53 protein-coding genes and 1 riboswitch (2 of these 54 only partly in view) are annotated in these 54,798 nt (G+C 67.6%); of the genes, 32 read left to right on the top strand and 21 right to left on the bottom strand.

The window, feature by feature from the left end:
- The 5 genes from ABC419_RS15545 to thiC form a co-directional block, all read right to left on the bottom strand.
- Window positions 1–596: the 5' portion of a hypothetical protein gene (locus ABC419_RS15545; protein ID WP_412876867.1), read on the bottom strand. Its footprint begins 253 nt before the window's first position; only the first 596 of its 849 coding nucleotides appear in the window; its start codon is at window positions 594–596; its stop codon lies off the left edge, out of view.
- Between the two features lie 101 nt (window positions 597–697).
- Entirely contained in the window at window positions 698–880 is a 183-nt protein-coding gene (locus tag ABC419_RS15550) for a hypothetical protein (protein WP_412876866.1), read from the bottom strand.
- The gene (locus tag ABC419_RS15555; RefSeq protein WP_412876865.1) at window positions 877–1,383 is read right to left on the bottom strand and encodes an ATPase; all 507 of its coding nucleotides are present in this window, start codon (window positions 1,381–1,383) and stop codon (window positions 877–879) included. The genes ABC419_RS15550 and ABC419_RS15555 overlap by 4 nt, the downstream gene beginning before the upstream one ends.
- A 66-nt stretch (window positions 1,384–1,449) precedes the next feature.
- Window positions 1,450–2,160 (bottom strand): hypothetical protein, encoded by a 711-nt coding sequence (locus ABC419_RS15560; protein WP_412878791.1) that lies wholly within the window; start codon window positions 2,158–2,160, stop codon window positions 1,450–1,452.
- A 106-nt stretch (window positions 2,161–2,266) separates the two neighbouring features.
- On the bottom strand, window positions 2,267–4,174 hold the full coding sequence (gene thiC / locus ABC419_RS15565; protein ID WP_412876863.1) for a phosphomethylpyrimidine synthase ThiC: 1,908 nt from the start codon (window positions 4,172–4,174) through the stop codon (window positions 2,267–2,269).
- Window positions 4,175–4,239: 65 nt separating this feature from the next.
- A riboswitch (TPP riboswitch) is annotated at window positions 4,240–4,349 on the bottom strand.
- A gap of 273 nt (window positions 4,350–4,622) precedes the next feature.
- On the opposite strand from thiC, the gene cuyB reads away from it, so the two are divergent.
- Together cuyB and ABC419_RS15575 are read left to right on the top strand one after the other, a co-directional pair.
- Window positions 4,623–5,285, top strand: a complete 663-nt coding sequence (gene cuyB / locus ABC419_RS15570; RefSeq protein ID WP_412876862.1) for a cysteate racemase — start codon at window positions 4,623–4,625, stop codon at window positions 5,283–5,285.
- Window positions 5,286–5,523: 238 nt separating this feature from the next.
- Window positions 5,524–6,870, top strand: coding sequence for a Gfo/Idh/MocA family protein (locus ABC419_RS15575; RefSeq protein ID WP_412876861.1), 1,347 nt, complete (start codon window positions 5,524–5,526; stop codon window positions 6,868–6,870).
- Window positions 6,871–6,924: 54 nt separating this feature from the next.
- Here ABC419_RS15575 and ABC419_RS15580 read toward each other — a convergent pair whose 3' ends face one another.
- Window positions 6,925–7,209: a hypothetical protein gene (locus tag ABC419_RS15580; protein ID WP_234287993.1), complete on the bottom strand. Its 285-nt coding sequence runs from the start codon at window positions 7,207–7,209 to the stop codon at window positions 6,925–6,927.
- Window positions 7,210–7,303: 94 nt separating this feature from the next.
- On the opposite strand from ABC419_RS15580, the gene ABC419_RS15585 reads away from it, so the two are divergent.
- Genes ABC419_RS15585 through ABC419_RS15595 form a run of 3 tightly spaced genes read left to right on the top strand, consistent with a single transcriptional unit; the run spans window position 7,304 to window position 9,059 of the window.
- On the top strand, window positions 7,304–8,062 hold the full coding sequence (locus tag ABC419_RS15585; RefSeq protein ID WP_412876860.1) for a ribonuclease T2 family protein: 759 nt from the start codon (window positions 7,304–7,306) through the stop codon (window positions 8,060–8,062).
- A 46-nt stretch (window positions 8,063–8,108) separates the two neighbouring features.
- Window positions 8,109–8,492 (top strand): hypothetical protein, encoded by a 384-nt coding sequence (locus tag ABC419_RS15590; RefSeq protein WP_003163882.1) that lies wholly within the window; start codon window positions 8,109–8,111, stop codon window positions 8,490–8,492.
- A 21-nt stretch (window positions 8,493–8,513) separates the two neighbouring features.
- Window positions 8,514–9,059, top strand: coding sequence for a DUF6624 domain-containing protein (locus ABC419_RS15595; protein ID WP_412876859.1), 546 nt, complete (start codon window positions 8,514–8,516; stop codon window positions 9,057–9,059).
- Window positions 9,060–9,077: 18 nt separating this feature from the next.
- On the opposite strand, the gene ABC419_RS15600 is transcribed toward ABC419_RS15595, so the two are convergent.
- From ABC419_RS15600 to ABC419_RS15615, 4 genes are all read right to left on the bottom strand, one after another.
- Window positions 9,078–10,139, bottom strand: a complete 1,062-nt coding sequence (locus ABC419_RS15600) for a hypothetical protein (protein ID WP_412876858.1) — start codon at window positions 10,137–10,139, stop codon at window positions 9,078–9,080.
- A gap of 92 nt (window positions 10,140–10,231) precedes the next feature.
- Window positions 10,232–10,999, bottom strand: coding sequence for an ABC transporter permease (locus tag ABC419_RS15605; RefSeq protein ID WP_412876857.1), 768 nt, complete (start codon window positions 10,997–10,999; stop codon window positions 10,232–10,234).
- A complete protein-coding gene (locus tag ABC419_RS15610) occupies window positions 10,999–11,934 on the bottom strand; it encodes an ABC transporter ATP-binding protein (protein WP_412876856.1) in 936 nt (311 codons plus the stop codon). Before ABC419_RS15610 ends, ABC419_RS15605 begins: the two co-directional genes overlap by 1 nt.
- An 85-nt stretch (window positions 11,935–12,019) precedes the next feature.
- Complete coding sequence (locus tag ABC419_RS15615; RefSeq protein ID WP_412876855.1) at window positions 12,020–12,358, bottom strand: DUF2218 domain-containing protein; 339 nt, start codon at window positions 12,356–12,358, stop codon at window positions 12,020–12,022.
- Window positions 12,359–12,476: 118 nt separating this feature from the next.
- On the opposite strand from ABC419_RS15615, the gene ABC419_RS15620 reads away from it, so the two are divergent.
- From ABC419_RS15620 to ABC419_RS15640, 5 genes are all read left to right on the top strand, one after another.
- A complete protein-coding gene (locus ABC419_RS15620) occupies window positions 12,477–13,805 on the top strand; it encodes a PQQ-dependent sugar dehydrogenase (RefSeq protein WP_412876854.1) in 1,329 nt (442 codons plus the stop codon).
- Between the two features lie 257 nt (window positions 13,806–14,062).
- Window positions 14,063–15,862 (top strand): long-chain-acyl-CoA synthetase, encoded by a 1,800-nt coding sequence (locus tag ABC419_RS15625; RefSeq protein WP_412876853.1) that lies wholly within the window; start codon window positions 14,063–14,065, stop codon window positions 15,860–15,862.
- 135 nt (window positions 15,863–15,997) lie between these two features.
- Window positions 15,998–16,867 carry a flagellar motor stator protein MotA gene (gene motA / locus ABC419_RS15630; RefSeq protein WP_003163893.1) on the top strand — a complete coding sequence of 290 codons (870 nt, stop codon included), beginning with the start codon at window positions 15,998–16,000 and terminating at the stop codon, window positions 16,865–16,867.
- Window positions 16,868–16,959: 92 nt separating this feature from the next.
- A complete protein-coding gene (locus tag ABC419_RS15635; RefSeq protein WP_412876852.1) occupies window positions 16,960–17,268 on the top strand; it encodes a hypothetical protein in 309 nt (102 codons plus the stop codon).
- 151 nt (window positions 17,269–17,419) lie between these two features.
- Window positions 17,420–17,704, top strand: a complete 285-nt coding sequence (locus ABC419_RS15640) for a hypothetical protein (protein WP_125901078.1) — start codon at window positions 17,420–17,422, stop codon at window positions 17,702–17,704.
- Window positions 17,705–17,707: 3 nt separating this feature from the next.
- On the opposite strand, the gene ABC419_RS15645 is transcribed toward ABC419_RS15640, so the two are convergent.
- Complete coding sequence (locus tag ABC419_RS15645; RefSeq protein WP_412876851.1) at window positions 17,708–17,854, bottom strand: hypothetical protein; 147 nt, start codon at window positions 17,852–17,854, stop codon at window positions 17,708–17,710.
- Here ABC419_RS15645 and mnmC1 point away from each other — a divergent pair.
- From mnmC1 to ABC419_RS15665, 4 genes are all read left to right on the top strand, one after another.
- Window positions 17,853–19,661: an FAD-dependent 5-carboxymethylaminomethyl-2-thiouridine(34) oxidoreductase MnmC1 gene (mnmC1, locus tag ABC419_RS15650; RefSeq protein ID WP_412876850.1), complete on the top strand. Its 1,809-nt coding sequence runs from the start codon at window positions 17,853–17,855 to the stop codon at window positions 19,659–19,661. The genes ABC419_RS15645 and mnmC1 overlap by 2 nt on opposite strands.
- A 33-nt stretch (window positions 19,662–19,694) precedes the next feature.
- A complete protein-coding gene (locus ABC419_RS15655; protein WP_368925043.1) occupies window positions 19,695–20,117 on the top strand; it encodes a DUF6491 family protein in 423 nt (140 codons plus the stop codon).
- Window positions 20,118–20,290: 173 nt separating this feature from the next.
- A complete protein-coding gene (locus ABC419_RS15660; RefSeq protein WP_412876849.1) occupies window positions 20,291–21,451 on the top strand; it encodes an efflux RND transporter periplasmic adaptor subunit in 1,161 nt (386 codons plus the stop codon).
- Window positions 21,452–21,460: 9 nt separating this feature from the next.
- Window positions 21,461–24,550 (top strand): efflux RND transporter permease subunit, encoded by a 3,090-nt coding sequence (locus ABC419_RS15665; RefSeq protein ID WP_412876848.1) that lies wholly within the window; start codon window positions 21,461–21,463, stop codon window positions 24,548–24,550.
- Between the two features lie 153 nt (window positions 24,551–24,703).
- Here the strand turns inward: ABC419_RS15665 and ABC419_RS15670 are convergent, their stop codons facing one another.
- Together ABC419_RS15670 and nhaA are read right to left on the bottom strand one after the other, a co-directional pair.
- A complete protein-coding gene (locus tag ABC419_RS15670; RefSeq protein WP_200167897.1) occupies window positions 24,704–27,355 on the bottom strand; it encodes a TonB-dependent receptor in 2,652 nt (883 codons plus the stop codon).
- A 230-nt stretch (window positions 27,356–27,585) separates the two neighbouring features.
- Entirely contained in the window at window positions 27,586–28,791 is a 1,206-nt protein-coding gene (gene nhaA, locus ABC419_RS15675) for a Na+/H+ antiporter NhaA (RefSeq protein ID WP_412876847.1), read from the bottom strand.
- Between the two features lie 222 nt (window positions 28,792–29,013).
- Between nhaA and ABC419_RS15680 the strand changes: the two genes are divergently transcribed.
- The 8 genes from ABC419_RS15680 (at window position 29,014) to ABC419_RS15715 (ending at window position 35,790) form a co-directional block, all read left to right on the top strand.
- Complete coding sequence (locus tag ABC419_RS15680) at window positions 29,014–30,504, top strand: protein adenylyltransferase SelO family protein (protein WP_412876846.1); 1,491 nt, start codon at window positions 29,014–29,016, stop codon at window positions 30,502–30,504.
- 216 nt (window positions 30,505–30,720) lie between these two features.
- The gene (locus ABC419_RS15685; protein ID WP_312204602.1) at window positions 30,721–31,134 is read left to right on the top strand and encodes a DoxX family protein; all 414 of its coding nucleotides are present in this window, start codon (window positions 30,721–30,723) and stop codon (window positions 31,132–31,134) included.
- A 199-nt stretch (window positions 31,135–31,333) separates the two neighbouring features.
- Entirely contained in the window at window positions 31,334–31,822 is a 489-nt protein-coding gene (locus tag ABC419_RS15690) for a MerR family transcriptional regulator (protein ID WP_125901062.1), read from the top strand.
- Window positions 31,823–31,826: 4 nt separating this feature from the next.
- Complete coding sequence (locus tag ABC419_RS15695; protein ID WP_412876845.1) at window positions 31,827–33,608, top strand: acyl-CoA dehydrogenase C-terminal domain-containing protein; 1,782 nt, start codon at window positions 31,827–31,829, stop codon at window positions 33,606–33,608.
- A gap of 225 nt (window positions 33,609–33,833) precedes the next feature.
- Window positions 33,834–34,997 carry an acyl-CoA dehydrogenase family protein gene (locus ABC419_RS15700; protein WP_412876844.1) on the top strand — a complete coding sequence of 388 codons (1,164 nt, stop codon included), beginning with the start codon at window positions 33,834–33,836 and terminating at the stop codon, window positions 34,995–34,997.
- Between the two features lie 35 nt (window positions 34,998–35,032).
- Window positions 35,033–35,221 (top strand): hypothetical protein, encoded by a 189-nt coding sequence (locus tag ABC419_RS15705; RefSeq protein WP_412876843.1) that lies wholly within the window; start codon window positions 35,033–35,035, stop codon window positions 35,219–35,221.
- A 57-nt stretch (window positions 35,222–35,278) separates the two neighbouring features.
- The gene (locus ABC419_RS15710) at window positions 35,279–35,533 is read left to right on the top strand and encodes a type II toxin-antitoxin system Phd/YefM family antitoxin (RefSeq protein ID WP_412876842.1); all 255 of its coding nucleotides are present in this window, start codon (window positions 35,279–35,281) and stop codon (window positions 35,531–35,533) included.
- Window positions 35,530–35,790, top strand: a complete 261-nt coding sequence (locus ABC419_RS15715; protein ID WP_412876841.1) for a Txe/YoeB family addiction module toxin — start codon at window positions 35,530–35,532, stop codon at window positions 35,788–35,790. The genes ABC419_RS15710 and ABC419_RS15715 overlap by 4 nt, the downstream gene beginning before the upstream one ends.
- A 6-nt stretch (window positions 35,791–35,796) precedes the next feature.
- On the opposite strand, the gene ABC419_RS15720 is transcribed toward ABC419_RS15715, so the two are convergent.
- The gene (locus ABC419_RS15720) at window positions 35,797–37,311 is read right to left on the bottom strand and encodes an ABC1 kinase family protein (RefSeq protein WP_412876840.1); all 1,515 of its coding nucleotides are present in this window, start codon (window positions 37,309–37,311) and stop codon (window positions 35,797–35,799) included.
- 84 nt (window positions 37,312–37,395) lie between these two features.
- On the opposite strand from ABC419_RS15720, the gene ABC419_RS15725 reads away from it, so the two are divergent.
- The 3 genes from ABC419_RS15725 to ABC419_RS15735 all read left to right on the top strand — a co-directional run bounded on the left by ABC419_RS15725 (window position 37,396) and on the right by ABC419_RS15735 (window position 41,487).
- Window positions 37,396–38,238: a 16S rRNA (uracil(1498)-N(3))-methyltransferase gene (locus ABC419_RS15725; protein WP_412876839.1), complete on the top strand. Its 843-nt coding sequence runs from the start codon at window positions 37,396–37,398 to the stop codon at window positions 38,236–38,238.
- Between the two features lie 182 nt (window positions 38,239–38,420).
- Window positions 38,421–39,782 carry a glutamate--cysteine ligase gene (locus ABC419_RS15730; RefSeq protein ID WP_412876838.1) on the top strand — a complete coding sequence of 454 codons (1,362 nt, stop codon included), beginning with the start codon at window positions 38,421–38,423 and terminating at the stop codon, window positions 39,780–39,782.
- Between the two features lie 94 nt (window positions 39,783–39,876).
- Window positions 39,877–41,487: an ATP-binding protein gene (locus tag ABC419_RS15735; protein WP_412876837.1), complete on the top strand. Its 1,611-nt coding sequence runs from the start codon at window positions 39,877–39,879 to the stop codon at window positions 41,485–41,487.
- Between the two features lies 1 nt (window position 41,488).
- Here the strand turns inward: ABC419_RS15735 and ABC419_RS15740 are convergent, their stop codons facing one another.
- Complete coding sequence (locus ABC419_RS15740; RefSeq protein ID WP_412876836.1) at window positions 41,489–42,280, bottom strand: TSUP family transporter; 792 nt, start codon at window positions 42,278–42,280, stop codon at window positions 41,489–41,491.
- Window positions 42,281–42,416: 136 nt separating this feature from the next.
- Here ABC419_RS15740 and ABC419_RS15745 point away from each other — a divergent pair, with 136 nt between their 5' ends.
- On the top strand, window positions 42,417–43,208 hold the full coding sequence (locus tag ABC419_RS15745) for a hypothetical protein (RefSeq protein ID WP_412876835.1): 792 nt from the start codon (window positions 42,417–42,419) through the stop codon (window positions 43,206–43,208).
- A gap of 75 nt (window positions 43,209–43,283) precedes the next feature.
- Here ABC419_RS15745 and ABC419_RS15750 read toward each other — a convergent pair whose 3' ends face one another.
- From ABC419_RS15750 to ABC419_RS15760, 3 genes are all read right to left on the bottom strand, one after another.
- A complete protein-coding gene (locus ABC419_RS15750; RefSeq protein WP_412876834.1) occupies window positions 43,284–43,499 on the bottom strand; it encodes a hypothetical protein in 216 nt (71 codons plus the stop codon).
- 205 nt (window positions 43,500–43,704) lie between these two features.
- Window positions 43,705–45,078 carry a transposase gene (locus tag ABC419_RS15755; protein WP_412876289.1) on the bottom strand — a complete coding sequence of 458 codons (1,374 nt, stop codon included), beginning with the start codon at window positions 45,076–45,078 and terminating at the stop codon, window positions 43,705–43,707.
- Window positions 45,079–45,206: 128 nt separating this feature from the next.
- Window positions 45,207–45,392 carry a hypothetical protein gene (locus ABC419_RS15760; RefSeq protein WP_368925296.1) on the bottom strand — a complete coding sequence of 62 codons (186 nt, stop codon included), beginning with the start codon at window positions 45,390–45,392 and terminating at the stop codon, window positions 45,207–45,209.
- A 139-nt stretch (window positions 45,393–45,531) separates the two neighbouring features.
- Between ABC419_RS15760 and ABC419_RS15765 the strand changes: the two genes are divergently transcribed.
- The 5 genes from ABC419_RS15765 to ABC419_RS15785 all read left to right on the top strand — a co-directional run bounded on the left by ABC419_RS15765 (window position 45,532) and on the right by ABC419_RS15785 (window position 50,156).
- Window positions 45,532–46,284 carry a DUF72 domain-containing protein gene (locus ABC419_RS15765; protein ID WP_412876833.1) on the top strand — a complete coding sequence of 251 codons (753 nt, stop codon included), beginning with the start codon at window positions 45,532–45,534 and terminating at the stop codon, window positions 46,282–46,284.
- Window positions 46,285–46,288: 4 nt separating this feature from the next.
- Window positions 46,289–47,359, top strand: coding sequence for an NAD(P)-dependent alcohol dehydrogenase (locus ABC419_RS15770; RefSeq protein ID WP_412876832.1), 1,071 nt, complete (start codon window positions 46,289–46,291; stop codon window positions 47,357–47,359).
- Between the two features lie 100 nt (window positions 47,360–47,459).
- Window positions 47,460–48,185: an acetoacetyl-CoA reductase gene (phbB, locus tag ABC419_RS15775; RefSeq protein ID WP_003163916.1), complete on the top strand. Its 726-nt coding sequence runs from the start codon at window positions 47,460–47,462 to the stop codon at window positions 48,183–48,185.
- Between the two features lie 153 nt (window positions 48,186–48,338).
- Window positions 48,339–49,079: a DUF4908 domain-containing protein gene (locus tag ABC419_RS15780; RefSeq protein WP_234288006.1), complete on the top strand. Its 741-nt coding sequence runs from the start codon at window positions 48,339–48,341 to the stop codon at window positions 49,077–49,079.
- A gap of 54 nt (window positions 49,080–49,133) precedes the next feature.
- A complete protein-coding gene (locus tag ABC419_RS15785) occupies window positions 49,134–50,156 on the top strand; it encodes an isopenicillin N synthase family dioxygenase (RefSeq protein WP_412876831.1) in 1,023 nt (340 codons plus the stop codon).
- Between the two features lie 78 nt (window positions 50,157–50,234).
- Here ABC419_RS15785 and ABC419_RS15790 read toward each other — a convergent pair whose 3' ends face one another.
- The 3 genes from ABC419_RS15790 to ABC419_RS15800 form a co-directional block, all read right to left on the bottom strand.
- Window positions 50,235–52,088 (bottom strand): ubiquitin-activating E1 FCCH domain-containing protein, encoded by a 1,854-nt coding sequence (locus tag ABC419_RS15790; RefSeq protein ID WP_412876830.1) that lies wholly within the window; start codon window positions 52,086–52,088, stop codon window positions 50,235–50,237.
- A 177-nt stretch (window positions 52,089–52,265) separates the two neighbouring features.
- Window positions 52,266–52,973: a monofunctional biosynthetic peptidoglycan transglycosylase gene (gene mtgA / locus ABC419_RS15795; protein WP_412876829.1), complete on the bottom strand. Its 708-nt coding sequence runs from the start codon at window positions 52,971–52,973 to the stop codon at window positions 52,266–52,268.
- A 112-nt stretch (window positions 52,974–53,085) separates the two neighbouring features.
- The gene (locus tag ABC419_RS15800) at window positions 53,086–54,051 is read right to left on the bottom strand and encodes a WD40 repeat domain-containing protein (RefSeq protein WP_412876828.1); all 966 of its coding nucleotides are present in this window, start codon (window positions 54,049–54,051) and stop codon (window positions 53,086–53,088) included.
- Between ABC419_RS15800 and ABC419_RS15805 the strand changes: the two genes are divergently transcribed.
- Window positions 54,050–54,798, top strand: the 5' portion of a protein-coding gene (locus ABC419_RS15805; protein ID WP_412876827.1) for an alpha/beta fold hydrolase. It continues 25 nt past the right edge of the window; 749 of the gene's 774 nt are visible here — the first part of the coding sequence; its start codon is at window positions 54,050–54,052; its stop codon lies off the right edge, out of view. The two genes, ABC419_RS15800 and ABC419_RS15805, sit on opposite strands and share 2 nt — an antisense overlap.

Below are 54,798 nucleotides of genomic sequence, written 5' to 3' on the forward strand. Positions count from 1 at the left end.
TCAGGGTCAGGCGCAGGCGGCGGGGTTTCCGGCTCGGCGGCGACCAGCAGGGCCGGGTCGGTCAGCGCGCGCCAGGTGCGCAGCCACGACGCCGCCTCGGCCGCCCGGCCGCGCCGCACCGCCCGGTTCAGCCGCATCAGGGCCTGAGCCGCCATCGCCGCTAGGTCGGGGGCCTCCGCCGCATCCTCGACCGGATCGTCGTCGTCGGGCCAGGGGTCCGGGTCGCCCGCGTCGCAGCGGCGCCAGCCCTCGCGCGCAGCGCGGGACCGCAGCGTCCCCAGCTTCAGCCCATAACGGTCGCAGACGGCCTCGGCCGTATCCCCGGCCAGATAGTCGCGCCGCGCCGCCGCCCAGACCGCCTCGGAGCGGACGCGATAGCCGTCCCGCGGCGCCGGGTCTTCGTAATAATGGCCGCGCTGGGCGTCAGCCGTCTCGGCCCGCTCGGCGGTCGAGGGCCGCACATGGTCGGGGATGTAGGTGGTGTCGCCGTACTCGTCCTGCTCCCACCGGCCGGAGGCGATGATGCGCGGCGCCTCCTCATGCCAGTCCTTCTCAGGCCAATCCTTCTCCCGCCCGCCCGAAGCATGATCGTCCATCGCGCCGCCTCCTGCCTGAAAGACGGAGGATGGAGGACGGGTGCGTCAGGATCGGACGGGATGAGCTTTCTCCTCCCCATGGAATGGGGAGGAAAGAGAGGTCAGGCCCGCTTGCGCCTGGGTTCGGGCTTCGGCGCGGGGGCGCCCGTGACCAGACGGCCCTTCCAGCCGGGAGGGGGCAGGAACTTGCCGGACTGCTCCTCGCGCGTGCCGTGCTTGGCCGTCTCGGCCGCGCGGCGCAGAGCCTTCAGGGTGGTTTCGTGATCAAACAGCGGCTTGTTCATCGCGTTCCCCAATCTAGCAGTTCGGGGGTCTCGCCGCCACTGGCGTAGACCTGCCAGTTGTCGGCCAGCGGCTTGTAGACGGTTTCGAGGTAGGCGAGGCTGAGCGGATAGCGCCGCCTCAGCGTCTCTTCGGGAATGTCGTGGCCGCCGCGCGCGACCCGGTGCGCGACGCGGGCGATGGAGGCCTCGACCGAGGGCAGGCGCAGATAGACCAGTTCGAAGCGGTATCCGGCCGCCTTCCAGTCGCGGATGCGGCGGGCGTGGGTGCGGGTGGCCAGCGTCGTCTCCAGCACCACGTCGGCGCGGGCGTCGGTCAGTTCCTCCAGCCGCTCCAGCACCAGCCGCCCGGCGGCCAGATCACGGCCGGGGCCCTGCGGCAGGGACCGCGCCACTTCATCGGGATTGACGAACTGAAACGCCTCGGCCCGTTCGCGCAGGAAGCCGTTGATGAAGGTGGTCTTCCCGGCGCCGTTCGGCCCGGCGAGGAGGACGAGGGTGGGCATGGGCTACCAAACGACAGAGTTACGGTGCGTAGGGTTGAAATTCCACAGCTAGCTTAAACGAAAGTTCTATACATACCGTCCGCTGTCTTCATCGCGAAGAAGCGCTTTAAGTACAAACACGGTTTCCGCATCAGGAGTGCCGTTAAATTTGTTAACGATATCTAATGCAGCGTTAGCTGCGTTTTTTACTTCGGCCCAGAGATGAGGAACATTATTGGCTATGTTCCGAAGAGCTAAGGCAGCGTGGTAGAATACAAATGGCGATTCTTCCTTGAAGCGGCGCACAAGCCAGTCGATATCAGCCTTTTCTGGTTGGATTTGCATCATTGCTACGGCGGCTAAGCGGCTGCCTGCCGAACCTGACGTCATGTATGTCGTCATATATTTCGACATTGACGGCCCAAGCATTCTCATCCGTACCAAGATTTGGGTCATGGAACGGGTGCGCCGAGGGCTTGGGTCAACCTCTCGCCTTATCGTGTCATATTCTACGCAAAGTCTGTCAAGCTGAACTGCAATCGCCTGTTCGCCGACTTCTGCAACTTCATCTTTAATGCGCTCGGCGGCAATAAATTCTGTAGGGCTAATAGCTCCCTTGGAATCCTCACCGCTGGTCGCTTGATCAGCGATTTTTTCAAGTTGTGCTTCGATTTCGAAGATTTTGACTGATTTCATTCGATCAAAAATCTCAGGAATTTTGGCAATCGCGGATCGTACCTCCTTACGGAACAGGCACGCGATTGCCAGCGCTGCGGCAGGCCAAGCGACGGCAGTCATCAGCGCAGCAATCGCGGTGATAAGGGGAGCAGCTATATCCATATGCTCAAGCTAAAGCTTGAGCATATGGATGACAATCATAGCCGTTGAACAACGGGCATTTGCATCACACCTTCACCTCCACCACACCGCCCCCCGCTCTGAACTTCGCGCTCATCTCGGCCATGCCCGCCTCGGCGTCCGTCAGGCTGGCGCCCGCGTCGTTCTGGGCCTTGGCGGCGTCGCGGATGTCCTGGCTGATCTTCATGCTGCAGAACTTCGGGCCGCACATGGAGCAGAAGTGGGCGGTCTTGTGCGCCTCTTTCGGCAGGGTCTCGTCGTGGAATTTGCGGGCGGTCTCGGGGTCCAGGGAGAGGTTGAACTGGTCCTCCCAGCGGAACTCGAAGCGCGCGCGGCTGAGGGCGTCGTCGTGGGCGCGGGCGCCGGGGTGGCCCTTGGCCAGGTCGGCGGCGTGGGCGGCGATCTTGTAGGTGATGACGCCGTCCTTGACGTCCTGACGGTCGGGCAGGCCCAGATGCTCCTTGGGCGTGACGTAGCAGAGCATGGCCGTGCCGAACCAGCCGATCATGGCCGCGCCGATGGCGGACGTGATGTGGTCGTAGCCGGGGGCGATGTCGGTAGTCAGCGGCCCAAGCGTATAGAAGGGCGCCTCGTGGCAGTGCTTGAGCTGCTCGTCCATGTTGGCCTTGATCTTGTGCATCGGCACGTGGCCGGGGCCTTCGATCATGACCTGGCAGCCCTTGGCCCAGGCGATCTTGGTCAGTTCGCCGAGGGTGCGCAGTTCGGCGAACTGGGCCTCGTCGTTGGCGTCGGCGATGGAGCCGGGGCGCAGGCCGTCGCCCAGCGAGAAGGAGACATCATAGGCGCGCATGATGTCGCAGATGTCCTCGAAATGCTCGTAGAGGAAGCTCTCCTTGTGGTGGGACAGGCACCACTTGGCCATGATGGAGCCGCCGCGCGAGACGATGCCCGTCACCCGCTTGGCCGTCATCGGCACGAAGGGCAGGCGCACGCCCGCGTGGATGGTGAAGTAGTCGACGCCCTGTTCCGCCTGTTCGATCAGGGTGTCGCGGAAGACCTCCCACGTCAGATCTTCGGCGACGCCGTTCACCTTCTCCAGCGCCTGATAGATGGGGACGGTGCCGATGGGCACGGACGAGTTGCGGATGATCCAGTCGCGGATGTTGTGGATGTTGCGGCCGGTCGACAGGTCCATGACGTTGTCGGCGCCCCAGCGGGTGGCCCAGACCAGCTTGTCGACCTCGTCATCGACGCTGGAGAGGACGGCCGAGTTGCCGATATTGGCGTTGATCTTCACCAGGAAGTTGCGGCCGATGATCATCGGCTCGACCTCGGGGTGGTTGATGTTGTGCGGGATGATGGCGCGGCCGCGGGCGATCTCCTGACGGACGAACTCGGGCGTGACGAAGTCGGGAATCGAGGCGCCGAAGTCTTCGCCGTCGCGGATGCAGGGCGCGGTCTGTTCGCGGCGCAGGTTCTCGCGGATGGCGACGTATTCCATCTCGGGCGTGATGATGCCGGCCCTGGCGTATTCGTACTGGGTGACGGGGCGGCCCTCGACGCCCTTGAACACGCGGTGGTTGGAGACGTCGAAGCGGGGGGCCAGGTGCTTGCCGCTGGCGTGGCCGTTGTCCTCGGGCTTGACCTCGCGCGGGTTCGCGACGGGGGCGATGTCGCCGCGGTCCAGCTGCCAGCTGGATTTGACGCGCGGCAGGCCCTTCTTGATGTCGATGGTCACGGACAGGTCGGTGTAGGGGCCCGAAGAGTCGTACATCGTCACCGGCGGCTCGTTGGCGGACGGGTGGACGGCGACCTCGCGGAAGGGGACGCGGATATCGGGGAAGAGTTCGCCCGCCACATAGACCTTGCGGCTGCCCGCGCGGGGGCCGGTGGGGATGGCGCCGTGTTCGGACGCGACTTCCTTGCGGGCGTCGGCGAGGGCCAGATCGACCTGCGGCTCGTGCGGCTGTTCGTTGGAAACGTGGATATTCATTTGGCGGCCTCCTGCGAGAAGAGGTCCGCCGGCGCGGTTTGAGCGCCTCTTGTCGGTTTCCCGGCGTGGAGGCGGTGAACTCGTCCCTTCGCCGGCATGACCCGGATCAGGTTCGACGGGTCAGAGGAGAAACCTCAATCTCAGCCGCTCGATTGCGACCCCCCGGAGAACGGCGCGACCCTAGCCCGTTTGCGCGACGGGTCAAGCGAGACGGGATCAGAAGGGGGAGAGGGGGCGGCCCGGCTTCTCAGTCGGGGGGGCGTTAAGGCCGGGCCGCCGCAGACTTCGTCGGGGTTGGGGGGGCGTCCGACGTGTCCGATTGCACAATCCTCGGCCGCGATGTTGGTTCCGCTGATTTTCGCGTGTTAACGCTCTTTATCGAACAATAATCGTTTTTCCCGCTGCGCCTGGTTTACTGGGGACGCGGCGGTTCAGCAGGATCGTAAACATGGCGCGCGTTCTGGGCGTTCTGGGCGGCATGGGGCCGGCGGCGACGACAGCCTTTCTGGCTCGGGTGCAGGCCCTGACCCCGGCGACGGGCGACGAGGAGCACATCCGCATCATCGCCGACATCAACCCTCAGGTGCCCAATCGCCACAGCCAGCCGGAAGCCGCCGGCCGGACGCTGGGCGAAATGGCGCGGGCGCTGAAGGCGGCGGGCGCGCAGGTGCTGGCCATGCCGTGCAATACGGCCCACGCCCATGCGGGCGCCATCCGCGCGGCGGGCCTGCCCTTCATCGACATGATCGCCGAGACCGCGAAGGCGGCGGGCGCGACGGGGGCGCGGCGGGTCGGGGTGCTGGCCACGCCGGGCGCGGCCTTGCTGTACGCCGAGGCTCTGGCGGCCGAAGGGCTGGAGATGGTCGCCCCCTCCCCCGCCGAGCGCGAGCGGTTCATGCAGGTGGTGTTCGGGGTCAAGGCGGGCGACGTCGGCGCCGAACAGCGCGCGGCCATGCGCGACCTGGCGAAGGCGCTGATCGCGGCGGGCGCCGAGGCGGTGATCGGCGGCTGCACCGAGGTTCCGCTGCTGCTGGATCAGGGCGACGTGGACGCGCCGCTGATCGACTCGGCTGAGGTGCTGGCGCGGGTCTGCGTGGCGGCGTGCCGGTAGGGCGTTTCGCTTCCAAGGATCGTCACCCTCGGGCGTGTCCCGAGGGCCTATGACGGCGGTGCGTGAGGCGGCGACCGTTCGACGGCTGCGTCTGAACATCCGTCGTCGCGCCTGGAGCGAACCTGGGCCCTCGGGACAAGCCCGAGGGTGACGGAAGGGCAGGCGGCGCGGGCCGCTTGGCGCGCCCTGCGGCTTGGCTTAAGCGAAACAGCGACGCCTTTCAGCAGGAGCCTTCATCATGGATCGCCGCGCCTTCATCGCCGCTTCGTCCGCCGCCGTCGCCGCCTCGACCCTGGCCGGGCCGGCCCTGGCGCGGAACGACCGCTTGCAGATCGGGATCATCGGCACGGGGCTGAGGGCGCAGAGCCTGATGTCCATTCTGCTGAAGCGGGCCGATGTGGACATCGTCGCCCTGTGCGACATCGAACCGCTGATGATCGCGCGGGCCAAGGGGATGATCGCCGCCGCCGGAAAGCCCGCGCCCCGCGCCTATGAGGGGGCGCCCGATCAGGCCTATCGCGACCTGCTGGCCCATCCGGGGCTGGATGCGGTCATCATCGCCACCCCGTGGGAATGGCACGCCCCCATGGCCATCGCGGCGATGGAGGCGAAAATCCCGGTCGGCTGCGAGGTGGTGGCGGGCGTCAGCCTTCAGGACCACTGGGACGTGCTGGAGGCGCACGAGCGGACCGGCACGCCCTATATGGTGCTGGAGAACGTCTGTTATCGGCGCGACGTGCTGGCGGTGCTGAACATGGTGCGCGCCGGACTGTTCGGCGAACTGGTCCACCTGCAGGGCGGCTATCAGCACGATCTGCGCGCGGTGAAGTTCAACAGCGGCGATCCGCAGAAGCCCTATGGCGGCGGGGTCGAGTTCGGGCCGAAAGGCTGGTCCGAGGCGCGCTGGCGCACCTGGCATTCGGTCAACCGGAACGGGGAGCTGTACCCGTCGCACGGCATCGGGCCGATCGCCAACTGGATCGACCTGAATCGGGGCAACCGGATGACGACGCTGACGGCCTACGCCTCCAAGGCGCGGGGGCTGCACGCCTATGTGGTCGACAACGGCGGGGCCGATCATCCGAACGCCCAGGTCCAGTTCAAGCTGGGCGACGTGGTGACGACCTCGATCGGCTGCGCCAACGGCGAGACGATCCTGCTGCAGCACGACACCAATCTGCCGCGTCCCTATTCGCTGGGCTTCCGGGTGCAGGGGGTGAAGGGGCTGTGGATGGACCTGAACCAGTCGGTCCACATCGAGGGCCGCAGCCCCGCGCATCAGTGGGAGGCGCAGGCGGCCTGGTTCGAGCAGTACGACCACCCGCTGTGGAAGACCCACGCCGACACGGCGGCCGGATCGGGCCACGGCGGCATGGACTTCTTCGTCATCCACGCCTTCGTCGAGGCGCTGAAGGCCAAGGCGGCCATGCCTTTGGACATCTATGACGCCGTGAGCTGGAGCGCGATCACCCCTCTGTCGGAACAGTCGATCGCCGAGGGCAATCACACGGTGGACTTCCCCGACTTCACGCGCGGGGCGTGGCGCGAGCGCAAGCCGATCTTCGGCTTCGACGGCGTGTATTGAGGCCTCTCCCGCCCCGTCACCCTCGGACTTGTCCCGAGGGTGACGGAGGAGAGGTCAGTTCTCCGCCTTCTTGCCCATCAGGGGCGACAACAGGCTGTTGACCTCGTCCATCTGGCCGTGGCCCTGGGCGGCGCGGTGTTCCAGTTCGTCGGCGCGGGCCTGAAGTTCGCGGGCGCGGTCGCAGCGGGGGTCGCCTTCCGGCACGGCGGCCAGGGCGGGGCGGCGGGCCTCCAGTTCGGCGATCAGCTCGTCGAAACGGGCCTGGTTCATGTTCTCGCCCTGCTCGAACAGGGCGATGGCTTCCTCCAGGGCGGCTTCAAAGGCGTCTTGATCGGGCATGGGCCTCATCCTCTTATGCTTACGCTTATCAATGGGCGGGGCCGGGCGCCGGTTCCGCCTTGGCCGCCGATCACGCAGGGTTTACGAGACCGCCATGCGCACCCTTTTCGCCTCTGCCGCCCTGATGGTCCTGCTGACCGCCTGCACCGTATCGACGGAAGCGGCGCCAGAGCGAGCCGAGGTCGCGGGCGCCGTCTGCGACGTGCCGGACGATGTGCGCCCCGCCCGCCCCTATCGCATTCCGCAGGACGAGGTGGCGGCCGACGTGCCGGTCGCCTTCAACATGCTGGCGGTCAGCTGGTCGCCGCAGGCGTGCCGCAGCGGCAAGGACTATCCGGACGAACGTTATCAGTGCGCGGCCAATCAGTTCGGCCTGACCCTGCACGGGCTGTGGCCCAACGGCTCCGCTGACAAGCACCCGCGCTATTGCGCCGCCCCCGGCCCGGCCATCCCGGTCGAGACGGTGCGCCAACATTTCTGCATGATCCCCTCGCCCAGCCTGCAACAGCATGAATGGGCGGCGCACGGCACCTGCGGCTGGGACAGCCCCGAGGCCTATTTCGCCCAAGCCGCCAAGATGTGGGACGGGCTGAACAAGCCGGACCTAGAGGCCATTCCCGCCCAGCGGCTGACCGCCGGGGCGATCCGCGACGCCTTCGTCGCCGCCAATCCGGGCTTCCCGCGCGAGGGGGTGTTCATCGCCACCACCGACGGCTGGTTCCGCGAGGCGCGGCTCTGCTACTCCAAGGACTATCGGCCGATGCGCTGCCCGCGCGGTCTGGGCGCGCCGGACCGCGCGCGGCTGAAGCTGGCCCCGAAAGGGGCTCCGGGCGGCGTGCAAACGACCGGTTAACCAGAACAGGGTGAGGCTGCGGGTTGCTGTTTCGTCCGAGGCCGTCATGTCGACCATGCTGACCCAGTCCCGCCGTCGTTCCAGCGACCATTTCCAGCCCGAGGACATGGAGCCGCAGGAGCAGCGCCGCCTGCGCGGCCTGCTGGAGCAGATCGACTACGCCGCCTATGTCGCCAACCGCGAACTGATCGGCCACGCCCTCGCCCAGGTGGACGTCGGCGCCTTTCAGAAGCTGGCCGTGCTGACGGCCCAGGCGCGGGCGCGCTGGGGCGCCGAGGCCGTGCGCCTGGCCGAATCCGGCGCCCCGGCCACCCCCGACCAGGTGGCCCGCCTGACCGCCGCCCGCACCGCCTATGACGAACTGGCCGAGGCCTATGACGCGCTGCGCCGCATGGTGGAACGCGGGTATCTGCCCTTGCGCCAAGCGTGACCGTTCCCCTTATCCAGGGGTATGAAGCGTCTGATCCCCCTCGCAGCGGCGGCGCTGCTTCTTTCCGGCTGTGGTTCTCAGGGTCGCGCTGACGATCCGCCAGCGGCCCGAGCCGACAATCCGGCGCTGAACGCCCTGTTCAACGCCGATCAGAAGGCGCGCCGGGACCATCATCTCGACCTGCAGGAAGCCATGGCCGACGCCGAACGTCTGGCCGCGACCAAGGCGATGCTGGAGCGCGGCGAGATTCGGTCGGGCGCCGACTACTATCGCGCGGCTTTCATCTTCCACCACAGCCGTGAGGCGGACAACATCCTCAGAGCTCATGTTCTCGCGACCGCCGCCCTGGCGCAGGGTCATCAGGACGCCGCCTGGATCGCGGCGGCCAGCCTGGACCGCTACCTGCAGGGCACGGGACGGCCGCAGATTTACGGGACGCAGTACATTCAGATCGACGCAGGGATGACGCGCGGCGCCTTTGATCCCGACTTCATGCCTGACAGCGTGCGCCGCGACACCCGCGTGCCGCCGCTGGCCGAGCAGAAGGCGCCGCCGCTCGTGCGCTAGGTCAGTTCGGCCGCCAGATCAGTCCAGCTTCTGGGGCCGGGTGACGATGGGGGCGTTGGGGTCGGTCTGGGCCGGACGCGCCTGGGTCGGCGGCGGGCCGTCGGCCTGGACCGGGGCGTCGGGCTGCGACGCGGCGGGCGGCGTCACCACCACCACGGGCGCGGGAGGCGGCGTCGCGGGCGCCTGGGTTGCGGGAGCCTGGGTTGCTGACGGCGCGGGGGTCGGTTGGGGCGACGGCGCGGGCGCAGGGCGCGCGGGCTGGGCTGGAGCGGGACGCGCCGACGTCGATGGAGCGCGGGCGGTCGGCGCGGCGGCGACAGGCGCCTCGACAGCGACGGGAGCGGGCTGCGGCGTCGGCGTTTCGAGCGGGACGGCGGGGGCCTCAACGGCGGGTTCCGTCACGACGGCGGGCGGCGGCGCGGCGTCTTCCGCGCCCGAGCGGGCCAGCAGCCAGACCGCCACGGGAACCAGGACAGCGACGGCCGCCACCCCGGCGTAGAGCGGCCAGCGCGAGCGGGGCTTGGGCGAAGCGAGCGTCACGGGCGCGGCGATCGTCTCGACCACCGGCGGCGCGGCGGGCGGGATGACGGGTGCGGGCGCCGCGGTCGGCGCGGCCGGAGCCGTCGCGGCGGGCGTCGGGCTGGGCGCGGCTTGCGGCAGGGGGCGCGGCGTCAGCGGAGCGGCGGGCGTCGGAGACGGTGCAGGCTGCGGGGCGGCCGGTTGCGGCGGGGTCTGTTGCAGGGCCGGGGCGGTCGGCGCGGGGCGACGACGCGGGACCATGGAGCCGCCGAACACGTCGGCGGGTCGGGCGGCGGGCGCGGCCGGGCGTGAGGCGGCGGGCTGGGCCGTCTGCGGGCGCGGCTGCGCAGGCTGGGTCTGGGCGGGCTTGGCCTGCGCCGGTTTCGGGTGCGGCGGCATGGCGGTCAGGCGCGCCAGGCCTTCGTCGCGCGGCAGGGGGCCGACATGGAAAGCGGCCTGGGGCGGGCGGCCCCAGGTGATCTGGCCCCGGCGGAAAGGCTCGGGGGCGCGCGGGGCGGACTGCGTTTCAGGCGACTGGATCTTGTCGTCGGCGTCGGACATTCGGTCTCCGGCGCTCAGGCGAGCGCGCATCAGGTCGAAAAGGCGTTAGAGGGCCAGGACGGTGAGCGCCGAGTTCGGCGCTTTCGTGGCCGTCAGTTCTTCAGACGATAGCCGGTCTTGAAGATCCAGCCCACCACCGCCAGGCAACCGAAGAAGAAACCCAACGTGGCCAGAAGACTGATCTCAACGCTGACGTCCCCCACGCCGTAGAAGGCCCAGCGGAAGCCCGAGATCAGATAGACCACCGGGTTGAACAGGGCGACCGTGCGCCAGCCCTCGGGCAGCATCTCGATCGAATAGAAGGCGCCGCCCAGGAAGGTCAGGGGCGTGACGATCAGCATGGGCACGAACTGCAGCTGCTCGAAATTCTGCGCCCAGACCCCGATGATGAAGCCGAACAGGGCGAAGGTGGTCGAGATCAGGATCAGGAAGGCCAGCATCCAGAAGGGGTGCAATATCTCGAGCGGCACGAAGAAGGCCGCCGTGGCCAGGATGATGAGGCCGAGGATGGCCGACTTGGTCGCCGCCGCCCCGACATAGGCCAGCACGATCTCCAGCGGCGACACCGGCGCGGACAAGATCTCGTAGATCGTCCCGGTGAATTTGGGGAAGTAAATGCCGAAGGAGGCGTTGAAGATCGACTGGGTGAACAGGCTGAGCATGATCAGCCCCGGCACGATGAAGGCGCCGTAGGGGACGCCGTCCACCTCGGTCATGCGGCTGCCGATGGCGCCGCCGAAGACGACGAAATAGAGCGACGTGGTGATGACCGGCGTCACCAGCGACTGCCACAGGGTGCGAAGGGCGCGCGCCATCTCGAAGCGATAGATGGCCCAGACGCCGTAACCGTTGAAGCTCATCACGCGGCCTCCCGATCCTGATGGACCAGGCCGACGAAGATGTCCTCGAGCGAGCTCTGGCGGGTGCTGAGATCCTTGAAGCCGACGCCGAGGTCCGACAGGCGGCGCATCAGGGACGGGACGCCGGTCTTTTCGGCGTTGGAATCGAAGACGTATTCCAGCTCGGTCCCGTCGCCTTGCAGCGTCAGGTTCCAGTCGGCCAGTTCGGGCGGCAGGGCGGCCAGCGGCTCCTGAAGCTGGAGGGTCAGGGTCTTCTTGCCCAGCTTCTGCATCAGGTCGGCGGTCTTCTCGACCAGGATCAGCTCGCCCTTGAGGATGACGCCGACGCGGTCGGCCATCTCCTCGGCTTCCTCGATGTAGTGGGTAGTCAGGATGATGGTCACGCCGCGCTCGCGCAGGCGGCGCACCAGCGACCACATGTCCCGGCGCAGCTCGACGTCGACGCCCGCCGTGGGTTCGTCGAGGAACAGGATCTCCGGTTCGTGGCTCAGAGCCTTGGCGATCATGACGCGGCGCTTCATCCCGCCGGACAGGGTCATGATCTTGGCGTCCTTCTTGTCCCACAGGCTGAGGTCGCGAAGGATCTGTTCGACATAGGCCGGGTTCGGCGCCTTGCCGAACAGGCCCCGGCTGAAGGTGACGGTGGCCCAGACGGTCTCGAAGGCGTCGGTCGTCAGTTCCTGCGGCACCAGGCCGATCTTGGTGCGGGCGGCGCGATAGTCGCTCTGAATATCGTGGCCGTCGGCGGTGATGGTTCCGCTGGACGGGGTGACGATGCCGCAGACGATGGAGATCATCGTCGTCTTGCCCGCCCCGTTCGGCCCCAAGAGGGCGAAGATCTCGCCCTTTTCGATCTCCAGATCGACGCGCTTCAGGGCCTGGTGCCACGTCTTATAGGTCTTGGTCAGACCCTGGATGGTGATGACGGCTGGCATGCAGGCCCCTCCCGGCTCGGGCGAGGCAGATAAGAAGGCGCCCCCGCCCGCTCAAGGGCGCCGTTTGGACAAGATTGACAAAAAGTCAGGCCTCGGAGCGCCAGTCGAACACCAGGGTCTCGCGGTGGCCGAAGCGCGACAGGTGGTCGGCGAACACCACCTTGAAGCGGTCCATGTCGGCGCCGACGTCGCCTTCCAGCCGGACCAGCAGCCGGTCCGCCAGGGCCTGCATCCTGCACACGCCCATGGGCAGGACGATGCGGGCGTTCTCAGATGTGAAGGCGGCCTCGAACTTGTGCGCCCAATGCTTGGCCAGTTGCTGCATATAGCGGCTGGCGTGGGCGGTCAGGACTTCGACGGACGCCACCGGACCCGTCGGATCGGAAGCGGCATCGGAAACGGCAGGGGCGGAAGCGACGGTCATGGCGATCCTCACACGAACAGGCCGCCACCATAGCAAGTTGCGAGTGACTCGCAACATCATAGGCAACCTGACCGCTCTCTCGCGGGTTTCTTCTCCGACGCCATGAAAGGGCGACGCCATGTTCCGTCTTTCCGTCCTGCCCGTCCTGGCGGTGAGTTTCAGCCTGATCCTGGCCCTGGAGGCGTGCGCCACGCGCAGCGCCCTGCCTGACAGCGCGGGCTTCGGCGCCGCACCCGCCCTGCCCGCGCCCCAGCCCCAGGCCGTTCCCACGGTCAAGATCGCCCGCGCCGTCGGCTGGCCGCAGGGACAGACGCCGGCTCCAGCCGCGGGCCTGGCGGTCAACGCCTTTGCGACGGGGCTGGATCATCCGCGCTGGCTCCATGTCCTGCCCAACGGCGACGTGCTGGTCGCCGAGTCCCAGGCGCCGGCGAAGCCCAAGGACAAGAAGGGCGGACTGCGCGGCTGGGTCGAGGGGCTGGTGATGTCGCGCGCCGGATCGGGCGACACGCCCAGCGCCGACCGCATCAGCCTGCTGCGCGACGCCGACGGCGACGGGACGGCGGAGATGAAGACGGTCTTGCTGAGCGGACTGACCTCGCCCTTCGGCATGGCCCTGATCGGCGAGCGGCTGTACGTCGCCAACGCCGACGCGGTGGTCATGGTCCCCTATCAGACGGGCCAGACGCGCATCGACGCGACGCCGGTCAAGATCGCGGACCTGCCCGCCGGGCGCAATCACCACTGGACCAAGAGCCTGGTCGCCTCAGCGGACGGAAGCAGGCTCTATGTCGGGGTCGGCTCCAACTCCAACATCGGCGAGAACGGGCTGGACGAAGAGGTCGACCGCGCCGCCATCCTGGAGATCGACGTCGCCACCGGCGCGCGACGCGTCTTCGCCTCGGGGCTGCGGAACCCGGTCGGCCTGGCCTGGAATCCACAGGACGGGCGGCTATGGACCTCGGTCAATGAGCGCGACGCCCTGGGCGACGATCTGGTCCCCGACTACATGACCTCGGTGACGTCCGGCGGCTTCTACGGCTGGCCATGGAGCTATTACGGCCAGAACGTCGACGAACGGGTGCATCCCGCCCGGCCCGACATGGTCGCCAGGGCGATCAGGCCCGACTACGCTCTGGGGTCGCATACGGCGTCGCTGGGCCTGACCTTCTATGCCGGAACGCTGCTGCCGCAGTGGCGCAACGGGGCGATCATCGGCCAGCACGGTTCGTGGAACCGCAACCCGCCGTCCGGATACAAGGTCATCTTCGTGCCCTTCCGCGACGGCCGCCCGGACGGACCGCCGCAGGACGTGCTGACCGGCTTCCGCAACGCAAGAGGCGAGGCCATGGGGCGGCCGGTGGGCGTGGCGGTCGATGGCCGCGGCGCCCTGCTGGTCGCCGACGACGTGGGCGACGCGGTCTGGCGCGTGACGCCCGCCGCGCGATGAGATGCGGCGGCGGCTTCATCAGTCGTGAGGGCGCGGGCCTGGTTTCATCTGCAGACGATCCAGCGTGAAACCGTCGCTCACTGCCGGATCAGCTTGACCCTGCGTCGGCTTTCGACTTGACCCTACGTCATTGAAAAGGACGCGAAAGCTTGCCTTTTTGTCGAATGGCCCCGTCTGCGTCCCCGCCGCCGGTTGACCCGCCGCCCCGCGCCGTTCATCAACCATGACAAAGGCAATCGGGAAGAGGCGGCGCACCCATGGGACTGGCGGCAAACATCCGGCGCGACATCAAGTTCGCTGGCGGGCTGTTCAGGCTTCTGAAGCGCATCAAGCCCATCACCCTCGACAGCGACGTCCTGGCCTGTGACGACCTCGAAGAGGCGATCGACAAGTTCGGCCCCAACATCGCGGTCGAGGACGAAACCCGCAAGCTGACCTATCGCGAGTTCGAGGCCCTGGCGAACCGCTACGCCAACTGGGCCAAGAGCCGCAACCTGAAGCGCAGCGACGTCATCGCCCTGGTGATGCACAACCGCGTGGAATACGTGGCCGCCTGGTTCGGCTTCTCCAAGGTCGGGGTGGCCACCGCCTTGATCAACAACAATCTGAGCGGCGCGGCCCTGGCCCACTGCCTGACCATCTCGACCGCCTTCAACGTGGTGACGGACGAGGACTGCTGGCAGGCGGTCGAGGACGCGCGCGGCCTGGTCGATCGCAACCTGATGATCTGGGTCCACGGCCTGGGCGAAGAGAACGAGACCAACGCGCGCCGCGACCTGGACAACGCCGTGCGCAGCGCATCGTCCGTGCGGCCCGACCGTTCGCTGCGTCAGGGCATGACCAATCGCGACACGGCCCTGTACATCTTCACCTCGGGCACCACCGGCCTGCCCAAGGCGGCGCGGATGCCGCATTCGCGGGTGCGGACCTATATGCGCGCCTTCGCCGGGGCCACGGCCTCGACGCCCAAGGACGCCCTGTTCAACGTCCTGCCGCTGTATCACTCGACCGGCGGCCTGGTCGGCGTCGGCTCGGTGCTGCTGAACGGCGGGCGGATGGTGACGCGGCGGCGCTTCTCGGCCACCCATTTCTGGCCGGACGTGAAGGCGACTGGGGCGACCATGTTCGTCTACATCGGCGAGCTGTGCCGCTATCTGGTCAACAGCCCCGAGAACCCGGACGAAAAGGGCCACAAGCTGCGGCTGGCCTTCGGCAACGGCCTGCGCCCCGACGTCTGGCCCGAGTTCCAGAGCCGCTTCGGCATCAAGGACATTCTTGAGTTCTACGGCTCGACCGAGGGCAACGTCTCCCTGTTCAACTTCGACGGCAAGGCGGGCGCCATCGGCCGGGTGCCGGGCTTCCTAAAGTCGCAGATCAACATCCGCCTGATCGCCCTGGACCCGGAAACGGGCGAGCCGGTGCGCGGCGCCGACGGCCTGTGCCGCCTGGTGATGAGCGGCGAGACGGGCGAGGCCATCGGCCAGATCGGCAGCGACATCCGCCACGACTTCTCGGGCTACGCCGACAAGAAGGCGTCGGAGAAGAAGATCCTGACCGACGTGCTCAAGAAGGGCGACCGCTGGTTCCGCACCGGCGACCTGATGCGCCAGGACCGTCAGGGCTACCTCTATTTCATGGACCGTCTGGGCGACACCTTCCGCTGGAAGGGCGAGAACGTCTCGACCGCCGAGGTCGAGCAGCGCCTGTCCGAAGCGCCGGGCGTGCAGGAAGTCATCGCCTACGGCGTCGAGGTGCCGGGCCAGGAAGGCAAGGCGGGCATGGTCGGTCTGGTGCTGGACGAGAAGTTCGACGCGACGAGCTTCGCCGCCTGGGCCGACGAGCAGCTGCCGACCTACGCCCGGCCGGTGTTCGTGCGGATGCTGAAGTCGGCCGACACCACCGGGACGTTCAAATACCGCAAGGTCGACCTGGTCGCCGACGGCTTCGATCCCGACAAGGTCGACGGCCCCGTCTGGGTGCGCGGCGGCAAGGCCGGCTATCAGAAGCTGACCCCCAAGGCCCGCGAGGCGATCCTGAGCGGCGCGACGCGGTTGTAAGAATTGGGGCCCTCTCCTGTTGGGAGAGGGTCTTTGTGGTTTTCGTCCCGAACCGGGATTCGCGAAACGCGGCCTTAAGCATTAACGCGGATAACGGCGTCCTGACCCTTCGGCTCCAGGACGCCTGCTCGCCTCATGTTCCAGATCATCGGCATCGTCATGCTGTTCGCCATGGTGTTCGGCAGCTTCCTGCTGCACGGCGGCAAGATGGCGACGATCCTCTATTCGCTGCCCTATGAGCTCATGGCCATCTTCGGCGCGGGCATCGCGGCCTTCCTGATTTCCAACAGCCTGCCGGTGATCAAGGCCACCCTGGGCGGGCTGGGCAAGTGCTTCGCCGGGCCGAAGTGGAAGAAACAGGACTACAAGGATCTGCTCAGCCTGCTGTTCCAGCTGACCAAGACGATGAAGTCCAAGGGCGTGATCGCCCTGGAAAGCCACATCGAAAAGCCGGCCGAGAGCGCCATCTTCCAGAAGTATCCCAAGGTGCTGAAGGACCACTTCGCCACCGACTTCATCTGCGACACCCTGCGGATGATGACCATGAACCTCGAGGATCCGCACCAGATCGAAGACGCCATGGAGAAGCAGCTGGAGAAGCACCACCACGAGGCCCTGGCCCCGGCGCACGCGCTGCAGACCCTGGCCGACGGCCTGCCGGCCCTGGGCATCGTCGCCGCCGTGCTGGGCATCATCAAGACCATGGGTTCGATCACCGAGCCGCCGGAAGTGCTGGGCGGCATGATCGGCGGCGCCCTGGTCGGCACCTTCCTGGGCGTCTTCCTGGCCTATGGCCTGGTCGGGCCGTTCGCCTCGCGCCTGAACGCCATCGTCGAGGAGGAAGGCGCCTACTACAAGATCATCCAGTCGGTGCTGGTGGCCCACCTGCACGGCAATGCGGCCCAGATCTCGGTCGAGATCGGCCGCGGCGACATCCCCTCGACCGCCCAGCCGTCCTTCACCGAAATGGAAGAAGCCCTGGCCGCCGCGCCGATGGACGCCTGACGCCCGCAAGCGACGTTCGGAACACGGAGCGTTCACGACGGTTCTCTCAGGATCACGGCCGCGTGCGCGGCCGCTTGTGAAGGAGCCGTCCGATGCGACCGTCCTCAAAACTCTCCCTGACGATTCCGACCGTCGCCAGCACCCTGCTGATGCTGGCCGCCTGCAATGACCGATCCCCAGAAAAGGCGGAAGGCGCAGCCGCGCCCGCCGCCGCGTCACCCGCCGTCACGCCGACAAGCCCATCGTCCGACACCCTGACGCCTGCGAATCCGCCCCCAGGCGACGCGATTCCAGCGCCGACGCCGCCGACCCTGCCTCCGGATCCGGACGCGCCGGTCACGCCGGTTCCCACAGACCCGACCGACCCCACCACGCCGCCCATTCCCCCCCACGGCCGCTGACGAAACGGCGGTGGGCGTATCGATATTCGTGATGCCCTCGCGATGACTTCACGAACCCGTGAGAAATCGCTTGCGCTCCTCCTCACGAAGCCGTTATCTCTCCCTCAGCGAGGTTCATGGTCTCGCTTTTACCTTCTGAAGGAAGAAACCTATGCGCATCACCGCTCTGATCGCCGCTTCGGCCGCTGCTCTGGCCCTGGCCGCTTGCCAACCCGCCGCCACCGACAAGGCTGAAGACGCCGCTGCCGACGCCACCGCCGCCGCCGACACCGCTGCCGACGCCGCTGCTACGGCCGACGCCGCCGCCACCGACGCTGCCGCCGCTGCTGGCGAAGCCGCTGGCGAAGCCGTCAAGGCTGCCGACGCCGCTGCTGCTCCGGCTGCTGACGCCGCTGCCGCTCCGGCCGCTGCTCCGGCTGCTCCGGCTGCCCACTAAGACTTACGTCTTGGTGTCGCGGTCCTCGTGACCGCGATGCGGAAAGGGGTCGTCCTCACGGACGGCCCCTTTTTCATGCGCGCTTTCCAAACGCTCATTCCTGGCGGACATGCTTTCTTCCAGCGGCCGGGACCGATAGACCGCCGCCATGACCGTCGCCTCGCCGCCAGATAACGCCTCGCCCCAACTGCTGTGGGCCGAAGACGGCTCGCCCCGGTCGGGCCGATTCGGCGACGTCTATTTCTCGAAAGACGACGGCCTGGCCGAGACCCGCGCGGTCTTTCTGCAAGGCTGCGGCCTTCCCGAGGCCTGGTCGGGGCGATCCGCCTTCACCGTCGGCGAACTGGGCTTCGGCACCGGGCTGAACATCGTGACCCTGCTGGACCTGTGGCGGCGTACGCGCGCGCACGGGGCGCGGCTACGGGTCTTCTCCATCGAAGGCTTCCCCCTGACACGCGACGAAGCGGCCCGCGCCCTGGCCGCCTGGCCCGAGCTGGCCGAGACGGCCGCCGGGGTGCTGGACGTGTGGCCCGCCGGGACGCCGGGCTTTCACCGGCTGGACCTGCCGCAGTGGGGGGCGACGATCGACCTGGCCGTCGGCGACGCCCGATGGGCGCTGGAGCAATGGTCGGGTCCGGCCGACGCCTGGTTCCTGGACGGGTTCTCGCCCGCGCTGAACCCCGGCATGTGGTCGCCCGAGATCCTGGCCCTGGTCGCGGCGCGCTCCGCGCCCGGCGCGCGGCTGGCCACCTTCACCGTCGCCGGGGCCGTGCGGCGCGGCCTGGCCGAGCATGGCTTCATCGTCCAGAAGAAGCCCGGCCACGGCAGGAAGCGCGAGCGGCTGGAGGCGCGCATGACGGGCGAGGCCCCGACGGATCATCCCCGTCATGTCGCCGTGATCGGCGCCGGGATCGCGGGCGCCGCCGTCGCCCGCGCCCTGATCGCCGAGGGCGCGCGCGTCACGGTCGTCGAGGCAGAGCGAGCGGGCGCGGGCGCTTCAGGTTTTCCAGCCTCGCTGGTGACGCCGCGACTGGACGCGGGCGACGCCTTCATCGCCGAATTCCACGCCCAGGCGCTGGAGCGGGCGGGAAGCCTGTACCGCGCCCTGCCCGGCGCCGTCGTCGCCGAGGGGGTGCTGCAACTGGAGCAGGCGCCGCGCGACGCCGCCCGCTTCGACAAGATCGCAACGCAAGCCCTGTGGCCGGAAGGCGCCATGCACAGGCTGGACCCCGCCGCCTGTTCTGAGCGCCTGGGCGAACCCACAACGCGCGGCGGTCTGGTGATGGGCCAGGCCCTGGCCGTGCGCTCCGACGCGATTCTGGAGCCGTGGCTGGCGGGCGCTGAACGGGTCACGGGGCGCGCGGCCGCACTGGAAGCGACGACCGACGGCTGGCGCGTGAAGGGCGACGACGGCGCCGTCCTGATCGAGGCGGACGCCGTCGTGCTGACGGCGGGCTGGGGATCGGCGCGGCTGGCGCCCGACCTGCCGCTGTCTCCGGTCGCGGGACAGGCGGACTGGACCCGGGGGACGCCGCCGCCTCTGCCCGTCGCCTGGGGCGGCTACGCCGCGCCGACCGGGGACGGGATGCTTTACGGCGCCACCCATGAGCGGGGCGTGGAGGCGCCCGAAGCGTCCGGCGAGGCCGGCGCCCGCAACCAGGCGACCCTGGCCGCCGCCCTGCCCGCCCTCGCCGAGACCGTACGTCAAACGTCCGGCGAGGCGCACGGCCGTCGCGTCGCCGTGCGCGCGACGACGCCCGACCGCCTGCCCCTGTGCGGAGAATGGAAGAGCGGACTCCATGTCCTGACCGGCCTGGGTTCGCGCGGCTTTTGCGTCGCCCCCCTGCTGGGCGAGCATCTGGCGGCGACCATCATGGGGCGGCCTTCGCCCGTGCAACGTGACCATGGGAGTCGCTTAGGCCCTTCGCGTCATGACAACGTCGCTGAAGACCGCTAAGGTCGAATACCGACGATCAACAAAGGATACGCCATGACCCGCCGTACTTCCCTCGCCGCCTGTACGGTCCTGGTTTTGAGCCTGAGCGCCGCCGCCTGCGCGCCCCAGACGAACGGCGCCTCCTCGGTGCAGACGGCCTCATCGACGGCCGCCCCCTGCTTCTACGCCGATCAGGTCCGCAACTTCCGCTCGGATGATCGCACCAACATCTATTTCGACACGGGTCGCGGACGCATCTATCAGGCCCAGGCGGTCGGCATCTGCCAGGATCTGGACTTCGCCACGGCCCTGACCATTCGTCCGCAGAGCGCCGGGAAGTCGCGCCTGTGCGCCGGCGACTGGGCGAATCTGAACGTGCGCGGCATGTCAGGCGTCAACGGCCCTTGCCGCGTCCGCATCGTCAAGGCGCTGAGCGAGGCCGAAGTCGCCGCCTTGCCGGATCGGGTCCGCCCCTGACCAGAAAACGACCGTCAGCACGCGCCCTGGTTGCAGATTACATCGTCGTAATTGCGAATGAGTCGTTTGAGCGCGGATCGCCGAACGGGTAAGTAGCGTTGCTATGCCCGCGACGCCGGACAGAAGGTTGGCGCGCGTCTGACTGTACGCTCAATCTCCCAGGATATTCGCACGTGGCGACCTCTCGACGCTTTTCGGCCCGACTGACCTCCGCCATGGCTGTGGCCCTGGCTACCAGCCTGACCCTGGCCGCCTGCGGCGGACACGGGGATGAAAAGGACAAGAAGGACGGAGCCTCGCGCCAGACCGTCAGCGCGACGACGGCGACCTCGGTCGCCCTGCCCCGCACCGTGGTCGCCTCAGGCACCGTCTCGGCCTGGGAAGAGGTGCCGGTCGCCGCCGAGACCGGCGGGCTGACGGCGACGATCCTCTATGTCGACGAAGGATCCTATGTCCGCCAGGGTCAGCCCCTGGTGCAGATGAACGACGTCCTGTTGCGCGCCCAGGTGCGCCAGCAGCAGGCGGCGGTGCAGACGGCCGAGGCCAACGTCGCCCGCGACGACGCCGCCCTGGGCCGCGCACAGGAGCTGAAGACGCGCGGCTTCCTGAGCCAGGCGTCGCTGGACACGGCCCTGGCCAATCAGCGGGCGTCGGCGGCCAATCTGGCCTCGGCCCACGCCGCCCTGGCCGAGACCCAGACCCGCCTGTCGCAGGCCACCATCCGCGCGCCCGTCAGCGGCCTGATCATCAGCCGCAGCGTGACCAAGGGCCAGATCATCAGCGCCGAGGCCGAGCTGTTCCGCATGGTGCGCGACGGCCGTCTGGAGCTGGACGCCCAGGTGCCGGAAACGGAGCTGCCGCTGATCCAGGCCGGACAGAGCGCGGCCATCACCTCCAGCCAGGCCGGTTCGACGACCGGCACGGTCCGCATCGTCACGCCCGAGGTCAACGCCCAGACCCGCCTGGGCCTGGCGCGCATCAGCCTGGCTCCCGGCAGCGCGCTGAAGCCCGGCATGTTCGCCCGCGCCGCCATCGAGGCGGGCACGCGCCCGGCCACAGTGGTGCCGACCGACGCCGTCCTCTATCGCAGCAACAAGTCCGGGGTGTTCGTGCTGAACGCCGACTCCTCGGTGCGCTTCGTGCCGGTGACGGTGCTGTCGCGGCGTGACGACCAGACCTCGGTCGAGGGACTGAACGCGGGCGTCCGCGTCGTGGTGGCCGGCGCCGGCTTCCTAAACGACGGCGACAAGGTGACGGTGGCCGCGCCGCGCGCCGCTGCGCCCGCAGCGGCTCCGGCCGCCGCCCCCGCCGCCCAAGCGCCCGCCAAGAAGTAAGGCCCGGCCATGAACCAGATTTCCGCCTGGGCGATCAAAAACCCCATCCCCATCATCCTGCTGTTCCTGCTGCTGACGCTGGGCGGCGTGACCGGCTTCGCCGGGATGCGGATCAACAACAACCCCGACATCGACTTCCCCCTGGTCGCGGTCACGGCCGCGCGCCCCGGCGCCGCCCCGACCGAGATGGAGGTCCAGGTCACGCGGGTGATCGAGGATTCGATCGCCGGCCTGTCAGGCGTGCGCCACATCTATTCCAACGTCTCGGACGGGGTGTCCTCGACCACCATCGAGTTCGAACTAGGCACCGACACCGAGCGCGCCACCAACGACGTCCGCAACGCCATGAGCGGGGTGCGCGCCAGCCTGCCCCAGGACATGCAGGAGCCGACGGTCCAGCGCATCGACATCACCGGCGACGCCCTGATCACCTATGTCGTGCGCTCGGAGACGATGACGCCGGAACAGATCAGCTGGTTCATCGACAATGAGATGAGCCGTGCCCTGCTGGCGCTGGGCGGCGTCGGCGAGGTCAACCGCTCGGGCGGGGTGGACCGCGAGATCCGCGTCGAACTGGATCCGCAACGGCTCAGCGCCTACGGCGTCACGGCGGCCCAGGTCAGCCAGGCCCTGACCAACGTCAACAACAACCTGCCGGGCGGGCGCGTCACCATCGCGGGCTCGGAACGCGCCGTGCGCACCCTGGGCGCCGCCGGTTCGGTCGAGCAGTTGCGCGAGACCCTGGTGCCCGTCGGCGACGGCAAGAACGTGCGCCTGGGCGATCTGGGCGTGGTGGTCGACAAGTGGAGCGAGCCGCGCCGTCTGGCCCGCTACAACGGCCAGGAGGCCGTGACCTTCAACTTCCTGCGCTCGCGCGAGGCCAGCGAGGTCAAGGTCTCCGAAAAGGTCCGCGCCGAGGTCGAGAAGATCGACGAGGCCCACCCCGAACTGACCATCGAACAGGTCACTTCCAGCGTGAAATACATCGAGGAATCCTACCTCGCCTCGCTGGAGGCGCTGATCCTGGGCGCGGTCCTGGCGGTCATCGTGGTGTGGATCTTCCTGCGCGACTGGCGGGCGACCCTGATCGCGGCGACGGCCATGCCGATGTCGCTGATCCCGACCTTCGCCATCCTGGGACCGATGGACCAGTCGCTGAACGTGGTGACGCTGCTGGCCCTATCGCTGACGATCGGCATCCTAGTCGACGACGCCATCGTGGAGATCGAGAACATCGTCCGCCACATGCGCGACGGCAAGCCGCCCTATGACGCCGCCTTCGAGGCCGCCGACGAGATCGGCCTGGCGGTCGTGGCGACGACCGGCACCATCATCGCCGTGTTCGCGCCCGTGGGCTTCATGCCCGGCATCATCGGCCAGTTCTTCAAGGCCTTCGCCCTGGCCGCCTGCATCAGCGTCTTCTTCTCCCTGGTGGTGGCGCGTCTGCTGACGCCGCTGATGGCGGCCTACATGCTCAAGCACACCCACCATGAGGACAAGGATCCCTTCTGGATGGCGGGCTATCTGCGCTCGCTGAAGTGGTGCCTGCGTCATCGCTGGATCGTCTTCATCCTGGGCGGAGTGTTCCTATTCGGCTCCATCGGCCTGTCCTGGTTCGCCAAGATGTCGTTCGAGTTCATGTCGCCCGCCGACGAAGGCCGCGCGGCCTTCCAGATCGAACTGCCGCCGGGCTCCACCCTGCATCAGACCGATGTCGTGGTGCAGCAGGTGACGCAGACGCTGAACGCCCGGCCGGAAGTCACCTCGGTCTACGCCGCCATCGGCGGCCAGTCAGTGAACCAGGCCAACGTCTACGCCGACATGGTGCCCAAGGGTAAGCGCGACCTGAGCCAGCAGGCCTTCGCCCGCGTCATGGTCGATGAGCTGAAGCAGATCCCCGGCGCCCGCATCCGCGCCGGCATCGCCCAGCAGGGCGGCGGACCGGGCGACGGCACCAGCTACACCTTCTCCATCCTGGGCGACGATCCGGTCGTGCTGGAAGCCGCGGCCCGCAAGGTCGAGGAGGAGATGCGCGGGGTGCCGGGCCTGGCTAACATCGTCAACACCGCCGCCATCGCCCGACCGGAAATCCTGGTCACGCCGCGGCCGGATGAGGCGGCGCTGCTGGGCGTCTCGGCCGGGGCCATCTCCCAGGCCGTGCGCGTCGCCACCATCGGCGACATCGACCAGAACCTGCCGAAGTACAATCTGGGCGACCGCCAGATCCCCATTCGCCTGCAGCTGACCGAGGCCGCGCGCGAGGATCTGAACGTGCTGGAGACGCTGCGCGTGCCGACCGCCTCAGGGGCCGCCGTGCCGCTGAGCGCCGTGGCCGACATCGAGTTCGGCGCCGGTCCGGCCACGGTCAGTCGTCAGGATCGCTCGCGCATCGCCTCCATCTCGGCCGAGCTGGACGGCATCACCACCGGCGCGGCGGGCCAGGCGGTCAATCGCCTGCCCTCGGTCAAGGAGCTGCCGACCGGCGTGCGTCAGGTGCCCGCCGGGGACGCCGAGTTCATCCAGGAGATGCTGATCGGGTTCGGCATCGCCTTCCTGTCCGGCATTCTGCTGATGTACGCGGTGCTGACCCTGCTGTTCAAAAGCTTCGCCTATCCGGTCACCATCATGGCGGCCCTGCCCCTGGCCATCGGGGGCGCCTTCATCGCCCTGGTGATCGCGGGCAAGAGCTTCTCCATGTCGGCCCTGATCGGGGTGCTGATGCTGATGGGGATCGCGGCCAAGAACTCCATCCTGCTGGTCGACTACATCATCATGGCGGAGAAGAGCGGGCTCAACCGTTTCGACGCCATCATGGACGCCGCCCACAAGCGGGCGCGGCCGATCCTGATGACCACCTTCGCCATGGGGGCGGGCATGGTGCCCATCGCCATCGGCTGGGGCGCCGACGTGGAGTTCCGCTCGCCCATGGCCGTGGCCGTGGTCGGGGGGCTGATCTCCTCGACCTTCCTGTCGCTGCTCTACATCCCGGCGGTGTTCACCATCATCGACGACATCGCCGGCTTCGGGCGGCGGCTGCTGAACCGGATGTTCGCCGGGCAGCGGCGGCTGGCGGGGGAAAGCCACCCCCCGGCGGAATGAGGCGGTCGCCTCGCGGTTGAATGAGGAAAAGCCCCCGGTCCATGCGGCCGAGGGCTTTTTCCATGTGCGCGCCCTCTCCCGATGGGAGAGGGATAGAAAAAGGGCGGGCCGGATCGCTCCGGCCCGCCCCTCCTGTCAGACGCTCCGCTTGGATCAGTAGCGGACGCGCAGGGTCACGCCGTAGGTACGCGGCTGGCCCATGAAGGCGTTGTAGGTCTGGGTGTCCAGCGCCGGGTTGTAATAGGTGCCGTTGGGCTGGACCGTGGTCTGGAAGGCCGAGCCCTGCAGGGGGGCGTTGATGGCCACCTGCTTGTACTCCTCGTCGGTCAGGTTCTGGGCCCACAGGTCCAGCGCCCAGCGTTCGTCTTCCGAGCCCAGGGTGACGCGGCCGTTCAGCAGGGTCATGGCGTCCTGCATCTTGTACGGCAGCAGATCCGAACCGGTGTTGAACTCGGTCGAGTATTTGGCCGACAGGTTCAGACCCATCTTCAGCCCAGCGCCGATCGAGCGGTCGAAGGCCACCGAGGCGGTCGCCGACCATTCCGGCGCGAAGGAAGCCCGCGATCCCGGCAGCAGCGACAGCTGCGGGAAGTTGCCGGGATTGGTCAGGTCGGCGGCGGTGAAGTCGCCGTACTTGGTGTCGGTGTAGGTCACGCCGCCCGACAGCGACAGGCCCTCGACCGGGGTGAACCAGACGAAGTCGGCGTCGACGCCTTCCGAGGTCAGCTCAGGGATGGATTCGACCACGAAGGCCGTGCCCAGGAAGGTGTTGAGCTGGAAGTCCTCGAACTTCTGATTGAAGTAGGTGATGTTGAACAGCACCGAGCGGTTGAACAGGGTGTTCTTCAGCCCGATTTCATAGCTGTCGACGGTCTCCGACGGGAACAGCAGGGAGTTGTTCGGCGTGATCGGCAGCGGATTGGTCGCGGTCGGCCCCTGCACCCGGTCCATGTTGTAGCCGAACGACTTGTAGCCGCGCGCGTAGGAGGCGTAGGCCATCACGCTGTCGTTGAAGCGATAGCTGCCCTTGATGGTGCCGCTCAGCTCGCCGTTGTCGTGGCTTTCCGAGATGCGACGGTTGTCGAACAGAGGATTGGCCCAGGGCAGGCAGAGGTTGGCGGCCAGACGACCGGCCGTGGCCTGGGCGGTCGCCTGGTTGAGGCCCGCGCCCATCAGGGCGCCGGTCATGGCGCCGACGTTGCCCAGGGCGCCGCCGCAGGCCGCGCCGTTGGTTCCCAGATTGTCCTGAACGCCCAGCAGGCGCTTGTCGTCCAGGGTGTAGCGCAGACCCAGGGTCAGATCGAACTTGTCGGTGACGCGCCAGGTGTTGTTGGTGAAGAGGGCGAAGGATTCCGTCGTCTGGCTGTAGTGGTCCTGCACGCCGTGGCCGACGCCGAAGCCGGGGCCGCTGGGCGCCGTCGGGCCGGTGGTCGCGCTGCCGCCCTGCGCCAGGCAGCCCGCCAGGAACTGCGCCGTCGTACCCGGACGGGTCAGGCAGCCGATGATGCCGGGACGGATCGGAATGGCGCCGCCCGAGCCGGCGTTCAGCTGGCTGGAGATCAGCAGCGACAGGAAGGGCGTGTAGCCCGCGCCGTACCAGTAGCTGTCTGCGCGATTGATGTTCTCGCGCGTGGCGAAGGCCCCGACCAGCCAGTCGAGACGGTCGGTGGAGCCCGCCAGACGGAACTCCTGGGTCAGGTTCTCCAGCTCGAAGCCGTAACCGCCGTCATTCTCGCGATAGAGGATGTCGGCGGTGGTGTAGTCGAGATCCATGCCGTTGACCCCCGACCAGTTCCGCCAGGAGCTGAGCGAGGTGAAGGTGGCGTTCCACGACGGGATGTCGATGTTGGCCTCGGCGGAGAAACCCATGTCCTCCATTTCCTGGCCGGTGCCGCGGTTGGCGTAGGCCGTGCGCGAGAACGGCAGTTCGCCAAAGCCCGGGGCCGGGGCCGCCTGCTGGCCGCCGACGGCGGTGATGAACGGATAGGTCGGACCGGTGCGGACCTGGGTCGAGACGCAGCAGTATTCGTCGCGCTTGGAATAGTCGGCGATCAGGCGGATCGACACGTCGTCCGAGGGCAGGATCAGCAGTTGACCGCGGGCGGTCCAGAAGTCCTGGTTCTGGTCGTCCGTCTCCTGACGCGGGCCGGAGCCGGTGATCACGTCATAGAAGCCGTCGCGTTCGCGCTTGGCCATATAGAGACGGCCGGCGATCTTGTCGGTGATCGGTCCGGTGACCGAACCGGCGATCCCCCAGGCCCCGAAGTTGCCGTAGGTGGCCTCGGCGTTGAAGCCCGGCGTGAAGGACGGGGCCTCGGAAATGATGTTGATGACGCCGGCCGAGGTGTTCTTGCCGAACAGGGTGCCCTGCGGCCCCTTCAGCACCTCGATGCGGCTCAGCTCGCCCAGGTCGCCGAAGCCGACGCCGTTGCGCGAGCGATAGACGCCGTCGATCACGACGCCGACCGAGCTTTCCAGGCCGGGGTTGTCGCCGACCGTGCCGACGCCGCGGATACGAGCCGTGGTCGAAGTCTCCGACTGGGTCGAGGTGACGGTCATGCCCGGCGTCAGAATCTGCAGATCCTTGATGTCGCGCACGCCCGCGCCGTCCAGCGCTTCCTGCGACAGGGTCGTGACCACGATCGGCACGTCCTGCAGGCTCTGTTCGCGTTTCTGGGCGGTGACGATGATGTCGTCGACCGTGGTCGGTCCTTCCTGGGCGGCGGCGGCGCCGGCGAAGCCGAAGGCGACGGCCCCGACGACGGCGGCGGATGCGGTGCTGCGGAGGATGTGGTTCAAACGCATGAGGCGGCTCCCCGACTATGGCGGGCCGTGCTGACGGCCGCGCACGTTCCTGTCCCTGATGACCCGCACTCATTAAACGGCGCGAGTTCTCAATAAGAAGGGGTAGTGCAAGGCGGAGTCACCGACAAGCTGAGGCCCCGTCAGTGACGAAAATTTCACCTACCCTCGCCCGATCTGTGGCGAGAAAGAGACAAATATACTGACGTTAGGTCAATGTTATCAATGATCAGTCAGATGTTCGACTGGTGCGCGACCATTCTCTTCTTTCGGCCTTTTTCGGCCAGGGCCAGAATCGCGGCGGCCGTCAGGGCCGACAGCACCGAACCGCCGATGACGCCCAGCTTGACCTCGATCTGCTCGGGCGAGTCCACCGCGCCGGGGAAGGCCAGGACGCCGATGAACAGGCTCATCGTGAAGCCGATGCCGCACAGCAGGCTGACGCCGTAGAGCTGCATCCAGCCCGCGCCCGACGGCCTGTCGCCCAGGCCCAGCTTCACCGCCAGCCAGGCCACGCCGAAGACGCCCACCTGCTTGCCGATGAAGAGGCCGAGCGCGATGGCGATGACCAGGGGGGCGAAAGCCTGCTCCAGCGACAGGCCGGCGAAGGAGACGCCCGCCTTGGCGAAGGCGAACAGGGGCAGGACCAGATAGGCCACATAGGGGTGCAGGTCGTGCATGGCGTCCTTGAGCGGGCTCTGCGAGGTCTCGCGGCGCGGCTCGACCGGCACGATCAGGGCGAAGGCCACGGCGGTCAGGGAGGTGGACAGGCCCGACTGCACCGTCAGATACCAGACGGCGCCAAAGCCCAGCACCCAGAAGGCGGCGGCCATCCGGCGCCGCCCCAGAACGGCGAACAGGGCGGTGACGCCCAGCGCCGCCAGCAGCGGAACCCACTGCACCCCCTGGCTGAACAGGACGGCGATCAGGGCGATGGCGCCCAGGTCGTCGACGATGGCCAGGGTCAGGAGGAAGACGCGCAGGGAGGACGGCAGACTGCGTCCCACCACGGCGAAGACGGCCAGGGCGAAGGCGATGTCAGTGGCCAGGGGAATGGGCCAGCCCTGCGTCGGCCCGCCCAGCGCCCCGACCACGCCCAGATAGACCAGCCCCGGAATCGCCATGCCGCCGAGCGCCGCCAGGATGGGCAGGGCCAGCTTCTTGGGATTGCTCAGCTCGCCCTTGAGGATCTCGTATTTGATCTCCAGGCCGACGACGAGGAAGAAGACGGCCATCAGGCCTTCCTTGATCCAGTCGGACACCGTCTCCTCCAGCCGCAGCGGGCCGATCTGGACGGCGTGGACGCTCTTGAGCCAGGCGAAATAGTCCGCCGACCAGGGCGAGTTGGCGACGATCAGGGCGGCGACGGCGGCGAGGCCGAGGACGGCCCCGGAACCGGCCTCGGTCTTGAGGAAGGCGAGCGTGAATTTTCTGGCCACGAAGGTCTCCGAAACAATGAGATGGTCTGTCGTGGCGTCAGGTTATCGACGGACGCCGGACCGGATTCGCGCGCAGGGCGGCGCCGGCCTGGCCTCGGGATCGGATCGCACGAGACCTGATGTCTGCGGGTGAAAATACGGATCGGCGGCGAAGGTTCAAGCCTGATCGGCCGGATCGGGCTCGCGGTTGCGAAATGCACGGCGAAGGCGCATCTGCCGCCCATGCCCGTCTCCCCCGCCTATCGCCCCGAACCCCGCTTCTTCGACCTGGGCGCCGACTACGGCGACGCCGTGAAGGAGGCCGACTTCCCGCAGACGACCTTACGCCTGCGCAACGACCGCGCGGCGGCGCAGGTCGGGCTGGAAACGCTGAGCGACGCCGAATGGCTGGCCCACTTCGGCCGGTTCGCGCCCCTGCCCGGCCAGCCCGGCCCCATCGCCATGCGCTATCACGGCCATCAGTTCCGCGTTTACAACCCCGACATCGGCGACGGGCGCGGCTTCCTGGCGGCGCAGATGCGGGAAGTCCCTCAAGCGGACAAGGACGCCAAACTCCCTCAAGCAGCCTCCCTCCGCGAGGGAGGCGATAGGGAAAACCAAAATGGTCGACTCCTCGACCTGGGAACAAAAGGCTCGGGCCAGACGCCGTGGTCGCGCCATGCGGACGGGCGGCTGACGCTGAAGGGCGGGATGCGCGAGGCGCTGGCGGCAGCCATGCTGGACAGCCTGGGCGTACCGACCTGCCGTATCCTGTCGCTGATCGAGACGGGCGAGAACCTGGAACGGCACGACGAGCCGTCGCCGACGCGCGCGGCCGTCATGGTGCGGCTGTCGCACAGCCATATCCGCTTCGGGACGTTCCAGCGCGCCGCATACTATGGACGCAAGGACCAGATCGAAGCGCTGATGGAGCACGCGCGCAGCCTGTATCATCCGGCAGTCGCGCCGGGCGACGCGGCGGGTTTTCTGGCGGCGGTGGTCGAGGTCTCGGCGGCGCTGACGGCGAAGTGGATCGCGGCGGGCTTCGTCCACGGGGTGCTGAACACCGACAATCTGAACGTCACGGGCGAGAGCTTCGACTACGGCCCCTGGCGCTTCCTGCCCCATTATGAGCCGGGCTTCACCGCCGCCTATTTCGACCAGAACGGCCTTTACGCCTTCGCGCGTCAGCCCGAGGCGGTGTTCTGGAACCTGACGCAGCTGGCCGGGTGCCTGAAGCTGATCGCCGACGCCGAGCCGCAGGTCGCGGTCCTGACCGAGGCGCTGAACGCGTTCGGCCCCGCCTATATCCGCCACCTGCGCGCGGCCTTCCTGAACCGGCTGGGCGTGCAGAGCCTGGGCGAGGCGGCGGACCAGCGGCTGCTGGACGCGACCCTGGCCCTCGCGCGTGAGAAGAAGGAGGCCCTGCGCTGGGAGCCGATCTTCTTCGACTGGTTCGGCGGCTTCAGCTCGGCGGCGCGGGCGCTGGGCGGGGTGCGCGGCAAGACCTACCAGGGCGAGGCCTTCGACGCCTTCCGCTTCGCCCTGATGGAGCATGAGCCCGAGCGGCCCGAGCGGCTGGAGCATCCCATGTTCGCCGCGCCCGAACCGGAAGAGATGCTGATCGACGAGGTCGAGGCCCTGTGGAGCGCCATCGACACGGCCGACAACTGGGCCCCGCTGGAGGCCAAACTGGCCCGGCTGGAGGCGGCGAAGGCGGCCTGGAGCCTCTAAGTCATCAATTGATGTCATCGACCGTTGACTCGAAATCCGCCTCGGCTTAGAGGCGGATGATCCCGGCTGGTTTCAGCGATGGGTTACGAGGAATTGTGGTTTCGGCCCTGCTGTCGCCACGTCGTTTTCCGACCGTGATCACAGATTGTTTCAGCCGCTTGCAAATCGGAACCCAGCAACTGATCTTGTGACTGTTGCAAATAAACGGTTACGGCCATGACGACGACCACCTTGACCACTCACCAGGCGCGCGCCCGCGCTGACTATCTGAACATCACGCTTTGGACCTTCCAGGGCTGGATCGCGATGTTCTTCATCGCCGCCGGCTACGCCAAGCTGTCCGAGCCGATGGAGAACCTGATCGTTCTGATGCAGTGGCCCGCCGCCGCCAGCGAGGCCTTCGTGCGTGGTCTGGGCGTCGCCGAGATCGTGCTGGCGGCCATGGTTCTGGCGCCGCTGGTCTCGTGGCGGTTCGGCCGTCCCCTGCTGCTGACGGCGGCGGCGGGTCTGCTGGTCCTAGAGACGATCGCCCTGGGCGTGCACGCCTTCGGCCTGGACCTGGGGCTGAGCCTGACCAACGTCTTCCTGCTGGCCATCACGGCGCCGGTGCTGTGGCTGCGCCGCCGCTGAGCCGGCCCGCCTTCCAGAGATTTTGCGGGCCCGCTTCTCCCCCTCCCCCGAGGGCCCGCAAATATAAAGGCCGCGACCCGTCCCCGGTCGCGGCCTTTTCTTTTTGTCCGCCAACGCCCCCTCGCCCGCTCGTTCACAACTTCGTAGCCCGGCGCGCGAAAAGCTTCCCTTTACGTCCGCGTCAAGTTATGAAGCCGTCATGCCGATTGCTGACGAACATCGCACCTATTCCATACGGCAGCTGTGCCGCGAGTTCGGCGCGACCGCGCGCGCGCTGCGCTTCTATGAAGACAAGGGCCTGCTGACGCCGTCGCGCAAGGGCCAGACGCGGGTCTACGGCCCGCGCGACCGCGCCCGGCTGAAGCTGATCATGCGCGGCCGGCGCATCGGCTTCACCCTGGTCGAGATCCAGGAGATGCTGGATCTGTATGACCAGAAGGACCACAACGTCCATCAGATGGCCATCGCCCTGCCGCGCCATCGCGCCCGTATCGCGGCGCTGCGGCAGCAGCTCGAGGACATCGAAGGCGCCATCGAGACGGCCGAGGCCGCCTGCGCCTGGATGGAGTCCAAGCTGACGGAGCACCGTCCCGATCTTCTGCCGGGCGCAGAGGCATACGCCAGCCTGCTGAGCGAGCGCCTCAACGATCCCGACGACCACTTCCTGACCTTCAAAGCGAGAGCCTGATCCCATGAGCTACAAGGCGCCCGTCCGCGACCTGTCCTTCGTCCTGCATGACGTTCTGCAGGTCGAGAACTACGGCAACCAGCTTCCCGACGCCGACCTGTCGCGCGACCTGATCGACCAGATCGTCGAGGAAGGCGGCAAGTTCGCCGAAGAGGTCATCGCCCCGATCAACCGCGTCGGCGACCAGGAAGGCTGCCACATCCAGGGCGACGTGGTGACGACGCCGAATGGGTGGAAGGAAGCCTATCACCAGATGGTCGAGGCCGGCTGGCCCTCGCTGGGCTTCAGCACCGAGTTCGGCGGTCAGGGCATGCCCTCGGTCGTGTCGAGCGCGGTGGGCCAGTTCACCGCCGCCGCCAGCGCCGCCTTCTCCATGTATCCGGGCCTGACCAGCGGCGCCTTCCACGGCATCGAGGCCAGCGCCTCGGACGAGATCAAGCAGAAGTATCTGCCGAAGATGGCGTCGGGCGAATGGACCGGCACCATGAACCTGACCGAGCCGCAGTGCGGCACGGACCTGGGCATGGTCCGCACCAAGGCCGTGCCGAACGGCGACGGCTCCTATTCGATCACCGGCCAGAAGATCTGGATCTCGGCGGGCGAGCACGACTTCGCCGACAACATCATCCACACGGTGCTGGCCCGCGTCGAAGGCGCTGTTCCGGGCATCAAGGGCCTGTCCCTGTTCGTCGTGCCCAAGTTCCTGGTGAACGAGGACGGTTCGCTGGGCGAGCGCAACGGCGTGTCCTGCGCAGGGCTCGAGCACAAGATGGGCATCCACGGCAACGCCACCGCCGTCATGGCCTATGAGAACGCCAAGGGCTGGCTGATCGGCGAAGAAGGCCGCGGCATGAACAACATGTTCGTGGTCATGAACGAGGCGCGCCTGGGCACCGGCCTGCAGGGTCTGGCCATCGGCGACGCCGCCTATCAGGCCGCCGTCGAGTTCGCCAACGACCGCCTGCAGGGCCGCAGCCTGACCGGACCGAAGAACCCGGACGGCCCGGCCGACCCGATCATGGTCCACCCGGACGTGCGCCGGATGCTGCTGGAGGCCAAGGCCTTCGTCGAAGGCGGCCGCGCCTTCATCCTGTGGACCGCGCTGCAAGCGGATCTACAGAAGGCCGCCGATGAAGCCGTCGCCACCAAGGCCAAGGACTACATGGGCCTGATCACGCCGGTGCTGAAGGCCTATCTGACCGACAAGGGCTTCCACGTCGCCTCGCTGGCGATGCAGGTCCACGGCGGTTCGGGCTATACCGAGCACTTCCCGGCGTCGCAGTATCTGCGCGATGCGCGGATCACCATGATCTATGAAGGCACCAACGGCATTCAGGCGCTGGATCTGGTCGGCCGCAAGCTGCCCGCCAACGGCGGCCGCGCCATCATGAGCTGGTTCGCCGACATCGACGCCTTCGTCAGCGAGAACGGCGACGACGAGGCGATCAAGCCCTTCGTCGACGGCCTGGCCGACGCCAAGAAGAAGCTGCAGGAGGCCACCATGTGGCTGATGCAGAACGGCATGGCCAACCCGGACAACGCCGCGGCCGCCTCGACCGACTATCTGCACATCTTCGGCCTGACGGCCTACGCCTTCCTGTGGGCGCAGATGGCCAAGGCGGCGCAAGCCAAGATCGCCGCCGGGGACACCGATCCCTACTACGCCAACAAGCTGATGACTGGCCGTTACTTCGTCGAGCGCATCCTGCCCGACGCCGGGGCGCACCTGAAGAAGCTGAAGTCCGGCGCCGAGGTGCTGATGCAGATGCCCGCCGAGGCGTTCTGATCATGAACTTCTCCCTCCCCTTCATGGGGAGGGTGGTCGGCGCGTAGCGACGACCGGGTGGGGAGGGCCAGGCGATGCAAACGCCGCGCCCGCCTCGCCGAAACAGAGATTGCGTCGCCTCGCCGCCCCCACCCGGCTTGGCCGCTCCGCGCCGCCCTTCGGGTCGGCCTGACGGCCTCAGCCACCCTCCCCATGAAGGGGAGGGAGAATGCAGGATCTCCTTTCATGAACGTGCTCAACAGCCCCGATCCCGACTTCATGAAGGAAGAGGAGATCGTCCTCTTCTCCGACTCCGTCGCCAAATGGATCGACGAGCACGCCCCGCAGGAGAAGTTCCAGCAGTGGATCGCTGAGTCCTCGGTGCCGCGCGGGCTGTGGAACGCGGCGGGCGAGGCCGGCCTGCTGGGCCTGTCGCTGCCGGAAGAGGACGGCGGCTTCGGCGGCGATTACCGGCACGAAGTCGTGCTGATGCGCCAGCTGGGCTGGAAGGGCGCGGACCACTTCGGCATCTCGCTGCACAATGCGATCGTCATGCCCTACGTCTGGCACTACGGCACGGCCGAGCAGAAGGCGCGCTGGCTGCCGCGCCTGCAGTCGGGCGAACTGGTCGGCGCCATCGCCATGACCGAGCCGGGCGCGGGGTCCGACCTGCAAGGGGTCAAGACCACCGCCGTGAAGCAGGGCGACCACTATGTGCTGAACGGCTCCAAGACCTTCATCACCAACGGCCAGTTGGCCAACTTCATCATCGTGGTCGCCAAGACCGATCCGGCCGAGGGCGCCAAGGGCACCAGCCTGATCTGCCTCGAAACCGATGGAGCCGAAGGCTTCGAGCGCGGCCGCAACCTGCACAAGATCGGCATGGAGGCGAACGACACCTCCGAGCTGTTCTTCAACGATGTGAAGGTTCCGCTGGAGAACGTCATCGGCGACACCGAGGGTCAGGGCTTCGTCCAGCTGATGCAGCAGCTGCCGCAGGAGCGACTGAACATCGCCGTTCAGGGCGTGGCCGCCGCCGAGCGCGGACTGTCCGAGACGCTGGCCTACGTCAAGGAACGCAAGGCCTTCGGCAAGCGGGTCATCGACTTCCAGAACACCCAGTTCAAGCTGGCCGAGATCAAGACCAAGCTGACGGTCGCCAAGGTCTTCGTCGACCACTGCATCGGCCTGCACCTGAAGGGTCAGCTGGACGCCGCCACGGCGTCGATGGCCAAATACTGGGTGACGGACATCCAGGGCGAGACCATCGACGAGATGCTGCAGCTGTTCGGCGGCTACGGCTATATGACCGAATATCCGATCGCCCAACTGTACAAGGACGCCCGCGTCCAGCGCATCTACGGCGGGACGAACGAGATCATGAAGCTGCTGATCGCGCGGACGCTGTAAGGGCGCCGTGCGGCGCCAAGGGAGATCAGGGACGGATGGCCGCCCATAGCGAGACGGACCTGTCAGAAGCGCTGCGCGCCGTCGAATCCCTGATCGCCAAATGCGAGAAGGCGGTCCTGAAGCTGGCCCCCGGCGCGGCGCGGCACACCCTTCTCGTCCGCCGCATCGCCGCCTTGAAGATCGCGCGCGATCTGATCGAGGAGCGGCTGGACGCGACGCGCTGAGGCGCGGGTCTTGCGGCCCCCTTGCGATGATGTACAGAACTTCGTACATTATCACTTATGAACGCCATCTCCGTCACCGAACTGCGCAAGAATCTGGCCGCGGCCATCGACCGGGTGACGGCGGATCACGACTATACGATCATCACCCGCGAGGGCGGCAAGCCGGCGGCGGTGCTGATGTCGCTGGAGGACTTCGCCTCCTGGCAGGAGACGGAGTATCTGCTGCGCAGCCCAGCAAACGCGGAACGCCTGCGTAAGGCTGTCACTGAGCTGGACGCCGGCAAGGGTCAGGCGCGCGATCTGATCGAATGAAGCTGACGTTTCAGGAAGAGGGCTGGGAGGATTACCTCTACTGGCAATCTGCCGACCGCAAGCAACTCAAGAAGATCAACGGCCTGATCCGCGAATGCCTGCGGACGCCCTTTAGCGGAACCGGCAAGCCGGAACCTCTGAAAGGCGAGTTCTCCGGCTGGTGGTCGCGCCGCATCGACCAGGAACATCGGCTGATCTATCGCGCGACCGAAGACACCCTGCTGATCGCGCAGTGCCGCTATCATTACGGTCGCTGAGGCGCCCTATCGCAGCAGCAGGGCGCCCGCGATCAGGGCGCCGGCGAGCACAATCGAAGCGGCGATCCACCGCCCGGCCGAGACGATCGACCGGGCGGTTTCTTTGTCCGACGATGCAGCGGCGACAGGGTCGGCCGTCAGGCGGCGCGAGGCGGCGCGGATCAGGCGGGGCAGGTCGTCGCTGGCCGCCGACAGGTCCAAAAGGGCGCCGATCAGGCGGTTGCGCACCGCCTCGGGGCTGCGGCTGGAGAAGAGGGCGCGGCTCCATGCGCCCTTCATCGTCTTGACCAGGTCGAAGTCGGGGTCGACGCGCGACAGCACCCCTTCGATCGTCACCAGCGCCTTGAGGATCAGCACCAGATCGGGCGGGGCGGCCACCCGCTCCTGCCGCATCAGCCCCATCAGATCGGCGACGATGGCGGGCAGGTCGACCGCGCCCTGACCGTGGCGGGCGATCAGCCGTTCGGCCCCGGCGGTCAGGCTGGCGCGCGAGACGTCCGTCCCCTCGGTCCAGTCGGCCAGCACCTCGGCCATGCGGGCGCCGTCGCCGGCGGCCAGCGACTGGGCGAAGCTGATCAGTTCGGCGCGGCGGCGCGGGGTGACGGTCCCGACCATGCCGAAGTCCAGCAAGCCCACCCGGTCGCCGGGCAGGCCGCGCAGGTTGCCGGGGTGGGGGTCGGCGTGAAACCGGCCGTTGACCAGCACCATGTCCAGCACCGCCTCGGCGCCGACGCGGGCCAACCGTTGCGGATCGACGCCCGCCGCCCTCAGCCGTGCGGCGTCTACCGGCGCCACGCCGTCGAGATAGTCCTGCACCAGCACGCTGTCGGTCGTGTGCGGCCAATAGACGGCCGGGATGACCACATCGCGGTTCCCGGCGAAGTCGGCGGCGAAGCGGTCGACGTTGCGGCCCTCGGTGGTGAAGTCCAGCTCGTCCAGCATGGCCTCGGTCAGCTGGGCGATCAGGGCGCGCGGGCGATAGCGGGCGATCTCGGCGCTGGACTGTTCGGCGCGGCGCGCCAGTTCGGCGATCAGGCGCAGGTCGGCCTCGACGCGCGGACGCACGCCGGGGCGGCGGATCTTGACCACCACCTCAGTCCCGTCGTGCAGGGCGGCGCGGTGCACCTGGGCGATGGAGGCGGCGGCCAGCGGCGCCGTGTCGAACCGGGCGAAGACCTGTTCCGGCGGCCCGCCCAGCGCATCCTCGACCTCGGGCCGCAGCGTCTCGAAGTCGAGGGTGGGTCCGGCGCTCTGAAGCTGTTCGAACTCGATGATCCAGTCGGCGGGCAGCAGGTCCGAGCGGGTGGACAGGATCTGGCCCAGCTTGACGAAGGTGGGGCCCAGCGCCTCCAGCGCCTGACGGGTGCGGCGCGACAAAGGCTCGGGCCCGTCGGCATGGGCCTCGCCGCCGCCGAGACCGAGGCGCAGCAGCACGGCCTCAAGCCCGAAGCGGGCGACGACGCCGGAAATCTCGGCCAGACGTTTTCGATCGCGCGCCGCTACGGCCAAGGTTGTGAACATGAGAGGCCAACGCAGGGCAGGCGCGCCACGTTCCCATCAGGCCGATGGTTGGTCGTCTCTGCGAAAGCGCGATATGCAGGCGCCATGATCCGTCTTCATGTTCAGGGCGACCTCGCCCCCGGCGGCGCCGTGGCGCCCACGCTCGACCAGTCGCGCTATCTGACGCAGGTGATGCGGTTGAAGACGGGCGACGAACTGCTGGTCTTCAACGGCCGCGACGGCGAGTGGCGCGCCAGCGTCGCCGAGGTGCTGAAGAAGGGCGTCATCCTGCGCGCCGAGGAACAGACGCGGCCGCAGACCTATGGCCCCGATCTGGAGCTGATCGTCGCCGTGGTGAAGAAGGCTCGTGTCGAGACCATCGTGGAGAAGGCCGCAGAACTGGGCGCCAGGCGGGTGCGGCTGGTGCTGACCCAGCGCACCAACGCCGACCGCCTGCGGCTGGACCGGCTGGACGCCATCGCCGAGGAGGCCGCCGAGCAGACCGGGCGTCTGGACGTGCCGGTCGTGGATGATCCGGTGAAGCTGGACGCCCTGCTGGACGGCTGGGAGGACGGGCGGCGGCTGATGTTCTGTGACGAGACGGGCGGCGCGCCGGCGGTGTCGGCGTTGACGCCCTTTTCTCCCTCCCCCTTGTGGGGAGGGTCGTCGGCGCGCAGCGGCGACGGGGTGGGGGCGACGGCCTCCGCCCTCCCCACCCGGTCTCGCCCTGAAGGGCTCGACCACCCTCCCCATGAAGGGGAGGGAGAGGGTCGGTGGGCCATTCTGATCGGGCCCGAGGGCGGGTTCTCGCCCGAGGAGGGCGAGCGGCTGCGGTCCCTGTCCTTCACCACCGCCGTCTCGCTGGGGCCGCGCATCCTGCGGGCCGACACCGCCGCCATCGCCGCCATGACCCTGTGGCAGGCGGCGGTCGGCGACTGGGATCGCTAGACCATTTTCGGTTCAGTCGAAATCGACGGAACCCAGAACAATGGTCCAGATTCATCTGGAGCGAATATCTGAGTTGAGTTGGACATGCGTCCAACTCAACCGATTTCGCTCTAGAAGTTTCCGCCGCCCCCTTGAGCATGGCCGACGACTGGCCCATCTAGCCGCGACAGCAGAGGTTACAGATGTCCGACACGGCGCCCCTTTCCAGAGACCAGCTGATCCACGCCATGTCGAAGGGCGAGAAGCCCCGCGATCAATGGCGCATCGGCGCCGAGCACGAGAAGTTCGGCTTCGACAAGTCGACCCTGCGCCGCCCCGCCTATGAGGGCGAGAACGGCATCCTGGCCATGCTGACGGGCCTTCAGCGCTTCGGCTGGTCGCCGGTCGAGGAAGCCGGCCGCGTCATCGCCCTGGAGCGCAAGAACGCCGAGGGCTTCAGCGCCTCGATCAGTCTGGAGCCGGGAGGTCAGTTCGAACTGTCGGGCGCCCCGCTGAAGGACATCCACGACATCTGCAACGAGACCGGCCAGCACCTGATGGAGGTCAAGCAGGTCGCGGACCAATTGAACCTGGGCTTCCTGGGCCTGGGCTTCGACCCGATGTGGCGGCGCGAGGACATCCCCGTCATGCCCAAGGGCCGCTATGACATCATGCGCGCCTACATGCCCAAGAAGGGCAAGCTGGGCCTGGACATGATGCTGCGCACCTGCACCATCCAGGCGAACCTCGACTTCGACAGCGAAGCCGACATGGTCATGAAGTTCCGCACGTCGCTGGCGCTGCAGCCTATCGCCACCGCCCTGTTCGCCAACAGCCCCTTCACCGAGGGCAAGCCGAACGGCTTCCTGTCGGCGCGCGCCAACGTCTGGACCGACACCGACCCCGACCGCACGGGGATGCTGGACTTCGTGTTCGAGGACGGCTTCGGCTACGAACGCTACGCCGACTATGCGCTGGATGCGCCGATGTATTTCGCCAAGCGCGGCGAGACCTATGTCGACCTGTCGGGCCGGTCGTTCCGCGCCTTCATGGACGGCAAGCTGGACGCCCTGCCGGGCGATCGCGCCACGGCCAAGGACTGGGCCGACCACCTGACCACCCTCTTCCCCGAGGTGCGGCTGAAACAGTATCTGGAGATGCGCGGCGCCGACGGCGGGCCGTGGAGCCGCATCTGCGCCCTGCCCGCCCTGTGGGCCGGGATCCTGTATGACGCGCCGTCGCTCGCGGCGGCCTGGGATCTGTGCAAGGACTGGGACATCGCCGATCACGAGCGCCTGCGCCGCGACGTGACGCGGCTGGGCCTGAAGGCTGAGGTCAACGGCCGCAGCGTGCGCGACATCGCCGTCGACATGGTCAACATCGCCAAACAGGGCCTGAAGAACCGCGCCCGCTTCAGCGGCGGCATGGTGGACGAGCGCGGCTACATCACCGAACTGGAAGACATCGCCGACAGCGGCGTGACCTCGGCCGACCGGCTGCTGGAGCTGTACAACGGCGAATGGGGCGGCGACGTCGGGCGCGTCTATCGCGACTGCGCCTACTGAAGCTCTCCTGACGGGCGAGCCGCAAGGCGCCCTTAACCGGCAGGCGCTAGGGTGAGGTCCAGCCCGCCTTCAGGACCGCGCCTCAGGACCGCCCATGCCCCTCACTCCGGCCGCCGCCCCTTCCTCGACGGGACAGCCGCAGCCGCCGCCTGACGCCGGGGTCGATCTGGCGACCTTCTTCGACGTGTCCCTGGACCTGCTGGTGATCCGCGACCTGGAGGGGCGGATCGTGCGGGTCAGCGCCTCCTGGGCCTCGACCCTGGGCTATCGGCCCGAGGAACTGGTCGGGCTGGCCATACTGACCCTGGTCCACCCCGACGATCTGCCCGGCACCCTGGGCAGCGTGACTGAAGTCGAGACGCGCCGCCCCGGCGATCCGGTGCTGGGCCACGTCAACCGCTATCGCCACAAGGACGGCGGCTACGTCACCCTGGAGTGGCGAGCGCAGAAGTTCGGCGACCGCATCTACGCCGTGGCCCGCGACGTGACCGCCAAGGCGGCGGCGGAGCGCGCCCTGATCGAGGCCAAGGCGGCGGCCGAGGCCGCCAACCGCGCCAAGTCCGACTTCCTGGCCAATATGAGCCATGAGATCCGCACGCCGCTGAACGGGGTCATCGGCGTCATCGACGCCCTGGCGCGCACGTCGCTGTCGCCGCAACAGGCGGAAATGGTCGAACTGGTCCGCAGTTCGGGCGTAACCCTGGAGCGGCTGGTCACAGACATCCTGGACGTGTCGCGCATCGAATCCGGACGCATGACGCTGGAAGTCCGCCCGTTCGATCTGGACGACGCCCTGACCCCGGCCATCGCGCCCCTGCGCGGGCTGGCCGAGGAGAAGGGCCTGACCTTCCGTCTCGAACGCACCGAGACCGCGCGCGGCGTCTTCAACGGCGACGTGGTGCGGATCCGCCAGATCCTGAGCAATTTGCTGTCCAACGCCGTCAAGTTCACCGCGCGAGGCCAGGTCGCCGCACATATCGACCTGCTGGACATGGGCGACGGCGCCGCCCTGCTGACGCTGGAGGTGCGCGACACCGGCATCGGCTTCGGCGCCGACCATGCGGCGCAGTTGTTCCAGCGCTTCAGCCAGGCCGACGCCTCAATCACCCGGCGCTTCGGCGGGGCCGGGCTGGGCCTGTCCATCTGCCAGGCCCTGGTCGAGATGATGGGCGGGCGCATCGAAGCCGAGTCGGCCCTGGGCGAAGGCAGCCGGTTCCGGGTCGAGCTGCCGCTGACGCGCATCGCCTCCCTGGCCCAGTTCGACGCAGCCTACGCCGAGGAAGCGGCACCGGACGCGCCGCCTTGCGACTCTCGCCCCCGCGTCCTGCTGGCCGAGGATCATCCGATCAATCAGCGGGTGGTGCAGTTGATCCTGGGGGACAGCGTCGAGCTGACTCTGGTCGAGAACGGCGAACAGGCGGCGGCCGCCTTCACCGCTGAGCGGTTCGACCTGGTGCTGATGGACATGCAGATGCCGGTGATGGACGGGCTGAGCGCCACGCGCGCCCTACGCGAGATCGAGGCCGCCTACCCGGCGCGCCCGCGCGCGCCGGTGATCATGCTGAGCGCCAACGCCATGGCCGAGCATCAGGAACAGGCCACCCAGGCGGGGGCCGACCTTCACCTGGCTAAGCCCGTCACGGCCGAAGCGCTGACGGCCGCCGTCCGCAGGGCGCTGGGCGGCCGCGCGGTCCAGCCCGACTGACCTAGCCCAGCCAGCCGGCGATCATGGTCCGCAGCGGATTGGCCGGATCGGACAGCAGCCGCGCCGTCATGGCTAGGGAAATGACCACCAGCAGGGGGCGGATCAGCCGCGGGCCGAAGCGCATGGCCGCGTGCGAGCCCATGCGGCCGCCCACGAACTGACCCACCGCCATGATCCCGGCCAGCGCCCAGACCACATGGCCGCCGACCGCCAGGACGACGATGCCGACGACATTGCTCATCAGGTTCAGCGCCTTGGTGTGCGCCGTCGCCCGCGTCAGCCCCATGCCCAGCAGCATGACGAGGCTGAGCGCGAAGAACGACCCCGTCCCCGGCCCGAAGAAGCCGTCGTAAAAGCCGATCCCGCCCGCCACGACGGCGTAGGCCAGCGGCGTCAGCCGAGCGTGGGCGTCCTCGTCCGCCGCCTTGGGGCCGAGCAGGAAATAGAGGGCGATGCCGACCAGCAGCACGGGCAGCAGGATCATCAGCCACCGCGTGTCGACCAAGGTGACGGCGAAGGCGCCCAGTCCCGCCCCGACCGCGACGAGAACCAAGGGCCAACGGATCAGGCGGAAATCCACCCGCCCCTTGCGCCAGAAATTCCACAGGGCGCTGGCCGTGCCGACGCTGCCCTGAACCTTGTTGGTGGCGATGGCTGCGACCGGGTTCAGCCCGACCGACAGCAGGGCCGGCAAGGAGGTCAGCCCCCCGCCCCCGGCGATGGCGTCGATGAAGCCGGCGATCACCGACGCGACGCCCAACAGGGCGATGATTTCAGGCGTCAGTTCCGGCACGCTTCGACACTCCCGCGACGCTGGCGCTATAGCCCCCCGGTCGCCGTCGCGCCATCGTCTCGTCTTTGGCTTGGACAGCAAGGCCGCGACAGGCTCATAGTGGCGTTCTTCCAGGGGGAAGCGCGCCGGAGGATCCGTGTCGTTCATCGCCGCCGTGACGTCCGCCCTGATTTTAGCCGCCCTGCCTCAGGCGGCGACGGCGTCGCCCGCCTCGCCGTCCGCCTCATCCTCCGCGCCGATGTCTGTTGCGCCGACCAGGCCCCAGTGGCTGCTGTCGCACGAAGGACGGCAGGTCGTTTTCCGCGGCGCCTTGAACCCCGCATCCAGCGCGGCCCTGGTCGAAGCGCTGTCGGACAAGGACGCCGAGGGACTGATCATCGACAGCGGCGGCGGCGACGACAACGCCGCCCTGGACGCGGCTGAGGTGATCCTGGCGCGGCGGCTGCCCGTGACGGTGCGGGGCCAGTGCACCTCCGCCTGCGCCAACGCCGTCTTCGCCGCCGGAGCGACGCGGGCCATAGAACGGGCGGGGTTCGTCAGCTTTCACCACTCCTCACCGGTGATCGAGGCCAACTATCAAAGGCTGAACGAGGCCGTCCCCGAGGAGATCGCCCGCGGCGCCCGGCGGACGCGCGCCCTCTACGCCGCACGCGGGGTCGATCCCGCCATACTGGACTGCGCCGCCGCCCAGGTCGGCCTGTCCACCCTCCAGACCGAAGTCCGGATTCCCGGCGAGATCGCGCCGCGCGCCGCCTGGTTGTCGCGCCACTCCCTGTGGATACCGCATGAGGCGACCCTGCGCCGCTACGGCCTGGAATTCACCCGCTGGGGCCGTCCGCCCAGCCGCCGCGACGTCCTGGCCCGCCTGCGCCCGCCCAACCCGCGCGCCGTGGTCTTCGGCCGGGCGGATGACTGCGTGTCGGACTGAGGCGGGGCGCGGCCCGTTTGGCTGATGCGCTTACTGTCCGGAAGCTGGATTGAGGCGAACTTCGCTTCACGCCCCTTAGCAGTCATTCGTCCCCGAAAATTTCAACTTATGCCAAAATTTAGCAATGAGGTTAAATGCTTGGCTGTAAAACCAGTACACAAGCACCATGATAAGTGCAGAGCCTACAACAATACGAATCGTGCCTAAAAGGGATTGGGTTGGCATCAGGTAAGCTGCGGTAGCCAGCCAAAATATCCAAATAATAAAAAGAGCAATCTTCAGCCAGTTCATAATGCCCCCGTTTCACCCCCCTCCTAACCCACGGCTAAGACAAAAAACAGGGCGCTCGAATTCCTAAGACCAGGCGTCCGCTTGCTGGCGTTAAGCCGATGTCCACTCTCAGCATCGAAGCCGAGGACCGCTCACGACCGATTTCGTTGAAAAAGGCGGCTGTTAAGATCGCCACCAGTAATGGGCGCGACGGCTTGGTGCCGCTTCAGGCGACCGCCGGAGCTGCTGGCGGGATCAGTTTGGCGAGTTTGCGCAGGTTCTGGGCGGTGGCGGCGAGGAGGAACTCGTCTTTGGCGCCGTTGGGGCCTCTCAGGCGCAGTCGGTCCAGCTTCAGAATGCGCTTGAGGTGGGCGAACAGCATCTCGACCTTCTTCCGTTCGCGCCGGGAGACGACGTAGGCGTCGGTCTTGGCGATGTCGCGGGCGAAGTCCCGGGCGCCTTCGTGGATGGAGCGCGTGACCTTGCGCATCGGCGTGTTGGGGCAGCAGCGGGGCTTGAAGGCGCAGGCCCGGCAGTCGGCCGTACTGGCGCGATAGCGCAGGGTGTCGTCAGGCGGCGCCTGGGTCCGGGGCGTCGAGAAGACGCGCCGACCGTGGACCAGCGTCTTGCCCGCCGGGCAGCGGTAGAGATCCTGGGCGTGGTCATAGGCGAAGTCGCTGCGCGAGAAGGTTCCGTCGATCCGCTCCGACTTGTCGATGACGGGGATGTGGGGCTCGATGCCCTGGTCGTGGACCAGCCAGTCCAGCATCTCGGCCGAGCCGTAGGCGGTGTCCGCCGCCAGCCGGGCCGGCCACAGATCATGATGCTCGCGCGCCCGCTCGATCATGGTGCGGGCCGCCGTCACCTCGGCCTGGCGCACCGCCGTGGACGGCTCGACATCGACGATGATCGCGTGGTCCAGGTCGATCAGGTAGTTGGTCGCATAGGCGAAGAAGGCCAGGCCCTTGTTGGCGCCGGTCCAGCGCGAGGCCGGGTCGGCCGGCGAGATGAACCTGGGCGTCACCGGGGTCGCGCCGCCGAAGGCCGCATCATCCAGCACGGCCAGGTACTCGTCGATGGCGCGGCTGGCGGCCTCGGGCGGCAGACCTTCGTCGCCGGGCACGCAGCGCTGGCGATTGGCGTCGGCCTTGATCAGGCTGGCGTCGACCGCGAAACCCTCGCCGCCGACCAGGCCCTCGGCGATGCAGCGGCGCAGCACCGTCTCGAACAACTCGCGCAGCAGATCACTGTCGCGGAAACGACCGTGGCGGTTCTTCGAAAAGGTCGAGTGGTCCGGCACGTCGCCGTCCAGGCCCAGCCGACAGAACCAGCGATAAGCCAGGTTCAGGTGAACTTCCTCACACAGGCGCCGCTCCGAGCGGATGCCGAAACAATAGCCGACTAGCAGCATCCGGATCAGCAACTCCGGGTCGATCGAGGGGCGACCGATGGCGCTGTAGAACGGAGCCAGATGCGTCCGCAGGCCGTCCAGTTCCACAAAGCGATCGATCGCGCGCAGCATGTGATCCGCCGGCACATGCCGCTCCAACGAGAACGCGTAGAACAGGGCCGACTGATCGACCCGCCGCTCGCCCATCATCGCTGCACCTCCGGTCTCAACGACCAGAGTGAATCAGCGCAGCGCCCTCATGCCAATTGCCCGGGACGCCTTTTTCAACGAAATCGACCCATTGCAGACATCCGGCTCATCAATCTGAGTGTGGGCGGTCAAGTCTCAGGTGGTCCTCGACGGAGCGCGCCGACAACCATCAGCCCCACCGCTATCCAAAAGCCGAGGACTAGCGGCGCAACGAAAAAGCCAGCGGCCAGCGCCCCGCCCTGATACCAAAGCATCGCAAAAACCGCGACGACGATCCCCATCAAGATAACGCCGAGCCACATGAGCATTCGCATTGGCAATCATCCTTCGTGGCCCGATCCTAGTGGCGCGTTCGACAGCTAACCACCCCTTTCAGGCCTTCACGCCATCCGCTTTCCGTAGCCGCCGTCGGTGATTTCTGCGATCAAACGGCCTGCATCAGGAGGCTAGGTCATGGCGGAATCCATCCATATCGGCGTCGGCGGCTGGACGTTCGAGCCGTGGCGCGGGGTCTTCTATCCCGAGGGACTGGTGCAGAAGCGGGAGCTGGAGTTCGCCAGCCGGGCGCTGACCTCGATCGAGATCAACGGCACCTATTATTCGACCTTCAAGCCGGACAGCTGGGCGAAGTGGCGCGACGAGACGCCGGACGGCTTCGTCTTTTCGGTCAAGGCCAGCCGTTACTGCACCAATAGAAAGGTGCTGTCCGACGGCGCCGAGAGCTTCGAGCGCTTCCTGTCGCAGGGGCTGACGGTGCTGGGCGACAAGCTGGGGCCGATCAACTGGCAGTTCATGGGGACGAAGAAGTTCGAGCCCGAGGACTTCGAAGGCTTCCTGAAACTGTTGCCCAAGGAGAAGGACGGGGTGCGGCTGCGGCATGCGCTGGAGGTGCGCAACCCGACCTTCGCCACCGAACAGTTCTATGATCTGGCGCGCAAATACGGCGCGGCCGTCGTCTATGCGATCGACGACGAGGAGCCGACCTGGCCCCAGATTGACGAGGCGACGGCCGACTTTACCTACGCCCGGCTGATGTCCAGCCGCGAGGACGAGCCGACGGGCATGACCTCAGGAGAGCTGGACGCCGTGGCGAAGCAGGCGCGCGGCTGGGCCGAACACGGCGACGTCTTCGCCTACTTCATCTCGGGGGCCAAGGTGCGGAACCCGGCGGCGGCCCAGGCGCTGATCGCCAAGCTGAAGGACTGAGACCATGCCCATCGCCACGCGCGCCTTCGCCGCGACCGCCGCCGACCAGCCGCTGAGCCCCTACAGCTTCGAGCGCCGCGATCCGGGGCCGGACGACGTGGCGATCGAGATCAAATACTGCGGCGTCTGCCACTCGGACCTGCATGTGGTGAAGAACGACCTGGGCGGGACGCGCTATCCCATCGTGCCGGGCCACGAGATCGCCGGGGTGGTGACGGCGGTCGGCGCCAACGTCACCCGGTTCAAGGAAGGCGACCGCGTCGGCGTGGGCTGCATGGTGGACAGTTGCCGGACCTGTTCGGCCTGCCGCGAGGGGCTGGAGCAGTATTGCGAGCCGGGCATGACCCAGACCTACGGCTCGCGCGATCCCAAGGGCGCCGGCGTCGGCCAGATCATCACCCAGGGCGGCTATTCCGACCGCATCACCGTGGACCAGGCCTTCGTGCTGAAGATTCCCGACAGCCTGCCGCTGGATGCGGCGGCGCCGCTGCTGTGCGCGGGCGTGACCACCTGGTCGCCGCTGAAGACCTGGGGCGTGGGGCCGGGGTCGAAGGTGGCGGTGATCGGCCTGGGCGGGCTGGGCCATATGGCGGTCAAACTGGCCGCCGCCCTGGGCGCCGAGGTGACGGTGCTGTCGACCTCGGACCGCAAGAAGGCCGACGCCGAGCGGATGGGCGCCCCGCATTTCCTGATCAACTCGGACGCAGACGCCATGAAGGCGGCGGCCGAACAGTTCGACCTGATCATCAACACCGTCTCGGCCACGCATGAGATCGCCAGCCACGTCAATCTGCTGGCGCGCGACGGGACCATGGTCATGCTGGGCCTGACGACCGAGGGGCTGCCGATCTTCGCCATGCCCCTGCTGTGGCGGCGGCGCCGCATCGCCGGTTCGCTGATCGGCGGCATCCGCGAGACGCAGGAGATGCTCGACTTCTGCGGCGAACACGGGATCGTGTGCGAGATTGAGGTGATCGCACCCGATCAGATCAACCAAGCTTATGAACGGATGGAGCGGTCGGACGTGCGCTACCGCTTCGTCATCGACATGGGCCGTATGGCCGCGACGGCATAACCCCGTCTTCTCGTTCGCCGCCAGCCGCGCTAAAGCTGGCGGCAAGGGAGACGGACGGCGTCGCGACCACGACGGCCGCCGCACAGGACAGGGAGACGTCATGACGCGTACCGCATTCGTCACCGGGGGCACCCGGGGCATCGGCAAGGCGATCGTTCAACGACTGAAGGAAGACGGGCTGCAGGTCGCGGCCGGTTATTCCGGCAACACCGAGGCCGCAGAGGCCACCGCCCGTGAACTGGGCGTCATGGTGGTGAAGGGCAACGTCGGCTCGTTCGAGGATTGCGAGCGGGCGGTCAGGGAGGTCGAGGCGCAGCTGGGCCCCATCGACGTCCTGGTGAACAACGCCGGCATCACGCGCGACGGCTTCTTCCACAAGATGAGCGCGGACCAGTGGTCCGACGTGATCCGCGTCAACATGGACAGCGTGTTCAACATGACGCGCCAGGTCATCAACGGCATGCGCGACCGGGGCTTCGGCCGCATCGTCAACATCTCCTCGATCAACGGCCAGAAGGGCCAGATCGGCCAGACCAACTATTCCGCCGCCAAGGCCGGGATGATCGGCTTCACCAAGGCGCTGGCGCTGGAGAACGCGCGCAAGGGCGTGACCGTCAACTGCATCGCACCCGGCTATATCGACACCGAAATGGTCGGCGCCATGGACCAGAAGGTGCTGGACGCCATCGTGGCTCAGATCCCCGTCGGCCGCCTGGGCAAGGGCGAGGAGATCGCCGACATGGTGTCCTGGCTGTCAGGCGAGCGTGCCGGATATGTCACAGGGTGCACGCTCTCGCTCAACGGCGGGCAGTACCTGGTTGGATAAGCCGCGTTCGCCCAAAATCCGCCGTTCGCGCGTATCACCTCTGAAAACATGAGGACTGCGGTCGAAGTCGTGGCGGAGAAACCGCCTGCCTTCATCCTCGCGACGCATCGCGCCGCGAGGAGCAGACGCGCGCGCGCCTGGCGCCGGTCCGGCATGACGGCGGGGCTTACCCTTTTTCTTGCCTGCGGGGCTGTCGCCGCCGAAGCGACGGCCCAGACCCGATCCAACGCCCAGGCCGAGCAGAGTCGGGCCATCCGCGACCAGTCGATCATCCGCACCACGCCGCCGCCGGGGCGCTACACCTCCGAGGCGGGCCAGTCCTTCATCCTGGACCAGGCGGGGTCGCTGACCCTGCTGCGGTTCGAGCGATCGACCGAGACCTGGGCGCTGCGGCCGTCCTCGGCCCCGCGCGGCGACACCATCTATCGCAACGACGCCGGCGATCAGGTGCTGCGCGTCACCACCGGCGGCGGCATCACCGTCTATACGACGCGCGCGCCCGGCGGCTCGCCCGTGTCCCTGGCCGGACCGCCGGTCAGCCTGGCCCCCCCGTCGTTGGGGCCTGTGCAGATGTTCAACCTGATGGCGCGACGCAGCGGCCTGGTGTCGGAAGCCATGGGTCGGTTGGTGCGCATCAACCTGGACGGCCAGGAATCCGAAGCCCTGTGCATCGAGGCGCTGATCGTCACCACCGACGCGGTGGTTCGCATCGCCCGGTCGCCCAGCGCCCGCCCCTTCCTGGACCGATTGCGCAGCATCACCATCATCGAGGGGCAGCGCTCGTCCGTGACCTATTCCGGCGGCGATCTGCGGGTCGTGGTCGACCCCCGGCGCGGCATCGCCGGCCGCCCGTCGTCGGCGCGCGTCATCCGGGCCGTCATCCCGCAGGACTGACATTGGACCAAAGGTCCGCCGCGCCGCATCTGCCCTTTCGCGCCCATTGGGCGTATGAGGGCCGCCATACTCACCATCACAGAGGCTGATTTCACAGTGACCTCTTCCCTCACCGCCGTCTCCGCCGAAGATCAGGCCAAGACCCGCGCCATCGTCCCGGTGTCGATGAAGGGCTATGACGCCGACTTTCAGGCCTTCTCGGACGCCCTGGGCGCCTCCTTCGCCCGCTACGGCTTTGCCGTTATCGCGGACCACGGTCTGGATCAGGGGCTGATCGACGCCGCCGTCAACGACGCCAAGGCCTTCTTCGCCCTGCCCGAGGATGTGAAGCGTCAGTATCACCAGGCCGGCACGGGCGGCGCGCGCGGCCTGACCCCGTTCGGCGTCGAGGCGGCCAAGGGCGCCAAGGCCGTGGACCTGAAGGAGTTCTGGCACACGGGCCGCGAGCTGCCGGGAGGCCATCCCTATCGCCAGTACATGCGCGACAACGTCTGGCCGACCGAGGTGGCGGGCTTCCGCGAGCACGTCTACGGCCTGTACGACGGTCTGGACGAACTGGGCCGCCGCATCCTGAAGGCCATCGCCCGCTATCTGAAGCTGGACGACGCCTATTTCGAAGACAAGGTCCAGTTGGGCAACAGCGTGCTGCGCCTGCTGCACTATCCGCCGATCCCGGCCGACGCCGAGGGCGTGCGCGCGGGCGCCCATGAGGACATCAACGTCATCACCCTGCTGCTGGGCGCCGAAGAGGCCGGGCTGCAACTGAAGGACTCCGACGGCGAGTGGCTGGACATCGCCCCGCCGCCGGGGGCGCTGGTGGTCAACATCGGAGACATGCTGCAGCGGCTGGTCAACCACGCCCTGCCGTCGACGACCCACCGCGTGGTCAATCCGGCGCCCGAGCGTCGCGGCTTCGCCCGCTATTCGACGCCCTTCTTCCTGCACTTCAACCCGGACTTCCCGATCGAGACCCTGCCGTCGACGATCACGCCGGACAACCCGGACCGCTATGCGGGCAAGACCATCCTGGCCGAGGACTTCCTGACCGAACGCCTGAAGGAAATCCGCCTGATCTGATCCGGCGAAGAGACTGAAAGCACGAAGGGCCGGCGGATCGCTCCGCCGGCCCTTTTTCTTGCCCACCGATTGTCTGCGTCAGCGCGCGATGCGCAGGCGGGTGATATCGCGACCGATGGCGCGGAAGGCTTCCTTAAGGTCGGTATTCTTGTTCGGCGTAAAGAAGTGCTCCTTGCTGGTGGCGCACTTATCCATGACCTCATAGGCCGTATCCACGCCCGCCCCGCCTGTGCTGGTGCTGAGGTTGAAGCCGACCGTGTAGATGACGATATTCTCCTTCTTCATCCCCTCACAGAGCGCCACGGACTGGGCGAAGGGGGTGCCGTTCGGCGCGCTGCAGTTGATCTGATAGTTGGCGTTGCCGGCGGATCCGTTGCTGGGGGCGTCATGCGAGATTACGCCCTGGCAATAGGGGTTGTTGAACTCCCCGTCCGTCATCAGCACGACGGCCTTCAGCGTCTTGGAGGGGTCATAAGGATTGGCGCTGCTGGCGGAAGGCCAGACGGTGTTGAAGTTCGGCGAGACCGCATACCAGCCCCATTCAATGCCGATCTGTCCCGCTGTCGAACCGGCCGCCTGATAGGCGTCGATCTGACTGTCCAGCCCTTTCACGCTTCCCTTGTCGTCAACCTGATTGGTCAAGGGCGTGAGCGTATTGCTCAGGCAACGGTTGTCGCCGTGCGGGTAGTTACGGCCGCCCCACTCGTCCCGCTCCAACGTTCGGCCTGGACTGCGGTCTGTCGGGATCAGTGCACCGGACCTATTCCGTTCGGTCCACAAACGTTCGCTGACACAGGTGCTCGAAGACAGGTCACGCAAGGTGCGATTGTCGCGACCGATGAAATAGCGTCGTTCGCAGCCGTCATAACCGCACTGAACGGATCCCCCTCTAGAGTAGGCGGATTGCTCTGGCCCCCATAGGCCGACGCTGAACTGGTCGTCGGAAATCTTCTTCACCTGGAAGGTGTTGTTGAGCGCGCTCATGCCCTGAACGCCCGAAACCTTCACCCAATCGCCCGTCGAGAGCGTGTGCTGGGTTGATGTCACCCATACCTGACAATCGGGCGCCCAGCACCGACGGAAACTACCGGTATTGTTGCGGCCGTTGCCCGAAAAGCCGGAAACTTGGAAGCTATTGGTCGTCACAGACGACACGCGATGGACGCGATTGTTCAATCCTGAAGAGGCGTTGCTGACGCCGCTGATCCAGACGTAATCGTCCTTTTTCAGCCCGTGATTGTTGGCGGTCAGAGTGCCGCCCGAAACGCGCGAAAGCGACTTGCCTGCATCCGCCCAATCTGCGCCCTCTATCACCGTCGACGCCTGCAGCGGCCCCCGCGCCTTAGCGGCGTAGTCGCCCAGGTTCACGCCCATGGAATAGGGCACCAGGGCCACGCGCGAGGTAAAGGGCGTCTGCTCCTTCTGCACCACGAGACCCACCAGCTCCTTGGCCGCTTCCTTCAAGCTGGTCAGCGGAGAGCCGGACATCGAACCGGTGATGTCCAGCACCAGCGCCACCTCCACATTGCGTGAGGCGCGCAACACCTGCGAACTGGTGCTGACCGGAAGGTAGTCGTCCATGAGCTTGCCGTAGGGCGGCAGGAAGACATTGGCGACCAGCACCTTCACATCGACCCTGGCTTCAGCCTCTACCCGTCGATTGTCGACCAGAACGAAACTGGCGGTGTCTCCGTCCTTGTCGAAATAACCCGGCATGTTGGCCTGCAACGCCGCCATGCCGATTCGATTGATGTTGAAGTCGTCGCTGTACTTCGAGCGCGCCGCGGCCAGGGCGGCGGCGTCGAGGGCGTCCTGGAGCTGAGCCTTCACCTTGGACGCCTGGTGAATATCGACGGCGCCGAGGGTGATCATCATCAGAATCGGCAGGGCGATGGCGAAGATCAGCGCGACGTTGCCCTGGGTCTGGCGCATCAGGCGGCGGACGAAGAGGCGTGCGCCCCGCCCGGCTCGTTTCAGACCGTGTGTCACCCTTCAGACCCCGTCGTCGCGCGCGGACGCAAGGGTCCGCAATCGACCTCAGCATGACGCGGGTCCGTTAAGGCTTGGCCCCCCGTTCACGGTTAACGACGGGTTGCGAAACGGCCCGCGTCAGCGGCGGTCGACGCAGGCGTCCAGCCCCTGTTCGCGCACCGTACCCATGGCCGCCTGGATGCGGGCGGCGCGACGACGGACATAGGGGCCGGGCGATCCGGCGTTGTAGCGGCGCGGGCTGGGCAGGATGGCGGCCAGGCGGGCGGCCTCGCGCGCCGTCAGCTTGTCCGCGCCCTTGTCGAACCAGTGGCGCGCGGCGGCCTCGGCGCCATAGACGCCCGGCGCCCATTCGGCGACGTTCAGATACATCTCCATGATCCGCCGCTTGCCCCAGCCGATCTCGATCAGGCCGGTGTAGCCGACCTCCAGCCCCTTCCTGACCCAGTCGCGGCCGGGCCACAGGAAGACGTTCTTGGCGGTCTGCTGGCTGATGGTCGAAGCGCCGCGCCTCTTGTCCGAGCCGCGCTGTTCGGCGCGTTCGTTGGCCTCCATCGCCTTCTGGATGGCCTCGACATCGAAGCCGTGGTGCCGGCAGAAGCGGGCGTCCTCGGCGGCGATCACTGCCTCGACCAGACGCGGCGAGATGTGGTCCAGCGAGCGCCAGCGGTAGTCCATGCCGTGCCCGGCCGCCGCCTGCTTGACCATCAGGATCGTCGCCAGCGGCGGCAGGAAGCGATGCACCGCCACCCCGGCCAGCGGGAACAGGGCCAGGATCAGCAGAAGGGTCAGGAGCGGCCGCCGCTTGCGGTGTTTCGCACGGGTCATGGACGGAGCATGGCTCAGGAAGGTTGAGAAATCACGGCGAGGCTTGCCGAACCGCCGTCGCGAGGCTGGATCCTCGGGTCAAGCCCGAGGATGACGGCAGGGAGGCGTTGTTTCAGAGCGAGGCCACGCCCGCGTGACCGTCCTCGTCCGCCCAGGCGATGCGGGCGGCGCCGGCGCTCATGGCCAGGGCGGTGATGGGGGCGCCCTTGTCCTGTTTGACGAACTGCAGGCCGCGCCCGGCCGGATCGGCCCACCAGACGCGCCCGTCTTCCAGCCCCGCCGCCAGACGGCCGTGGGCGGGAGCGGCGGCGACCTGGGCGATCAGGGTCGTCTCGTCATAGCCGATCTCGGTCGCCTCGCGGCCCATCGGGCCGTTGGAGCCGACGAAGGGCCACAGCACCACGCCCTGCGCGCCCGAGGTGGCCAGCAGCTGCCCCTTGGCCAGGAAGGCGAAGCTCTTGATCTTGGACGGATAGCCGCCCATCCGCATGTTCTTCTGATCCTTCAGGCGCCAGCCGTGCAGTTGGTTGTCCTGCATCGAGGTGACGACATAGGCGCCGTCTGTCGAGAAGCCGACCGCCAGATGCGACCCGGCCCAGGCCAGCTTGGTCGGCTGCTGCTGCTCGATGCGGGCGTACCACAGCCAGGCGCCGCCATAGGTCGAGGCGGCGATGCGGCGGCCCTTGGGGTCGAAGGCCACGCCCGAGACGGTGCGCTCGTGCTGGAAGTCGCGGCGGAAGTGCGGATCCTTGACGTCCAGCACGCTCAGCGCGCGGCCCGAGGAGAAGGCGATCAGGCCGGACTCGGCCGAGGCGGCCACGGCGTCGATCCATTGGCCCTTGGTCTGGGCCAGCAGGACGGCCTCGCCCTCGCGGCTCCAGACCAGCTTGCCGTCGTCGCCGCCGGTGACGATCCCCTCGCCCGAGGGGTGGACGCAGGCGCACAGGACGGCGCCGTCATGGACCTCGCTGCGGGCGCCGCTCTCGAACCGCACCGAGCCGTCGCCGAGGGCGAAGATCGCACCCGTCTTGTCGAACAGGGCGGCGGTGACCTGGGCGTCGAAGGAGAAGGTCGTCATGTCGGCTCGCACACGCAAGGAAAGTCAGACCGGCCTCATAGCGTCCTGCGTCGCGTCTGTCGCCGGTCGCGCCTATAGAGAGGCCATGACCCTGCTGCTCATTCCCGGCTTCATGGCCGATACGACCCTGTGGGACGCTCTGAAAGACGACCTCGCCCCGTTCGGGCCGCTGGTCGCCACCGACCTCAGCCGGGGCGAGGATATAGAGAGCATGGCGGCGGCGATCCTGAGCGATGCGCCGGAACGGTTCGTCGCCGTGGGCTTCTCCATGGGCGGCTATGTGGCGCGCGAACTGGCGCGGATCGCGCCGGAGCGGGTGGAGGGTCTGATCCTGATCGCCACCTCGGCGCGCGGGGATACCGAGGAGCTGATCCGCCAGCGGCGTTCGTCGTTGAAGGCGCCGCCGAGGGCCTTCAAGGGGTTGAGTCGGCCGGCCATCGTCTCGTCCCTGCACCCCGATCTGGCGAACGACGAGGCGATGATCGCGCAGGTGCGCGACATGGGCTTGCGGCTAGGCGGCGAGGTGTTTCACCGCCAGTCGGCGATGGCGCGGGCGGGCGATCTGGACCGGCTGGGGGAGATCGTTCAGCCGACGCTGATCGTGGCGGCGGATGCTGATCGGTTGAGGACGCGCGAAGAGGCGGAGGAACTGCGGCGGGGGATTTCCGGCGCGACGCTGGAGACGGTGACGCACACCGGCCACATGATCCCGCTGGAACAGCCGAAGGCGCTGGCGCGGGTGATGAC

This window comes from Brevundimonas phoenicis (assembly GCF_047237745.1).
In the GTDB taxonomy this organism is placed as follows: Bacteria; Pseudomonadota; Alphaproteobacteria; order Caulobacterales; family Caulobacteraceae; genus Brevundimonas.

Excerpts from the sequence above, each read along its gene's own strand:
- ABC419_RS15580 (WP_234287993.1), bottom strand. The coding sequence starts at position 7,209 with ATGCCCGATCAAGACGCCTTTGAAGCCGCCCTGGAGGAAGCCATCGCC.
- ABC419_RS15720 (WP_412876840.1), bottom strand. The coding sequence starts at position 37,311 with ATGTTCACAACCTTGGCCGTAGCGGCGCGCGATCGAAAACGTCTGGCC.
- ABC419_RS15560 (WP_412878791.1), bottom strand. The coding sequence starts at position 2,160 with ATGACTGCCGTCGCTTGGCCTGCCGCAGCGCTGGCAATCGCGTGCCTG.
- ABC419_RS15770 (WP_412876832.1), top strand. The coding sequence starts at position 46,289 with ATGCCCATCGCCACGCGCGCCTTCGCCGCGACCGCCGCCGACCAGCCG.
- ABC419_RS15780 (WP_234288006.1), top strand. The coding sequence starts at position 48,339 with ATGACGGCGGGGCTTACCCTTTTTCTTGCCTGCGGGGCTGTCGCCGCC.
- mnmC1 (WP_412876850.1), top strand. The coding sequence starts at position 17,853 with ATGACCGTCGCCTCGCCGCCAGATAACGCCTCGCCCCAACTGCTGTGG.
- ABC419_RS15665 (WP_412876848.1), top strand. The coding sequence starts at position 21,461 with ATGAACCAGATTTCCGCCTGGGCGATCAAAAACCCCATCCCCATCATC.
- thiC (WP_412876863.1), bottom strand. The coding sequence starts at position 4,174 with ATGAATATCCACGTTTCCAACGAACAGCCGCACGAGCCGCAGGTCGAT.
- mtgA (WP_412876829.1), bottom strand. The coding sequence starts at position 52,973 with ATGACCCGTGCGAAACACCGCAAGCGGCGGCCGCTCCTGACCCTTCTG.
- motA (WP_003163893.1), top strand. The coding sequence starts at position 15,998 with ATGTTCCAGATCATCGGCATCGTCATGCTGTTCGCCATGGTGTTCGGC.
- ABC419_RS15730 (WP_412876838.1), top strand. The coding sequence starts at position 38,421 with ATGTCCGACACGGCGCCCCTTTCCAGAGACCAGCTGATCCACGCCATG.
- ABC419_RS15640 (WP_125901078.1), top strand. The coding sequence starts at position 17,420 with ATGCGCATCACCGCTCTGATCGCCGCTTCGGCCGCTGCTCTGGCCCTG.
- ABC419_RS15605 (WP_412876857.1), bottom strand. The coding sequence starts at position 10,999 with ATGAGCTTCAACGGTTACGGCGTCTGGGCCATCTATCGCTTCGAGATG.
- ABC419_RS15590 (WP_003163882.1), top strand. The coding sequence starts at position 8,109 with ATGTCGACCATGCTGACCCAGTCCCGCCGTCGTTCCAGCGACCATTTC.
- ABC419_RS15610 (WP_412876856.1), bottom strand. The coding sequence starts at position 11,934 with ATGCCAGCCGTCATCACCATCCAGGGTCTGACCAAGACCTATAAGACG.
- ABC419_RS15695 (WP_412876845.1), top strand. The coding sequence starts at position 31,827 with ATGAGCTACAAGGCGCCCGTCCGCGACCTGTCCTTCGTCCTGCATGAC.
- ABC419_RS15735 (WP_412876837.1), top strand. The coding sequence starts at position 39,877 with ATGCCCCTCACTCCGGCCGCCGCCCCTTCCTCGACGGGACAGCCGCAG.
- ABC419_RS15655 (WP_368925043.1), top strand. The coding sequence starts at position 19,695 with ATGACCCGCCGTACTTCCCTCGCCGCCTGTACGGTCCTGGTTTTGAGC.
- ABC419_RS15555 (WP_412876865.1), bottom strand. The coding sequence starts at position 1,383 with ATGCCCACCCTCGTCCTCCTCGCCGGGCCGAACGGCGCCGGGAAGACC.
- ABC419_RS15680 (WP_412876846.1), top strand. The coding sequence starts at position 29,014 with ATGCCCGTCTCCCCCGCCTATCGCCCCGAACCCCGCTTCTTCGACCTG.
- ABC419_RS15685 (WP_312204602.1), top strand. The coding sequence starts at position 30,721 with ATGACGACGACCACCTTGACCACTCACCAGGCGCGCGCCCGCGCTGAC.
- ABC419_RS15635 (WP_412876852.1), top strand. The coding sequence starts at position 16,960 with ATGCGACCGTCCTCAAAACTCTCCCTGACGATTCCGACCGTCGCCAGC.
- ABC419_RS15765 (WP_412876833.1), top strand. The coding sequence starts at position 45,532 with ATGGCGGAATCCATCCATATCGGCGTCGGCGGCTGGACGTTCGAGCCG.
- ABC419_RS15755 (WP_412876289.1), bottom strand. The coding sequence starts at position 45,078 with ATGATGGGCGAGCGGCGGGTCGATCAGTCGGCCCTGTTCTACGCGTTC.
- ABC419_RS15620 (WP_412876854.1), top strand. The coding sequence starts at position 12,477 with ATGTTCCGTCTTTCCGTCCTGCCCGTCCTGGCGGTGAGTTTCAGCCTG.
- ABC419_RS15710 (WP_412876842.1), top strand. The coding sequence starts at position 35,279 with ATGAACGCCATCTCCGTCACCGAACTGCGCAAGAATCTGGCCGCGGCC.
- ABC419_RS15715 (WP_412876841.1), top strand. The coding sequence starts at position 35,530 with ATGAAGCTGACGTTTCAGGAAGAGGGCTGGGAGGATTACCTCTACTGG.
- phbB (WP_003163916.1), top strand. The coding sequence starts at position 47,460 with ATGACGCGTACCGCATTCGTCACCGGGGGCACCCGGGGCATCGGCAAG.
- ABC419_RS15800 (WP_412876828.1), bottom strand. The coding sequence starts at position 54,051 with ATGACGACCTTCTCCTTCGACGCCCAGGTCACCGCCGCCCTGTTCGAC.
- ABC419_RS15595 (WP_412876859.1), top strand. The coding sequence starts at position 8,514 with ATGAAGCGTCTGATCCCCCTCGCAGCGGCGGCGCTGCTTCTTTCCGGC.
- ABC419_RS15790 (WP_412876830.1), bottom strand. The coding sequence starts at position 52,088 with ATGCGCCAGACCCAGGGCAACGTCGCGCTGATCTTCGCCATCGCCCTG.
- ABC419_RS15550 (WP_412876866.1), bottom strand. The coding sequence starts at position 880 with ATGAACAAGCCGCTGTTTGATCACGAAACCACCCTGAAGGCTCTGCGC.
- ABC419_RS15585 (WP_412876860.1), top strand. The coding sequence starts at position 7,304 with ATGCGCACCCTTTTCGCCTCTGCCGCCCTGATGGTCCTGCTGACCGCC.
- ABC419_RS15575 (WP_412876861.1), top strand. The coding sequence starts at position 5,524 with ATGGATCGCCGCGCCTTCATCGCCGCTTCGTCCGCCGCCGTCGCCGCC.
- ABC419_RS15750 (WP_412876834.1), bottom strand. The coding sequence starts at position 43,499 with ATGAACTGGCTGAAGATTGCTCTTTTTATTATTTGGATATTTTGGCTG.
- ABC419_RS15625 (WP_412876853.1), top strand. The coding sequence starts at position 14,063 with ATGGGACTGGCGGCAAACATCCGGCGCGACATCAAGTTCGCTGGCGGG.
- ABC419_RS15700 (WP_412876844.1), top strand. The coding sequence starts at position 33,834 with ATGAACGTGCTCAACAGCCCCGATCCCGACTTCATGAAGGAAGAGGAG.
- ABC419_RS15725 (WP_412876839.1), top strand. The coding sequence starts at position 37,396 with ATGATCCGTCTTCATGTTCAGGGCGACCTCGCCCCCGGCGGCGCCGTG.
- ABC419_RS15785 (WP_412876831.1), top strand. The coding sequence starts at position 49,134 with ATGAGGGCCGCCATACTCACCATCACAGAGGCTGATTTCACAGTGACC.
- cuyB (WP_412876862.1), top strand. The coding sequence starts at position 4,623 with ATGGCGCGCGTTCTGGGCGTTCTGGGCGGCATGGGGCCGGCGGCGACG.
- ABC419_RS15690 (WP_125901062.1), top strand. The coding sequence starts at position 31,334 with ATGCCGATTGCTGACGAACATCGCACCTATTCCATACGGCAGCTGTGC.
- ABC419_RS15600 (WP_412876858.1), bottom strand. The coding sequence starts at position 10,139 with ATGTCCGACGCCGACGACAAGATCCAGTCGCCTGAAACGCAGTCCGCC.
- ABC419_RS15760 (WP_368925296.1), bottom strand. The coding sequence starts at position 45,392 with ATGCGAATGCTCATGTGGCTCGGCGTTATCTTGATGGGGATCGTCGTC.
- ABC419_RS15645 (WP_412876851.1), bottom strand. The coding sequence starts at position 17,854 with ATGGCGGCGGTCTATCGGTCCCGGCCGCTGGAAGAAAGCATGTCCGCC.
- ABC419_RS15705 (WP_412876843.1), top strand. The coding sequence starts at position 35,033 with ATGGCCGCCCATAGCGAGACGGACCTGTCAGAAGCGCTGCGCGCCGTC.
- ABC419_RS15615 (WP_412876855.1), bottom strand. The coding sequence starts at position 12,358 with ATGACCGTCGCTTCCGCCCCTGCCGTTTCCGATGCCGCTTCCGATCCG.
- ABC419_RS15670 (WP_200167897.1), bottom strand. The coding sequence starts at position 27,355 with ATGCGTTTGAACCACATCCTCCGCAGCACCGCATCCGCCGCCGTCGTC.